This window comes from Marinobacter sp., from assembly GCF_040882185.1.
Taxonomy (GTDB): Bacteria; Pseudomonadota; Gammaproteobacteria; order Pseudomonadales; family Oleiphilaceae; genus Marinobacter.
In genome coordinates this window covers 1-57,671 of record NZ_JBBEBW010000024.1, presented here as the reverse complement: position 1 = coordinate 57,671, position 57,671 = coordinate 1, and the positions used below count along the sequence as shown (strand labels likewise).

The window sequence follows — 57,671 nt, the reverse complement described above, 5'->3', positions numbered from 1 at the left end:
TTCACGATCAACGCGCTGTATTACTGCATCAAGGATTTCACGGTCGTTGATTTCGCCAGTGGTATAAAAGATCTTGAAAACCGTCAGCTCAGGCTGATCGGTGATCCCGAAACCCGTTATCGCGAGGACCCGGTGCGCATGCTCCGCGCTGTAAGGTTCGCGGCCAAACTTGATTTTGAGATTGAGCCTGAAACTGAAGCACCCATCATAGAGCTTGCGCCGCTGCTGACCCATATTCCTTCAGCACGTCTGTTCGAGGAAGTTCTCAAGCTGTTTTCCGCCGGTTACGGCGAAGCGTCTTATTATAAATTGCGGGAATACGACTTGCTCGACGCTCTGTTCCCGGACACTGTGCGGGCACTGGACGCTGGCGAGCCCGAAGCGCTGATCATCAAAGCGTTGCAGAACACTGATCGGCGGATACAGCAAGGCAAGTCTGTTACCCCATATTTCCTTTACGCAGCCATGCTCTGGCCTGCACTTCAGGTTGAATGGCGCAAGCGACAGGATGACGGCGAACCGATTCAGCCCGCCCTCCATCAGGCCATTGCCAAAGTCATTGGCCGCCAGGTTCAAGCCACGGCGATCCCCAAGCGGTTCTCCGGACCCATGAAAGAAATTTGGGAAATGCAGATGCGCCTTCCCCGCCGTCAGGGCAAAAGAGCCTTTGTGACCTTGGAGCATCCGCGCTTTCGGGCCGCTTATGATTTCCTACTGGTCCGTGAAGATGCTGGCGAAATCAAGCCGGGTCTTGGGCAATGGTGGACTGATTTCCAGGAGCAGGACGAGCGCGGCCAGGAGAAAATGTTATCGGAACTCGGTGCCGAAAGTCCGCGCAAGCGTAAGCGTCGTCGTAAACCGGAAAGTCGGGCCTGAGTCGTGCCAGCCATAGAAGTCTATATCGGGCTTGGCAGTAATCTGGCGAATCCACTTCGCCAGCTGGCCCAGGCAGTGGCTAAACTGGCATCGTTGCCGGACACGTCGTTGGTGGCTCAGTCCCCTTTCTACCGCAGCCGTCCAATCGGCCCCCAGGACCAGCCTGACTTCATCAATGGGGCGGTCAAGCTACATACTTCCTTGGAACCACTGATCTTGTTGGGCCACCTCCAGCGAATCGAAAACGCTCACGGGCGACGACGGAATCAGCACTGGGGCCCCAGAACCCTGGATCTCGACTTACTGCTGTATGGCGACCATCCGGTACAAAATGAGCGCCTTATCGTGCCCCACCCTGAACTGACGAATCGCGATTTTGTGCTGCAGCCTCTGCTCGACCTGAGCCCCGGGTTGATTCTGCCAGACGGTAGAGCTCTCCAGGTACTGCGACATCAATGTCCCGACAACGGGCTGAAGCGACTTGAACCCGAGCACAGAGATTCACCGCCATAGTATTCAGGTCAGCTTGCCTCTGGCCTGCAGCAGCATTAACCTTAAACACTACCAGGCCGGTCATATTCTGCGCCGTCTTGGTCCAACCCTTTAACAAAGGCATGGATCTATGGCTGTTACCATCAATACCCTGCGCGAATACAAGCAGAAGGGTGAAACCTTCTCAGCGCTGACCGCTTACGACGCCACCTTTGCCCAGGTTGTCAGCGAAGCCGGAGTGGACGTCATCCTGATTGGCGATTCACTGGGAATGGTGTTGCAAGGTAACGACAGCACCCTGCCGGTAACTATGGATCACATGTGCTACCACGTGCGCTCCGTCGTGAAGGGTAATCGCGGGTCCCTGATCATGGCGGATATGCCGTTCATGAGTTACGGCACGCCTGAGGCGGCTCTGGAAAACGCTGCAGAACTGATGCGGGCCGGAGCCCATATGGTGAAACTTGAGGGCACCGACTGGATGGCCGACACCATACAGGCGCTGAGTGACCGTGGCGTGCCGGTTTGCGCACACCTTGGCCTGACACCACAGTTTGTTAACAAGTTTGGCGGCTATAAGGTTCAGGGACGTGATGAAAAACAGGCCGAGTTAATGATTGAACACGCCTGCCAACTCGAAGCTGCCGGCGCCGATATCATTCTCCTCGAATGTGTCCCCACCGCGCTCGCTGCGCGCATCACGCAAGCGGTTAAGGCGCCGGTCATCGGAATTGGGGCCGGGGCCGATACAGATGGTCAGGTATTGGTCATGCATGACATGCTGGGGGTGACCCCTGGCAGACCGCCGAAGTTCGTTAAAAACTTCCTGAAAGAGACAGATTCCATCCAGGCCGCCATCGCGGCTTATCATAACGCGGTCAAGCAGCGCACTTTCCCCGGCGAGGAGCATACGTTCAAGGCATGAGAACCATTCACACGCTGAAAGAATTGCGGGCCGTTCTCAGCGGCTATCGAGAGCAGGGCAAGCGCATTGGCCTGGTACCAACCATGGGCAACCTCCATGAAGGCCATATCTCCCTGGTCGAGCAGGCCCGTCAGGCCGCCGATGTCGTGGTGACCAGCATTTTCGTTAACCCGATGCAGTTCGGAGCAAACGAGGACCTGGGCAATTACCCGCGCACCTTACAGGGCGACCAGGACAGGCTGCGGGCCGCTGGCAACTCGCTGATCTTCGCCCCCTCCCCTGAGGAGGTCTATCCCGATGGGCTCGCCCTACAGACTCAGGTCATCGTGCCCGAAGTAAGCGAAGGTCACTGTGGTGCCAGCCGGCCCGGACACTTTGAAGGCGTAGCCACCGTCGTCACCATGCTTTTTAATATGATACAACCCGATGTCGCCGTCTTTGGCGAGAAAGACTTTCAGCAACTGGCCGTTATTCGCAAGCTGACAAGAGACCTGTTTATCCCGGTCGAGATCATTGGTGCGCCCACGGTCCGCGACGCCGACGGTGTAGCCAAAAGCTCCCGCAACGGGTATCTCAGTGCAGAGGAACGCGCGCTTGCACCAACCATTTTCAGCACGATGGAAGAGATCGCCACAGCGCTGACGCAGGGGGCGACCGACTATACAAAGCTTGAAAATAACGCCCGATCAGCGCTTTCAGCCAAAGGTTTCCGTATTGATTACATCAATATTATCAACAGCCTGACATTAAGGCTGGCGAATTCGGAGGATCAAAACCTCACTGTTCTGGTAGCGGCTTTCCTAGGCACGACACGCCTCATCGATAATCTCTCAATCAAACGCTAATTACATTCAATGGAAGGAACCCGCCGTGTCCCAGACCCTCCAAACGCTTACCAGCCGTCCGGAATGGCAGGCATTGATAGAGCATCAGGCCCGGATGCAAGACACTCACATGCGGGACCTGTTCAAACAGGACCCGCAGCGTTTCAGCCGCTACGTGCTGCAAACCGCCGGATTTACCCTCGATTACTCAAAAAACCTGATCACCGAGGAATCCCTTGAGCTTTTGTTCAAGCTGGCGAAGAGCTGCAATCTCCCAGAACGGATGGAGTCCATGTTCCGGGGAGAGCGCGTCAACGTTACTGAAGGCCGCCCTGCACTGCACACAGCACTGCGCAACCAGACGAATGACAGTATTGAGGTCGACGGCAAGGACATCATGCCCGAAGTCCGCAGCACGCTCGCACGCATGGAAGAATTCGTCTGGCGGGTACACAGTACCCAGTGGCGAGGTTTCACCAACAAGCCTTTTACTGACGTAGTCAGCATCGGCATTGGCGGCTCTTTCCTTGGCCCCAAACTGGTTTCAGCGGCACTCAAGCCTTACTGGAGCGGACACCTGAGCTGCCATTACGTGGCGAACATTGACGGCACCCATATATCGGAGGTGCTGCGAGATCTTGACCCGGATACCACCCTGTTCCTGATCCAGTCCAAGTCTTTCCGAACCCAGGAAACTCTGGAGAACACCGACGTCGCGCGGCAGTGGTTTTTGCAAAATGGCGGCTCCCAGGACGGTATCAGCAAGCACTTTGTGGCAGTTACCGCGAACACCCCGGATGCGGTGAAATTCGGCATCAAAGAAGAAAATATCTTTCCTATGTGGGACTGGGTGGGTGGACGCTACTCGCTCTGGTCCGCCATCGGTCTGCCAACAGCGCTCACCATCGGTATGGACAATTTCCGGGCGCTACTGGCAGGCGCTTACAAGATGGACCAGCACTTCCGCACGGCACCCCTTGAGCAGAACCTGCCCGTTATCCTCGGACTGCTCGGGGTATGGTATGGCAATTTCTGGGGGGCAGATGCCCACGCCATACTGCCCTACGATCACTATCTCCGGGGACTGCCTGCCCACCTTCAGCAACTGGATATGGAAAGTAACGGCAAGTGTGTGACTCAGGCCGGTGAGCCAATTGATTATCAGACTGGCCCAATCATCTGGGGAGGCGCAGGCGCTAACGGACAGCACGCTTACCATCAGTTGCTGCACCAGGGAACCAAATTGTCGCCGGCAGATTTCATCATCCCGCTACAGACCCATAACCCGATTGGCAACCACCACGCCATCCTGTTCGCCAACTGCTTGAGTCAGACTCAGGCCCTGATGCAGGGCAAGAACGAAGAGGAAGCGCGGGCCGAACTAAAAGCGGAAGGCGTAGCTCTAGCCGACGTCAACCTCCTTGCGCCCCACAAGGTGATTCCGGGAAACAAACCCAGCAATACCCTGATATTCGAGCGAACTACTCCAGAGAGCGTCGGAGCGTTAGTCGCGCTGTATGAGCACAGGACGTTTGTACAAGGCGTGATTTGGGACGTTGATTCGTTTGACCAGTGGGGTGTAGAGCTGGGCAAGCAACTCGGCAAAGGCATTCTTGACCAGTTGATGGCACCGACGCTGGAAGGAGGCAAGACCGACAGCTCAACAGCGGGGCTAATCCAGCTCTATCGAAACCGGAATGGAAGTAGTCAGTGAAGCCTTTGGCCAGGCTTTCATCGACTGACAGGGCGCGGTGAGATTTTTCGTCCCTGCCAGTTGAAAGGCACTGGCCAGAGTTTCTGGTCCCGATCATAAGCCTGCCAAAGCTCAGAATAGCGTTTGCCCACCAACGGATGCAATGCCTCGGGAGCGATTTCGGCCAAGGGCTGCAATACAAAAGCATTTTTGAGAATTTCACCGCGCGGTAGTTGTACACCCTCCACGTTACCGGTGCGGTCTCCGTAAGTCAGGATATCCAGGTCCAGGGTACGGGCACTGAACTTGGGCTGATCACGACGGCGCCCGTTATCCGCTTCAATTTGCTTGAATATTCGCGACAATGCAGCGACAGACTGAGTAGTCTGAATAGCCACCACCAGATTGAGGAAATGCTCGCCATCAAAACCCACCGCCTCACTTTCGTAAACAGTGGAAATATCCAGATCGCCAAACTGTAAAGCCAGTGCATCCAGTGCGGCGGTTATGTGGCGTTCCCGCTCAATATTGGTGCCAATACTGATATAAACTCTGGCTGCGGTGTTCATTCGCGCTGCCCCCGCTCGATGCTCACCCCTACAGACCGGGCCTGGGGGATGGCTCCAGGTTTTCGGACGACCAGTTTGAGCCAGGCCACACCAAACCTGGCTTGCAGTTCTGCCGCCAGGGATTCAGCAGCAGTTTCCAGCAACTGGGGCTGCTGGTTGCCAAAATATTCAATTACATGCTGACTCACAGATGCGTAATCCAGTGCGTCGGCCACATTATCTGACACGGCAGGCACCCGGTTATCCCAGGCCAGTTCCAGATCAATCAGCAAGCGCTGCTGCACCTCCCGCTCCCAATCGTATACCCCGATGACGGTTTCGACCGCCAGGCCTTCGATCAGTACTGTATCCGTCACGTGAGCCATACCCCGGGCCGGGCCATCATCAATGTCGGCTACCCGACTGATGGCTGATTGATTGCCACACGCCAAACCGATACCTTGGGAGCGTGCAAACTGCGCCTCGTGCGCGGGGCGATTTTCGCATAAACCACCGGTACAAGTCTTCGCCTATGGAACCCCTGTTTCTGGTCGTGCTCTGCTTTGCCTCCTATGCCGCCGGGTCGGTATTGTTCGCCATGCCCATATGCCAGCTCTGGCACCTACCCGATCCGCGTGCGCAGGGGTCGCGCAATCCAGGCGCCACCAACGTCTATCGCATTGGTGGCTGGCTACCAGCGATTGTTACCCTTGCCCTCGACGCTGGCAAAGGTTGGTTACCGGTATGGCTAGCCCAGCAATTCCAGTACTCCATCTACATTCAGGCTATTGTCGCCCTATGCGCCATTACCGGTCACATGGTGCCGGTGTTTTATCGGTTTCAGGGGGGGAAAGGCGTGGCAACCGCGCTGGGTGCCGGACTGGCAATGGCTCCGGCAACCACACTGATTCTCGCTGGCGTGTGGGCAGTGGCCATGTGGAGATGGCGCATATCTGCGTTGGCCTCGGTACTCGCCGTCATAACGGGACCAATAATCAGTGCGATGATTGACCCTTCAACACTGCCACTGTTCGGACTTCTGGCCATCCTGATCGTCGTGCGTCACCGCAATAATCTGATCAGGCTCGCCCAGAATCGGGAAACGCCGCTCTGACCCGTAGCCATCATTATGCCCTTCAGTCTACTAGACCGTTTTGCCTCGGTTGATGAATCGGCGGCAAAGTATCCATCGGCCAGCGTGGCACTGAAATGATGCGGTCCCCGTCACGCTGACCCGCCAGCAAGCGCTGGCATCCAGCGTAGGCAATCATCGCACCATTATCGGTACAAAATTCGTGGCGAGCATAGAATACCCCGGCACTAAGTTTTACCGTCATAGTTTCGAGCGCGGCCCGTAGACTTTTATTGGCACTGACCCCCCCAGCAATAACCAGGCGCTTGCAGCCAGTCTGCTCAATTGCCCGGCGACATTTGATGGAAAGCGTTTGCACGACCGCTGTTTCAAATGCCAGAGCAATATCCGCTCGGGTTTGATCGTCAAGATCACCGGTCTTTTCAGCTGCGGTAACCGTATTGAGAGTAAATGTCTTTAAACCACTGAAGCTGAAATCCAGCCCCGGGCGATCCGTCATGGGACGCGGAAACCGATAGCGCCCAGGTGTTCCCTGCTCCGCCAGTGCGGCCACGCGGGGACCGCCCGGGTAATCCAGCCCTAACATCTTGGCCGCTTTGTCGAATGCCTCACCGGCGGCATCGTCTACCGACTCGCCGAGCAGAGTGTACTCGCCAATGCCATCCACCTTGACCAGTTGCGTATGCCCACCGGAGACCAGCAACGCAATAAACGGAAACGCCGGAGGATCAGGCTCCAACATAGGCGCGAGCAAGTGACCCTCCATGTGATGCACACCGAGGACAGGCACCCCCAGCGCGAACCCCAGAGCGTGAGCGACGGAGCCGCCCACCATCAGGGCTCCAATCAAACCCGGCCCAGCGGTGTAGGCAATGCCTTCGATATCAGCGCGAGTGGCGCCTGCGTCCGCCAGCACCTGATCACAAAGGGGAAGCAGCTTTCGAACATGATCGCGGGAAGCCAGCTCTGGCACCACGCCACCATAATCCGCGTGCATATCAATCTGGCTGAAGAGCGCATGGGCACGCAGGCCCCGAAGACTGTCGTAGAGCGCGACACCGGTTTCATCGCAGGAGGTTTCAATACCAAGAATCAGCATAAAGACCGCTTCAATTGAGTCCATGGAAAAACAGAAAGGCATTTTATCAGACAACGCAGCATTCTCTGCAGAATAATCCCCAAGACGTTGACCTTGACCAACGGTAGGCGCTATCATTGCCGCCCTTAATTCTGCACTGGTCTATTTTTATTCAAGCAGGCCAGGCAAATAGCCGAAGAGACCGCAGCACAAGGTCGGCGAGCACTGAGTCGCCATGTGTCGCACCAGATACGGGTAGACCTGTCTGCACTCTTCCTACATAAATCTGAATATACCAGGTAGGTGATTTTCGAATGCCAGCTGTTAAAGTGAAAGAGAATGAGCCGTTTGACGTAGCCCTGCGCCGTTTCAAGCGTTCCTGCGAAAAAGCAGGCGTGCTGTCAGAAGTTCGTCGTCGTGAGCACTACGAGAAGCCGACGTCCGTTCGTAAGCGCAAGGCCGCCGCAGCCGTCAAGCGTCATCTCAAGAAGCTTCAGCGGGAACAGCGTAAATTCGAGCGGTTGTACTAAGCGTCAAAACGCCAGTACCTGTCGCTCTTTGCTGTACGCCAAACCGATTACCTCGCACCCTGAACAGGCTCCGAGGTAGACCCAAAATGCCGCCGGGGCCTGGCTTCGGCGGCATTTTTGGCTATGGTGGTTTTTGCGGGTAATTCCCGGCGCGCTCTCTGTCAGCGGAGATTCCATGAGCGGACTGATCCCTCAGCGGTTTGTTGAAGATCTACTGGATCGCATTGATCTGGCAGAGCTGATTGGGTCCCGCATCACGCTCAAAAAGGCTGGCAGCAACTATAAGGCCCGCTGCCCTTTTCACGATGAAAAGACGCCATCTTTTAACGTTCGGCCCGATAAGGGCTTTTATCACTGCTTTGGTTGTGGCGCCCATGGGGACGCCATCAGCTTTGTCCGTGAATTTGACGGCCTGGGCTTCACGGATGCGGTAGAAGAGCTGGCTCGACGTGCCGGGCTGGAAGTGCCTTACGATCAAACCGTTCGACAGGAGATGCAGCAAGCCAGAACCCTGACGGATGCACTGGATTACGCCAGCCGGTTTTATCAGTCTGCGCTCAAGGGTCCTGAGGCAGCTTTTGCCAGGGATTACCTGGCTCAGCGCGGGCTTGACCAGCACATCATCGAGCTCTATCAGCTTGGGTTTGCGCCGGGCACCGGTACTGCGCTGTATGATTCTGCGGGCAAGGATATCCAGGGACCACTGGTTGAAACCGGCACTGTATCTGACCGCTATGGTCGGCCGAGGGACCTGTTTCGCAACCGGATCATGTTTCCGATTCGCAACACCCGGGGCAAAACCGTTGCTTTTGGCGGTCGCACCCTGGGGGATGACAAGGCCAAGTACATCAACTCTCCAGAGTCTGATGTATTTCATAAGAGCCGTGAAATCTATGGCCTTCATGAGGCCCGGCAAAGCATCCGCCAACTCGACCGGTTACTGGTTGTAGAAGGCTATATGGATGTGATCGCGCTGGCGCAGCACGACATTCATTACGCGGTGGCCTGCATGGGCACGGCGACCAACCAGGACAGCCTGGCAGCTTTGCTTCGGCAAGTGCGCCACCTGGTATTCTGTTTTGATGGCGACACCGCGGGTTATCGAGCGGCTGACCGGGCGATGGAAAATGCGCTGGAATTGCTTACTGACGGACTGCATCTGCAGTTTTTGATGATGCCGGACGGTGAAGACCCGGACACATTGGTGCGACAGGAAGGCTCCGAGGCGTTCCAGAAACGGGTAGATGGCGCTACTCCGCTGTCGCGGTATCTGTTTAACCGCCAGAGCGAAGGGCTGGATCTGAATTTGCCGGAGCATCGCGGCGAGCTGCGAGCCCGGGTTGAGCCAATGCTCAACAAAATGCCGCGCTGCACACTGCGGGATGCCATGTGGCACGAGATGCTAAGGCTGTGCGGCGGACGGCGAGACTGGCAAAGCAAAACCCAGGACGGCGGCACCAAAGGCTATGTCTATCGCAACGGCGAGCGTCAGACCCGCATTCAGGAAGCGCGGGTCGATGTAAAACTGAGCCGGGACACCATAGTGTGCCAGGCGCTGCTGGAAGCACCAGAGATGGCTTTTGAGCTGCTGGAACTTTGCCGTGAAGACCGCCAACTTCAACAGGCCAGAGGTTTTGCAGAATGGATCGTCGCCCAACAGCTGCGAGACAAGAAACAATTGATTCGGGCCCTGGCCACGAATTCGTCAGCGCGGACGCGGTTTTTCCGGCTGTTCGACGGCATTGAACACTTGCCGTCCCGGGAAAATGCCCTGGCTGAGGCACGTGAAATGCTGACACCAAATAAAGAAGCCGCCCACAAACAGCGGCTGACGGCTCTGCTTACACAGAAACGCAGCATTGGTGATTTGACTGAGGCCGAGCGCCAGGAGCTGCAGCAACTGGGCCGTCGAAAAAAATAACAGCATCGGGGCTAACAGCCCGCAGGGCAAGGAATGTCCTTGGCATTTTAAAACGGCCACTTGAAACTTAACCGGTTGAGCACCATCTAACCACTTGGTGGCAGACCTACAGAGCGGCAGCTATAATGGCTGTTTAACTTTTTTCCTTATACAAGCGAGTTCACAGGGTGTCTATGTCAGGCAATTCGCAGAAATCACGTTTGAAAGACCTCATTGCCCGAGGCAAAGAACAAGGTTACCTGACTTACGCCGAGGTTAATGACCACCTCCCGGAAGACATAGCCGATCCGGATCAGGTGGAAGACATCATCCGGATGATCAACGACATGGGCATTCAGGTTTCTGAAGTCGCGCCGGATGCCGACACCCTGTTGATGGCCGAAGGCGATTCCACGGCAGACGAGGCTGCGGCTGCAGAAGCGGCTGCCGCATTGGCAGCCGTTGAGTCCGATGCGGGCCGCACGACCGACCCCGTGCGCATGTACATGCGCGAAATGGGTACTGTTGAGCTGCTGACCCGGGAAGGTGAAATCGTTATTGCCAAGCGGATCGAAGAGGGCATCCGTGACGTCATGGCGGCCATCGCCCATTTCCCAGGCACCGCTGGCACGGTCATTCAGGCTTATGAGCGCATCATCGAGAATGAAGGTCGCATCAGCGACATCGTGACGGGTTTTCTTGATCCTGATGACGCCGAGCCGTTCATGGGCGAGGAAACCCCTGCCGCTGCCAATAACTCCAGCGACAGCGATGACGACAGCGACGAAGAGGAAGAGACCGAGAGCGGCCCGGATCCCGAAGAGACCCGCCTGCGCTTTGAGTTGTTGAGTGAAAAACTGGCTGCTGCCAACAAAGCGCTGGAAAAACATGGCCGTGGACACAAATCGACACAGCAGGCGCTCAATGAGCTGGGCCAGGTTTTTGCCCCGTTCAAGCTTGGCAATAAAGCGTTCGATGAACTGGTCAACGTCATCCGTTCCACCAATGAATTGGTGCGGGAGAACGAGCGTACGGTGATGCGTATCTGTGTGCGCGAGTGCAAAATGCCGCGCAAAGACTTCATCAAGTCGTTTCCGGGCAATGAGACCAATATCGACTGGGCGGTCAAGATCAGTAAGAGCAAGAAACCTTATGCTGCGCCCATGAGCGAGCGCCTGGACGAAATTATCCGGATGCAGAAGCGTATTGCCAATGTGCAAAACGAAGTGGATCTGGACATTCCGGACATCAAGGAAATCAACCGTCGCGTTTCCATTGGCGAAGCCAAAGCCCGCCGCGCCAAGAAAGAAATGGTCGAGGCCAACCTGCGCCTGGTTATCTCCATCGCGAAGAAGTACACCAATCGCGGCCTGCAGTTTTTGGACCTGATTCAGGAAGGCAATATCGGCCTGATGAAGGCTGTCGACAAGTTTGAATACCGCCGTGGCTACAAGTTCTCCACCTACGCCACCTGGTGGATTCGTCAGGCCATCACCCGCTCCATCGCGGACCAGGCGCGGACTATCCGTATTCCGGTGCACATGATCGAAACGATCAACAAACTCAACCGCATTTCTCGTCAAATGCTTCAGGAGATGGGTCGCGAGCCAACGCCGGAAGAACTCGGCGAGCGCATGGAAATGCCGGAAGACAAGATCCGTAAAGTGCTGAAAATCGCCAAAGAGCCGATCTCCATGGAAACGCCGATCGGTGATGACGAAGACAGTCACCTTGGCGACTTCATTGAAGACATCCAGGCACTCTCGCCAGTAGATTCTGCAACCGCAGAAGGTCTTCGCGAAGCTACTCGTTCCGTGCTGGCAGGCCTAACAGCCCGCGAATCCAAGGTGTTACGCATGCGGTTTGGTATTGAAATGAATACCGACCACACGCTGGAAGAAGTCGGCAAGCAGTTCGATGTGACCCGAGAACGCATCCGTCAGATCGAAGCCAAGGCATTGCGCAAACTGCGCCATCCTTCCCGCTCCGATCACCTGCGCGGCTTTATTGACGATCAGGGTTAACAGCACCAGTGGCGGGCGCCTGCCCTCATGGGTATAATGGCGCCCGCTGCACTCCCCTGCAGTGAAAGTTTGCTTTTAGGGCCTATAGCTCAGTTGGTTAGAGCAGAGGACTCATAATCCTTTGGTCGCAAGTTCGAGTCTTGCTGGGCCCACCATTTCTGCTTTTCTCCGCTCACAACAGTTCGTACAATCATTTCGTCTTTGTCGAATGGCCACATTTCGTATACAACTAAAGACTGGTTCCCAACAATAATTCAAGGAAACGTCATGTCCTTTCCCCCAGACTATATTGAAGAACTCAATCTGCTCGCGTTGTATAACCTCTCATCGGCGCAGGAGGGCATTAAAGTTCACCGTCATTCTGCAGCTCCGGAATCGGTCGCCGCTGCAGAACGGCTGTTCAGGAAAGGCCTGATCACGCAGGTGGACGGTGGTTATCTGACACCGCTGGGCAATGAGACGGCGGAGCATACCCATAAATTGCTGGCGATTCTTACCAGCGGCTGACGTGCATGAGTTCAAACCTGATGCTCAGCACTGGTGACTTGGTGCGTAACAGGTTTTATCGTTGCCCCCGAGGCTAATGCTTGTGAGGGTGTCAATCATCGTCAATGAAGATCAGTGTGTTGCGAGATTCTGTCGGTTGTATTCGTGGGATCTTATTGGTTGTATTTATGTAACGATTGCAGTTTTTTAACAAGCCTTGTGGGAATATGACGGACTACCGAATACAGTTTTTGGTGACGTCTGATGTATCGATTATTCGTTGTTCTTTTTCTGGCTCTAATTCTGGCAGGCTGCGAAAGCCTGCAACGGGAAAGATTTCTTGAAGCATCCAGTGAGCTATGGGGCAGAGCTGGCGAAGCCTTTAAAGGTGTCGGACAGGTACCGGCCGATGATGAATTCAGTTCAGAGCTGAACCCTCTCTTTCAACAACCTTATATAGATCCGTTGACACGCTACCTCATTCGTTATGAAGGCGATGAACCAAGGTCCGACGTGCTGGCGATAGTTCGACAGGAGCGGGACAGGCGGTGCGATGTCATTGCCGATCGATACTCAGCCAAACCTATCTCGCAAGAAGCCCTGAATCTTTATCGTGTCGGATATCGTTTCTCGTGCCCGCAGGATGTAAACGCTTATGCTCAACGGCTGAAGAAATTAGAGGCCGAAGCGAGTGAAGATGAAGTGCGTACGACCGAGCGCGAAAACGCCGAAGATGAAGAACCAGTTGCCAGTGAGGTGAGCAAGGCACCGCCCTCTAAGCAGCTCAGTGATTGTTATCTGCTCACAACTATCCGTAATTTCAGCGGAGCTTCAAAAGCCTGCCTGCAACCCGCAGAAGCTGGCGATGTTCAGGCGCAAACCAATATGGCACTGATTGCCTATTCATTAAGAGATTACGCGAAGGCACAACAGTGGGCGCGTCGTGCAGCTCCGGCCTCTGGAGGCGCGTCCTATCTGCTCGGACAGATGTACAGTACGGGCAACGGCGTTGAACAAAATAAAGAAAAAGCAAAAACATGGTACATAGAGGCCGCTGAACAGGGACATGCAGAGGCAAAAGCCGCTCTTGAAGAGCATTCGGATGGGATGTCCGACGGAGTGGCCGTTAACTAACCCCAAAAGGTTACACGTCGATGCAGTCATGGTTGCACCAGCGCCACCGGTCCTGGAAAGCCCATACGTCCATGCAATCCCTCATGTGGTTGCTGGCGTTTCTGGTTGGCCTTTTTTTCTCGGGCATGCTGCTGCTTTCTCACCTCAACCTCAGCTACTCCCAGCAGGCGATGTCAGAGTTGCGACGTGACCAGATCAGGGATGTCTTTTTTGCTGGCGTTGCCCGCATTGACGCCAGACAGATTGCGCTTCAACGGCATACCTCGTCGCTAGCGATAATTGGCGAAACTTTTTATCGTCTGGCCCAGGGGAGCGAAAATAACACCCGAAATGCCAGCATTCTGAGAGCGCAACTCGAGACGTCACTGAAAGCCCATTTAAGCGAATTTGACGGAGCCTCCGGCGCTGGCGTCTGGTTCGAACCGGGCATCCTGACAGAGGCGAATCAAAGCTACTCCCCTCATTTCATCAAGTCCGCGCGCGCACCGGGACCCACCCTGACCAGAGACTCCGGCGGTTATCGCTCTGCTGACTGGTTCAAGCGAACACTGGGCAGTAACTGGGCTCCTGAACAGCATGTACCCGGCCAGGTATACTGGTCACCTGTTTATTTCGATTTCGCCACCAAACGCGCGGTGCTGACGCTTGCCAGCCCGATGTTCGATGTCGATAACCAGTTAATCGGCATGGTCACAACAGGTTGGGCTTCGGACCAGATCATTGAACTGGTGAGCCGTGTTGAGGTGACCGAAAACAGCTTCTCGTTTCTCAATGACCGCAACAATCGCAATCTTTCGAGCCTCAGTCTCGATAACGACACTCTTCTTGAGCAACAGCTCATTGATGCCATTCTGGATCTGAAGCTCTCTGCGAAGCTACCGGACAATACGGGACTGATGCAACCGTCGACGGTACAGCCGGAGCGTCTGCAAACCCGCTCGATTAAAGTCAGCGGCCGGATTTATGAGCTCTACTACGCGGCAACCCCCGCCGGCATGGTCTATGGTGCCGGTGTTCCGAAAGATGAGATCGACCGTGTGCTCATCCCCATGCGGGACACCAATTACCGGATACTGGCCATTACGGGGTCGGTACTTTTGGTCCTGAGCCTTTACCTGTTGTATCGCATCGTTCAATTGATTCGAGAGCTGCAAGCCTCCTACACTGACCCACTGACCTTACTACCCAACCGGGCGAAACTGTTAAAAGACCTTGGTGCACGCAGCGAAGCCTGTCTGATTGTGATCAACCTTGATCGCTTTCAGGAGGTCAACAGTCTGTTTGGCAGCGCGTGTGGCGACCAGGTTCTGCTCACTCTCTCAGCCGAACTCCAGCTGTTCCTGAAAGTTCACACCAAGGACAAGCGGGCCCGGGTTTATCGTGTGGCCGGTGATGAGTTTGCCCTGCTGGGACCGGTCATCCCCGAAGTTGATACCAGACAGTTAGCCAACAAACTGAACGAATTTCTACAGCACCAGCGGATCTCCTGGCAGCAACAGATTCTGAACATTGACGCCACCACCGGGATCGCTTTCGGTCCCGTAAAACAGAGCGCTGCGTCTAGGGACCAGCTTCTGAGCCAGGCGGCGATTGCATTGCGTCTTGCCAAGGAACAGCGTCGTAACTACCTGATTTATGATTCCCAGGAGCAGATCGAGAAGAACTACGAGCAAAATCTTTATTGGGCGCAACGTCTTAAAGAAGCGCTGGCAAAGAACCGAGTTGTCCCCCATTTCCAGCCCATTTACGACAACCGCCAGGGCCGCATAAGCAAATACGAATGCCTGGTAAGGATGCTCGATGAAGAGCACGGCGTCATAGCCGCCGGGCAGTTTCTGGGCATCGCCAATAAACTTCGTCTCGACCGGCAGATTACCCACATCATGATTGATAAGTCCTTTGCTGAGTTCAGACACCAGCCTTATGAATTTGCGATCAATATGTCCTATGCCGACCTGGTGGAGCCGGAGATTCTTGAGTTGATTCTCAGTCATCTCCAGGCAAGCACCATCGGTAAGCGATTGATCTTTGAAATTCTTGAATCCAATGGCATCGAGAACTACAACGAAGTGCTGCATTTTATAGAGCAGGTAAAGCCGTTCGGATGCCAGATTGCAATAGATGATTTCGGCACTGGCTACTCCAACTTCGAGCAACTACTGCGCCTTAACATCGACATCATCAAGATTGATGGCAGCTTGATTCGGAACCTCGATGAAGACTCAACGGCTTTTACTGTAACCCACGGCATAGTCCAGTTTGCCAAAAGTCTTGGCATTCGGACCGTGGCAGAATTTGTGCACAATGAAGCCGTACAGGCAAAAGTGCTCGAACTGGGTATCGATTTTTCTCAGGGAGAATACTTCAGTATGCCGGGGCCGAACATTCTGGCACAGAAGTCTGGCGTTACTCATTTGCAGATTATGGACAAACGCTGACGCCTGCTGAAAAGTTTCTGCTAGAGAGTTCCTGCTGAAGAATACGGCACCTATTTTCCCCATTGGCACTCAATGGAAAAACCCGCACTCAAGAGTGCGGGTCCGGGTAGGTGTAGCGAGGTTATTGCTTCAGGATCACTTTATCCTTAGACGACGTTTGATCCCCATTGCAAAAAGGCCCAGGCTCAATAAGGCTAGCGTGCCAGGCTCCGGTACTGAAACAACCTTATTGCCAAGTGTCGCAACGTGACTGATCGTCAACTCTTGGCCATCCGGAAGGTTAAAACTGGAATTAAGCAGTGCTGTGTCGATCACCGCCCAATCAAAGTCAGCATTGTTCTGAAACAGTGCCCACCAGGTTGCGTTCTTGATCATAAAGTACTCGGTTGGACTGTCCAGCATATAGCCGATCAGGCTGCTGTCCCCGTCCACGAACTGGTAGGTCTGATTCTCTGTTTTCACGCCATAGGTTGTATCGGGCTCCAGCACGGTATTGATCCAACAAAGTTCAGTAGTCGGACTGCCGCCGGGGCCACAAAGACTCGACACATCGTCTTTGTCTGCCTGCGCTATCAACAGATCAACACCCCCTACGAATACCCCACCTATCAGATTTGCGGAAACTCCGCTCGCCACTGTCGATAAAGCTACTAAAACCAACGCCTTTGAAAATGCATTCATTACTGAATCTCCAAATTATCGTCGATGTCCTCGTGATGAGGAGCAAAACCGTTCGATTGATTACCCGCTTAGCTCCCACCTTTCTCTGGCATTGCCCCTATTGATCCGGAATTTTCGAATGCCTGACTGGAGGTAGGCAGAATCTATACCTATAGCTCGTTAAGACTTAAAAAACAGAATGTTATAAGAATACTTCTAATACTCTGCGTAAATAGTGTGTATATTTTTTCGACACTAAAGCTAGCTTGTACTGCAGAAAACGGAGCGAGTTTGCGAGTACTGGTTCCCATTAGGAGGGCATTACTCACCAAAGCAACCCTCGGTTTTCCCTCAAAGCAAAATCCTGATAATCTGGTTGCCTTACAAAACCAATATTCCAATAACAATTGTAGAATCGGAGAGAGCACCATGGAGAACGGCACTCATTACCGCACCTGTCACTTGTGTGAAGCCATGTGTGGCGTGGCCATTGAAATGAAGAGCGGGCGTATAGCGTCTATCAAGGGCGATGATAACGACCCCCTGAGTCATGGCCACATCTGCCCCAAAGCCATCGCTCTACAAGACCTCCATGAAGATCCGGATCGCCTCAAAAAGCCCATACGGCGCACGTCTACTGGCTGGCAGCAAATGGAATGGGACGAGGCTTTTGACCTCGTGGCTGAACGGCTGCACGAGGTTCGCAAGCAACATGGTAAGAATGCAATTGGGGTATACCAAGGTAATCCAAACGTGCATAACCACGGCGCCATGATAGCCTCACTACCCTTTCTCCGGGCCATCGGTAGTCAAAACCGATTCTCTGCAACGTCGAATGACCAACTTCCACACATGCTTGCCAGTCTGGAGATGTTCGGGCACCAGATACTCTTCCCGATTCCGGACATTGATCGCACTGATCTCTTCATGTGCATTGGAGCCAATCCCATGGCCTCCAATGGCAGCCTGATGACAGTGCCGGATATTCGCGGCCGACTCAAAGCTCTTAAAAGCCGCGGGGGAAAACTGGTGGTGATTGATCCCCGTAACACGGAAACCGCCAAACTGGCAGACGAATTTCACTTCGTGCGCCCGGGCAGTGACGCCCTGCTTCTGATGGCTATGGTCAACACTCTGTTTGCCGAAGACAGGGTCGATCCAGGCCACGCTGAGCCCTGGATCAAGGATATCGACCTTATACGTTTGGCAGCTTTACCCTTTACACCGGATGCCGTGAGCGCCCACACCGGATTGATGCCTGAGGCCATCAGAGATCTTGCACGCCAGCTTGCCACGACTCCGAAGGCCGCTCTGTACGGACGCATTGGAACCAGCACCCAAGCCCATGGAGGCGTCGCAACCTGGCTGATTTATGTGCTCAATATCCTGACCGGCAAGCTCGACACGACCGGTGGTGTGATGTTCACCCAACCTGCGATAGATATGGTGGAGCTCGGTGCGATGTCCGGCCAGAAAGGTCATTTTGGTCGACGTACCAGTCGGGTCAAAGGGCTGCCGGAATTTGGCGGTGAGTATCCCTCAAGCACCATCGCGGATGAGATTCTGACCCCAGGCGAGGGTCAGATAAAGGCCTTTGTGACGGTAGCGGGAAACCCCTTGCTCTCCAGCCCCAATGGTGGGCGTCTCGAGGAAGCCTTCAGCGGCCTGGAGTTCATGGTCTCGGTGGATTACTACCTCAATGAAACCACCCGCCATGCGGATGTCATCCTGCCGCCGACTGCCGCCCTGGAACGCAGTCATTATGACCTCATATTCAGTATGTTTGCGGTTCGTAATACCGCCAAGTACAGCGAAGCGTTGTTTAAGCCAAGCCCCGATGCCCGCCACGACTGGCAAATTATGCTGGAGCTTGCTCATAGGCTTGAGAAGAAACGCAAAGGCGGTCGCCTGCCGCTCCGGGCGGAAGCTGGATGGAGAGCATTCAAACAGTTAGGACCAGATCCATTGCTCGACATCATGCTTCGTAGTGGCCCCTATGGCACCGAATTGGGGCCAGCAAAACCCCTGATCCAACCGGCCATGGACCTGCTGATGGGCATTCTGCCTGAGCGGCACCCGCTGAAAGGACTCGCGCGACTCAGCCCATTAGATCGTCGATGGCGTGATCTTCCCAAAGGATTATCACTGTCAGCGCTCAAGGCCAACCCTAGCGGTATTGATCTGGGACCCCTGCGCCCCTGCTTGCCAGACCGAATATACACCCGAGATGGCAAGATCAATCTCGCTCCCCGGCGCTATCTGCGTGACCTTGATCGTCTGATCGCCCGACTCGAAACCCCGGCATCCGATGAACTCATGCTTATTGGCAGACGCCATGTGCGCAGCAATAATTCGTGGATGCACAACAGCCAGCGTCTAGTGAAAGGCAAAGACCGCTGTACGATGATGATTCATCCAACGGATGCGTCCCGCTTGGGACTTTTGGAAGGCGATGCGGCAGAGCTCAGTACCGACGCTGGCAAAATCGTGGTGCCGGTAGAAATCACCGAGGACATGATGCCCGGGGTGATTTCCGTTCCCCATGGCTGGGGTCATTCTCGCATGGGCACCCGTCAGGCAGTCGCGGAAGCTCATGCAGGCGCCAGCATCAATGACATCATTCGGGATGACCAAATTGACCCGCTGAGTGGCACATCGGTTTTGAACGGTCAAACCGTCCACGTCAAAGCCTGGAAAGCTGAGCGAAGTCGAAAGCGGGCCTGATAGATAACATGTTCGGGCGTCCGACCTGCCAGCAACTGACATAAATGTCATGGGCCGTTCGGGAGGCGCGCCGTATTCTTTGTTATGCTGGCGATCTCGGAGCGCCGTCTCTTAAATGACAAACGAGGACTTTCTAGTATGCCGGTCTGGTCGCAATGGATATTAATACTCGCGGGGCTAGCGGCAATCGTGCTTCTGGTGGTGTTCATCAGCCGCCAAACGAGGGTGCTTAAACGTGATAAGGCGACTGCTGATCGGACCAAGGCGTTTCAGGATGAACGTCGGGCCAGCATGATAAAGAGCATTCAGGTACTGGCGATGGCAGTTGAGCAGGATCAGATCGAGTATTCCGAAGCCTGTCTGCGCATTAAAGGCTTGCTGGACCATGTCGCTCCCGATTTACTGAATCAGACCCCCTACCGGATTTTTCAGGAAATGCATGAGCACATGCAGCATATGCCGACCCATCAGGCGCGTCAGGACACAGATTCCAGATTTGTTCAGAAGATGGACGAGGAACGATTTGCGCTGGAGAAGCAACATGCCGACACCATTCGTCGCGCCGCGACCGCCATACGTCATCATCGCTTTCAATAATTTTGACGGTAAGGTTTGCACCGGACTGATTTTGTGTAATTTTTTGTAATCAGTCGTCGGTCACGGAAATGTAATAGCTTTGTAAAATCAATCCACTTGCCGCCGCTCGGAAAGCTGACGCTCCGGTCAAATTTCTCCTGTCGCATTTATGGACTTATATTTTCCCACCTATTGACTAGATTCAAATCAAAGCAACCTATCCATTAAGCCTAAAAGACTAAATCCAGCCAAAGCAGCAATAGTTGGCCTGACTGGATCGGGGCGTTCAACGCATTACCCAGAGTAGTTGTTTTGATCTGCAACAAGCGGGTGAGCTTGCCGGCCTCAGGGCCGGCTTTTTTATGGCCTCAAGCCAACACCCTATCCCCATAATCAGGATTGCATCATGCCAGCCATCGCCATAATGCTAGCTTTGTTCTGCACCAATTCATCGAATTGTTCTTCCACCATCTTGCGATTCAAGCCCAGTTGATCGAACACGGAGTCAGGCACGCTTTCTCCGACCCCAACCGGAATTCCCCGGGCAGTGAGTAGTTGGCGACCGAGCCAGAGCAGTTTCGGATAGACAGAATGCGTGCCAGCGTAATCGAGATCTTTCTGATGGCGAATTGCGGTGTTGATCTCATCCGGCATGCCCCAGTTACTCATTAACTGAGCACCGATCTGTTCCCGGGTCACCCCCAGAAGATGATGTTCCACAATCGCAGTATCGAGGTGGGGATTCACTTCCCAGCTACGGCAGGCCAATTTGAAATGCGGCGGAAAAACCTGGGCCAGTACCAGATAGCCAAAGTTGTGCAGCAATCCTGCAAGATAGGCCAAGCCATAGGCCGGGCGTTCTCCGCGACGCATCATACTAGCCAGAGTACCGGCAGATTGCGCTTGCCAGATTGCCTGTTGCCAGTAGCCGAGGTACCCCGCTGGCTGATCGCTAGGCTGTTTCAGGGCACGGCCAAGGGCCAGGCCCATCGCGAGATTCATCACCAGATCAAACCCCAGTATCCGTGATACCGCGTCGTGAACGGAGCGAACCTCGGCTGCCGAGGCATAAAATGAAGAAGATGCCCAACTGACCACCTGGGCCGCGAGGCTAGGATCGCTCTCCACCACATCGACCAGATCACCCATCACGGCATTCGGGTTTACCCGAAGATGGATAATTCGCTGGGCAGTTTCCGGCAATGGTGGCAATTCGAGAGTGTCATCGAGGCGCTGCTGGATTCGTAAGCCGGTGAACCGCTTAAGGGCTGACTGTAGCTGGGCCTGATCATCTTCCGGGCGATTCAGGTTCACCCCGATACCAGTCACTGGCACCGCGGCGGCAACCCTATCAGAGTCCACTGTGAGCAATCCGAATGCCTTGCCGTCCAGCAGCAGTCGCTCGGAGCTATGTCCATCCACGTAAACGCAGACCGCTGACGAGCTATCCACCGTCTTATCGATATAGCAGGGCAGCCCTGTGAGCGTCGGCAGAGCTGGCACAGTTTTAACACCAAGCCGTTCGCAAACTCGCATCTGGTGCTTTAAAGGCACAATGTGGAAATCACGGCCTAATTGCTCATTAAAGGTCGAAATATCGAATAGATCCTGGTGCCGGAAAATAACCTGAACCTGGCCCTGATCATCGCCGAGAAGCACCGTACGAAGCACATCACTCACATCGTCACTGGACTCTCGCAACGCCCAACCGGGCACAGTCTCTTCCAGCAACTGCCGGACTGAGACGGGTAATTCCATGATATTCCCCTATGGTGGAGGTCGGCGGTATCCCTGGAGGGACCCCCGACCCGTGATAAATATCTGATTACAGTCTAGAGCAGACAACGCTGGCCAGAAACCCCAGTGTCACGCAGTAGGTCAACGACTTGGCCAGACGGGACACCGATAACAACAGCAAACCCTGATGGTCTGTAGCTGGGTGCTCACCATGCGTGGCGCAGGTGATCTTTTTACACATCACCGTAACGAATACGTTCCCCCAGCCAACGACGGATGAGCGCATCCACCATTGTTCTATCCTTCATAAGCGTGGGAGCAATCCCCCGAACGGTTTCAATCCAACCTTTGTCCCGCTCAAAATCAGCCAGTCTGAACTGCATCATACCGGTCTGGCGAGTCCCTAGCACCTCGCCCGGCCCCCGAATCTCGAGATCTTTTTCAGCAATTATGAAGCCATCCTGACTTTCCCGAAGCGCCTGTAACCGGGCCTTGCCGTTCTGGGATAGCGGTGGGTGATACATCAGTACGCAGAAGCTGGCCTCCTCACCCCGCCCCACCCGTCCACGAAGTTGGTGCAACTGCGCAAGACCAAGGCGTTCGGGATTTTCGATAATGATAAGGGACGCATTCGGAACATCAACACCCACCTCAATGACCGTGGTCGCTACAAGCAGATCCAGCTTCCCGGTTTTGAACCGGTCCATCATGTCGACTTTCTCAGTCGCTTTCAGGCGACCATGGACCAGCCCCACTTTCAATTCTGGCAGTCGATCAGCCAACGCTGCAGCGGTCACCTCTGCCGCCTGGCATTGCAGTGCCTCGGATTCTTCAATCAGCGTACACACCCAATAAGCCTGGCGACCCGCACTGCACGCATCCCGAACTCGTTCGATAATATCGTCCCGGCGGCTGTCTGGGATGGCTATGGTTTCGATCGGCTTGCGCCCCGGGGGGAGCTCATCGATGACCGAAGTATCCAAGTCAGCGTAGGCGCTCATCGCAAGCGTGCGGGGGATCGGGGTGGCAGTCATGATTAACTGATGGGGCGCGAGCTCACCGGCAGCCCCCTTTTCCTTCAGCGCCAGTCGTTGGTGGACACCAAAACGATGCTGTTCATCAACGATAACGAGCGCCAGCCGGTCAAATAGTACGTCATTCTGAAACAGCGCGTGGGTACCTACCATCATCTTGGCCTGACCGCTCGCAACGTCCTCCAGCACTAGCGCCCGAGCCTTGCCCTTGATCTTGCCTGACAACCAGGCCAGCCTGATACCCAATGGATCAAGCCATTCCCTGAAATTGGTGAAGTGCTGTTCAGCCAGAATTTCGGTCGGCGCCATCAACGCCACCTGGGTCCCCGCTGCAATCGCCTGCAAAGCTGCCATCGCCGCGACCACCGTTTTGCCAGAACCCACATCACCCTGCACCAGGCGCAGCATGGGAAGAGGTTGGCTGAGATCCTGACGAATTTCCCGGCACACCTGCTCCTGGGCGCCAGTCAGTTTGAAGGGCAGGCTATCCCGGAATCGGTCAGTCAGTTCCCCGCTCGGCAACAATGGCAGAGCATGCCTGGCCTGAATCTGCTCTCTCACCCGCAACAAACTGAGCTGATGCGCGAGCAGTTCTTCCATCACCAGGCGTTGCTGCGCTGGATGACGGCCTTCCATCAACAAGTAGACCGGGGCATCCGCTGGAGGCGCGTGGACCAGTTCAACCGCTACAGAAATACCGGGCAGCTGATAGTCCGCCAGCAAAGCTGGAGGTAGCCAGTCACGGATCGGATAGCGCTTCAGATAGCCAAGCGCCTGCTGACACAGCCCGCGAACCCTGGGCTGCTGAATACCCTCAGTTAACGGATAGACAGGGGTCAGCGTAGCTTGGTCTTGGGCAGGCATCGGGGGCGGGTTAACCTGGTATTCCGGGTGGTAAAACTCGTAGCCCGCCCGACCCGGCCTTACCTCACCATAGCAACGCACCCGCTGGCCTTCTGTAAGCTGGCTCTTCTGGGCGGCATTGAAATGAAAAAACCGCATCACCAGGAAGCCGGAACTGTCTTTCAGTGTCACCTGCAAACTGCGACGCCGGCCAATGACCAGATCTGTTTTGACCACCTCTCCTTCCACCACGCCCACATCGCCCACCCGAAGGCTCCCCATCGGAATAACCCGGGTACGATCTTCATAACGATGCGGAAGATGGAACAGCAGATCCTGCAAGGAACGGATTCCAAGCTTTGCCAGGGTCGCTGCCAGAGCGGCCCCGACGCCTTTGAGAGTCGTTACCGGGAGGTCGTCCAATGACGTCATGGCATGCTCAGGCGCTGACCTTTGTCGGCGATGCATCTTTTGTGGGCGGTGTGTCTTTGCTCGCTTTTTCGATGACGCGGCACTGGCTTGCGGCCAGAGACAACACGTCTATCGCTTTTGGCCGGGGGAAGGTAACACGCCACGCCAATGCCACCGTGCGGGAGGGCACCGGCGCCACGAAAGGCCGAACAACCAGAACGTCCTCGTGATACTGCATCGCGGTCGCAGCTGACAGCGGCAAGACGGTAATCCCCAGCCCAGAAGCCACCATATGACGGATCGTTTCCAGGGAACTCCCTTCGGTTACAAGAGAGGGGCCGGAGGTTGCAGTGGTGGCTCGAGTAGTTACCGCAGCCACCAGCGGTGGGCATGATTCAAGCACCTGATCCCTGAAACAATGACCAGGGCCGAGCAATAACAGTTGCTCCTGGGCCAGCTCCTCGGCTGTTAACGCGTCTTTGCTGGCAAGGTGGTGTTTCGCCGGCAGCAGCACCACGAACGGCTCGTCATAAAGCGGTAGCGTGACGACTTCAGGCTCTGTAAAGGGTAACGCTATAATAATCGCGTCCAGCTCTGACTGACGTAGCTTCTGGCGCAGATTAGCTGTGTAATTCTCTTCAATAAACAAGGGCATATCCGGTGCGCCACGGCGCAATTCCGGAAGCAAATGCGGGAACAGGTAAGGCCCGATGGTATAGATCGCGCCCACTTTTAACGGCGAGTTGAGCTGGTTCTTGCCGTCCTGGGCCATATCCTTGATTACACCCACCTGATCGAGCACCCTTTGGGCCTGGTCAATTATTCGTTGTCCGGTCTCAGTCACCCGTATACTACTTTTGCTACGCTCGAACAACGGAATTCCGAGCTCGTCTTCGAGCTTTTTAACCGCCACACTCAGGGTAGGCTGGCTGACATGACACCGCTCGGCTGCCCTGCCAAAATGTTTCTCGCGGGCCAGGGTAACGATGTATCGTAATTCGGTAAGGGTCATGAGCAGCTCCGTTCAGTGTCCGAACTTATGATCTACAGAATAAGGATTGAGATTGACTATGGCAATCACAGAACACAGAAACCGACCCTGTATTCTGGTCGCTGGATGCGGCTCACTGGGTGGTGTGATCGCGCACACACTGTGTGAAAACGCAGAAGTCTACGGATTACGACGCAATGCAGATGCTATCAAGGCACCGGTTTTGCCGATTGGTGCTGATCTGCTGGAGCCTGCCGAACTCGCCTCAGCCATACCAGCGAACGTGGATGCCCTGATTTACTGCCTGACGCCGTCCAGTTACGATGACGCGGGTTACCAGGCTGCGTATGTGACCGGACTGAAAAACCTGCTTGCTGTGCTCGGCAGTGAGAACCTTTCCCGCGTGATATTTATCAGCAGTACCAGTGTCTATCATCAGGACGACGACGGTTGGGTAGACGAAAACAGCCCCACCGTGCCGGCAAAATTCAGTGGCCAGCGAATTCTTGAGGGCGAATCCGTGGCTCTGAACTGTGGCATACCTGCCACGATTATCAGGTTCAGCGGAATTTACGGCCCCTCAAGGCACCGTTTTCTCGCCGCGGTAAGACGGGGCGAAATGAATCCTTTAAATCCAGCGCCTTACACTAACCGGATTCATGAAGTCGATGCCGCCAATGCAGTAGTTCATCTGATGCAGGCGTCATTGCGAGGGGAAGCACTGGCGGAGCATTACATTGCCAGCGATTGTGAACCAGCTAGGCTGGCCGAAGTCGTCGCATGGGTACAAAACCAGACTCACTGCGCCCAACCCAAATCAGGAGCACGAGCTGGCGGCCGGGCAGGAAGCAAACGCTGCCGAAACCAGCGGTTGCTGGATTCCGGCTTTTCATTCCGCTATCCGGATTACCGGACGGGATACAGTGAAATGATTGAGCAGATAACCTAACTCAGCACCATGACGGCTTCCATTTCCACCGGTACACCTTTTGGCAAAGCTGAGACTTCAACGGCGGCTCTGGCCGGATACGGCTCCTGGAAGTAAGTCGCCATGATCTCATTGACCGTGGCGAAGTTGCTCAGGTCCGTCATATAGATATTGAGCTTTACAATATCCTGCAGACGGCCACCCGCTGCCTCGCATACGGCCTTCAGATTTTCAAATACCTGCCGGGTATTGGCAGCGAAGTCACCAGCTACAAGCTCCATGGTTTCCGGCACCAAGGGAATCTGGCCGGACAAGTAAACGGTGTCTCCGGCCTTGACCGCCTGAGAATAAGTGCCTATCGCCTGTGGGGCGTTTTCAGTCTGAATCACTGATTTGTTGGTCATGACGTCAGAGTCCTTATCTTGACTGGTTAGAAACGGAAAAACGCAATCCTCTCCCCTGCCCTGCAGGACTGTCAACCCCCGTTAATAGCGAACCCGACTGATGTGGGTCACTGCTTTAATGTTACGCACTCGCCGCATTACCCGTGCAAGATGCCGGCGGCCGTTCACGTGAACCACCAGGCTGACGATACTCAGCCGCGCGTTCTGCTCTTCGACATTGATCCGTTCGATGTTGCCGTCCGCTACCGCAACCGCATTTGCCACCTCTGCAATGACGCCGCGCTGGCGCTCCAGTTCCACCCGAAGCTCCACTGAAAACTCATCAGTGATGTCCTTGGCCCATTTGAGATGAGTAAGACGCTCTCTGGCTTCGCCTGCATCCGGCAGTCGCGTGCAAGTATCACTATGAATCAGCATGCCTTTACCGGAATCCATCACGCCGACCACCGGATCGCCGGGAATCGGCTTACAACAATTAGCGAAACGAACCAGTAACCCCTCGGTCCCCCGAATCGTTACCGGGCTGCCCGCATGCTTCCTGCCGGGCTGATTCAGGTCCGCGCCATCGTCCTTCTGTTCACTACCTGCGCCGCTCAACAATTGGCGCGCCACCAGATAAGCCATTCGATTTCCCAGCCCAATCTCGCAAAGCAGGTCCTCAAAACTGCCGACCTGATTGTGTAAGACCACGGCTTTGATCTGGCCTTCACTGATACCCGACAGTTTCTGATCGAACCCATTAAGAGACTTTTTCAGCAGGGTTTTACCCAACTCCAGTGACTCGGCTTTCTTCTGGAACTTCAACACATGGCGAATACTGCTGCGGGCTTTGCCGGTAATCACGAAACTCAGCCAGGCTGGATTGGGGCGTGCGCCGGGCGCTGTGATAATTTCAACCGTCTGTCCACTTTGGAGGGGCTGACTAAGAGAAGACAGGTTCCGGTTTACCCGACACGCCACGCAGGCGTTGCCGATATCGGTGTGGATGGCATAGGCAAAATCCACCGGCGTCGCGCCACCGGGGAGCTCCAGAATCTTGCCCTTTGGTGTGAAAACGTAGATTTCATCCGGGAACAGATCGTCTTTGACATGCTCGATAAATTCCAGCGAGTCGTCCGCCCGTTCACGCATTTCCATCAAACCTTTCACCCAATGATCAACGCGTTTCTGGTTAACGACGGAAACCTCGGACTGGTCGTTCTTGTACATCCAATGCGCCGCGATACCATTATTCGCGATTTGCTCCATTTCTTCAGTTCGGATCTGGATCTCAATATTGACGTGCATGCCGAACAATGTGGTGTGGATCGACTGGTAGCCGTTAGCTTTCGGCATTGCAATGTAGTCTTTGAACCGCCCTGGCAATGGCTTGTAGAGACTGTGGACGGCGCCCAGGATGCGGTAACAGTCGTCTTCGGTATCAGTGACGATCCGGAAGGCGTAGACGTCCATAATTTCATGGAACGATTTGTGTTTGAACTTCATCTTGTTGTAGATGCTGTTCAAATGCTTTTCGCGCCCCAGAATCCGACCGGGCAGACCCCGCTCAGTCAGCTTTTCTTCCAGGCGACCGCGGATCTCTTCGATGATCTCATGGTGGCTGCCCCTGAGCTTGCTGACGGCCTTGGAGATATAGCGGGAGCGCATGGGATAGAGCGAGGCAAAACCGAGATCTTCAAGCTCGGTGCAAACACTGTGCATGCCAAGTCGATTAGCAATGGGGGCGTAAATATCCAGGGTTTCGTTGGCAATGCGCTGGCGCTTTTCGTAGGGCAACGGCCCCAGCGTGCGCATGTTATGCAGCCGATCCGCCAGTTTCACCAGGATGACCCGGATATCCCTCGCCATGGCCAGGGTCATTTTCTGAAAATTTTCGGCTTGAGCCTCGGCGCGTGTGCGGAATTCAATCTGGGTCAGTTTGCTGACCCCGTCCACCAACTCGGCAACAGGCTCGCCGAACTGCTCAGACAGGGCATCTTTGGGGATGCCGGTGTCTTCTATAACGTCGTGCAGCATGGCTGCCATCAGGCTCTGATGATCAAGCCGAAGGTCGGCCAGGATATGGGCGACGGCAAGTGGGTGGGTAATGTAGGCTTCGCCACTACGACGCTTTTGGCCTTCATGGGCTTGTTCTGCGTAATAGTAGGCCCTGCGCACCTGATTGATACGCTCAACGTCCAGATATTGACTCAGCTGACTAGCCAGCCCCTCTACCGTAGCCTCTACTGACACCTCGCCCCCACCGACAGATAGAAATAGATCAGACAAAAAAACCCGAATGCGTACATTCGGGTCCTTCCGCGATGCCCTTGAAGACGGGCTAAACCCCTGCCTTCTCTACTACTATAAAACCGTCAGGGCAGAATTCAATGCCGCATAGCGGCATTGACCAAGTTTATTTATTCGTCGTCTTCTACCTTTAACAGATCGCGACTGACCAGACCCGCTGCAATTTCACGCAGGGCGATAACTGTCGGCTTGTCATTTGCTTCAGGGACCATCGGCTCGAAACCTTTGGTTGCAATCTGACGGGCACGTTTGGTTGCCAACATCACCAACTGGAAACGGTTATCAACGTGTTCCAGACAATCTTCAACGGTTACTCGTGCCATACTATTCCCCGACAGTGATTTCTTGAAAATGCTTTCGCAGTAATTTTTTAAGAAGCGCTTCTTCAGATGCGCTTCTGAATGCAGCTTGAAGTAGACCGCGTAGTGTAATCGCCGGCGATCAATTTGTATACATTCAATCCCTCAACCAAAGCCGCAACTAAAACCCATTGCCGGCCACCAGATCTCCGAGTAACGCCGCATAACGAGTCTCCTGAGCTTCGACCCGAAGGCGCTGGGCCGACACAACAGACAGCAGATCCGCAAGCGCCGTTCCGAAGTCGTCATTCACCACCAGATAATCAAACTCCAGAGCATGGCTGCATTCTTCCCGCGCTTCTTTCAGACGTCGCTCGACAACCTCCGGCGCATCGGTGCCCCGACCGGTAAGCCGCGCTCGCAAAACGGCTGCTGACGGGGGAACAATAAAAATACTGACGCACCCAGGCATCAGTCGTCGCACCTGACCCGCCCCCTGCCAGTCTATTTCGAGAATAACGTCGCGCCCGGATGCCAGAGTCTCAGCCACCCAGACCTGGGAAGTACCGTAGTAATTGCCGAACACATCGGCGTGCTCGAGGAATTCTCCCCGTTCGATCATGGCTTCGAATACCGGACGGTCGACAAAGTGATAATTGGTACCGTCCTGCTCGCCGGGACGAATACCACGGGTCGTATGGGATATGGAGACGCCCAACAGTGGGTCCTGTTGCAGCATGGCACCCACCAGACTGGTTTTACCGGCACCCGAAGGAGCTGAAATGACGTACAACGTGCCTTTTTCCACGGCCTGGTTCATTGCTTCCACTACTCCGGGACTGGATAGATAATTCAGTTAATGCTGATGGTTTACTCGAGGTTCTGCACCTGCTCACGCATTTGCTCAATCAGAACCTTGAGATCAACGGCGATACGGGTAACACGGGCATCGATGGATTTACTGCTAAGGGTATTGGCTTCACGATTCAGTTCCTGCATCAGGAAATCGAGTCGGCGACCGATAGCATCGCCGCTGTCGAGCGTACCGGTTACTTCACTAATATGGGCATCGAGCCTGTCGAGCTCTTCGGTAACATCCGATTTCTGGGCGACCATAACCATTTCCTGAGCGACCCGGTCGGCGTCGAGCTCTACCTTTGCCACCCTGAACCGCTCACGAAGGTTATGCTCCTGCGACGCCAGCAGTTCCGGCATCAGATTACGCACGGTGGCTAGGTGTTCACTCATGGTGGCCAGACGGTGATCGAACAGTGGCCTTAAACGATCACCCTCCCGCTCCCGGACGACGACCAGCTCGTCAACGGTACGCTCGAACAATTCAGCAGCAACGGACTTGATCGGCTGAAGGTCGCGTTCAGTGGTTTCCAGCACGCCAGGCCATCGCAGGATATCAATTGCATTGATATGGGCCGGGTTATCGAGAATCCGGTTGACGTGATTGGCCGCGTTGTTGAGCGCCTCTGCGAGCTCATCATTAACCTGCAGTCCCTGACCAGACGACTCTGCCAACTGCAAGCGCATACCCACATCAACCTTGCCCCGCTTGAGCCGCGACCGAAGCTGTTCGCGGAAGCTGTTCTCAAGCTCCCTAAGCACCTCCGGCAACCGGAAGGACGGCTCAAGGTAACGATGATTGACCGTTCGGATCTCGCAGGTCAGCGTGCCCCAGTCGCCCTGGGTATCCTGGCGTGCAAAGGCGGTCATGCTTCTGATCATAACGACTCCATCAAAATGTGGCGTTCAGTGCCCCAGTTTAACAGGCTGGCGCGCGCCCAGCGACCTTGGCCACAAGGCTGGTCCGACCGTGATATACTTCGCGCCACTCAGGGCCGCCATTATATCCCGCTCCTGCAGCGAAGCGGCCCGATCATTCATGAACAACTTCAGGAAACACTATGCGTCCTAGCGGAAGAGCTCCGGAACAACCCAGAGACATCAGGATCACCCGTCACTTTACTCGCCATGCCGAAGGCTCAGTGTTGGTCGAGTTCGGTGACACCCGGGTGATCTGTACCGCCTCGGTAGAGAACAAAGTACCGCCATTTCTTCGTGGCGAAGGCAAAGGCTGGATTACCGCCGAGTATGGCATGCTGCCCCGATCCACGGGCAGCCGGATGGGTCGGGAAGCCGCGCGCGGCAAACAAGGTGGCCGCACCGTTGAAATCCAGCGTCTGATCGGCCGCTCTCTGCGGGCAGCCGTCGACCTGTCCCGGCTTGGCGAACACTCCATAACAATCGACTGCGATGTGATACAGGCGGATGGAGGCACCCGCACGGCGGCCATAACCGGCGGTTGCGTCGCGCTTGTAGATGCACTGAACACTCTGGTGGCAAGCGGACGCCTCAGTCAGACACCGCTGGTACAGATGGTCGCGGCAGTATCCGTGGGTGTCTATAAAGGTACGCCAGTGGTTGATCTGGACTACCCGGAAGATTCCGAAGCCGAAACTGACATGAATGTGATCATGACCGACAAGGGCGGCTTCATCGAGATTCAGGGCACTGCTGAGGGCGCCCCGTTCGTGCAGAGCGAACTGGACAACATGCTAGCGCTGGCCAAAAGCGGGATTAATCGATTGTTTGAGATTCAGAACGCTGCGTTGTCTAACCAGTAAAATCAAGAGTCGCGCCGGGGTTGATAACGACCCCGGGGACACTGATTCGCTGTGATTAAAAGCCGATTTCGATGTCGTAATCCATGATGACAGGGGCGTGATCAGAAAAACGCGTACTGCTGTCAATCCACCCGTCTGATACCGTTTTCCGGATCCCTGGAGTAACCAGCTGATAGTCGGTACGAATACCCGCATGACGGCGCCAGCCCTCTGCCCACTCCGGCCACCAGCTATACTGATTACTTTGCTTGTTAATTTCGCGGAATGCATCAATACAGCCCATTTCCTCGAATAGCCGGTCCAGCCATGCCCGTTCGTGGGGCAAAAATCCAGATATATCCAGCTTGTGATAGCGGGAGCTGGCATCGGTCACATGGTGTGCCGCCTGAAGGTTCGCGCAAAAAATAAACTGACGGCGCTTACGCAAGGTCTTCTGCATATGAAGACCGAAGGCCTCCATAAAATCATCCTTGTGATCCAGTACGGTGAGGTCATCTTCACCAAGCAGTTCATCTTCCCGGCCCAAAGCACAGGGGGCCAGTACGCAGGCGACGCTGACCTTGTCAAAATCGGCCTGAATAAAACGGCCCTCCCGGTCAGCCTGTTCGTTGGCAAAGCCATACATGATCGCCTTGGGAAAATGGCGGGTGTAAATTCCGACACCCCCATCTTCATTGTGCTCGCCATCAATGAAATAGGCCTCATATCCTTCAGGAATGAGACCGAGATCTTCAACTTCATAGGCGCGCATGCGGTGATCCTGGACGCAAACAACGTCTGCATCCTGCTTGGCCAGCCAGTCAAAAAAGCCCTTGTCAATGGCCTGGGCCAGACCATTAACGCTGATCGAAACTACCCGCATACGTGTTCCCTGATTCGCTTTGTGTGTATGATACCGGTTTTACACGTTAATAAAAGAACCACACTCGCCAGAAGCCTTGCCATGCACGACTATCAGCACGATTTTATTAGATTTGCCATTGCCCGGAACGTACTCCGTTTTGGAGAGTTCTCTCTGAAATCCGGCCGCACCAGCCCCTACTTTTTCAATGCGGGCCTGTTTAACACCGGCGATGATCTCCTGCAACTCAGCAAAGCCTACGCTGCTGCGTTGAAACGCAGCGGCCTGAATTATGACATTATTTTCGGGCCTGCCTATAAGGGCATTCCGCTGGCCACCGCTACCGCTATGGCCCTTGCTGCAGAAGGCGAAAACCGCCCTTACGCCTTCAACCGTAAAGAGAAAAAAGACCATGGTGAGGGCGGCAACATAGTAGGTGCACCCTTGGCAGGCAAGGTCCTGATTGTTGACGACGTCATTACCGCCGGTACCGCTATCCGTGAATCTATCGACCTGATAAAAAGCGCCGGGGCGGAACCCGCCGGGGTGCTGGTCGCCCTTGACCGACAGGAACGTGGGCGCGGTGAACTCTCGGCCATTCAGGAGGTGGAATCCGAATTTTCTATTCCGGTTATCAGCATCATCCAACTCGACCAGATACTCGACTTCCTCCAGAGCAACGCCGGTTTTGACACTCATGCAAGGAGCGTTGCCCAATATCGCGAAACTTATGGCGTCTGACGATTTTGCACAAACCGGTAACAATATGACGTGGTAAGAGGCGGCAGGTTTGGTATGCTCAAAATGTAACGTCGTCTGAAACCGCTGGAGCTTCTCTGTCATTATTATGAATCGTCCAATTCAAATCAGCGCCTGCCTGTTCTTCATTTCCTTAATAATCACCAGCACTTCACTCCAGGCTCGCATGTATCGCTATGTCGATAAAAGTGGCCAGATGGTCATTAGCAACACGGTGCCTCAGGAGGCCTCAACCCGAGGCTACGATATTCTCAATGCCCAGGGCAGAGTCGTCGAAACCGTTGCCCCCGCTCCAACCGAAGCAGAGCTCGCTGAACGCGCGGCCGCGAAGGCACGGGAGCAAAGAGCTCAACAACAACACCTGAACGACACCAAACTGCTACGCCGCTATAGCCACCCGGACGATGCGGTGCGCGCAATGCATCGTAAACTGAATGAAATGCAAAGCCTGAGCCAACTCAAGGAAGGCAACATATCTGTGATCGTGAACCAACTGGACGACGAACAATCCCGAGCAGCGAATATGGAACGCTCCGGTCGCGAGATTCCGGAAGCAGCGCTGGAAAAGATTGATCGGCTTCAGAGCCAGGTACGTGATATCGAGCGTGAGATTACTATCCAGAACTTTGAGGTGGAAACGATGCGCAAACAGTTTATGCGTGACATCCGCCGGCTTGAAGAAATCACCGGCGAAGAGCGCACACTTTCCACAGAGCCGACTAAGCCGGGCAGCGAATCAAAAAGCTGATATCTCCTGGCGCCCCCAGAACACTGGGCTTTGGACACGCCCGATAATAATTCGTGGATACAAAAAAGGCCGCCCTCAGGCGACCTTCCTTTTATCGACCCTGCTTTCAGGCAGATTCAGTCGTCGTAGTCTTCTTGGCCGGGCTCTTGCGTGCAGTCGGCTTTTTGGTATTAACCTTGTGCTTGGTTGACTGAGCGACACTGGTTACGTCGTCAGCGGCGTCAGATACGGTATCAGATACCGCATCAGTACCGTCAGCTGCTTCTTTCTCCAGCTTTGATACAACGTCGGCCGCATAGCCATTCAGGCGAAGGTTCAAACTGCGAAGCTGCTCGAACAGCGTTTCGCTGTAACCATAGTAACGCTCACGCAGAGCCTTGACACTGTATTCACGAGCTTCGGATTCGAGCTTCTCAGCGTATTGGAAAGGCTTGGCCGACAGTTTCTTCTGTTGCTCTTCTGCGGCATTAATACCTTTCTCAACGATTTCTTGGATCTGTTCCTGATATGTCTTGAGTTTACCCATTTTGATTCTCCTGATTGCCAGTGATCGCTTCGATTGAAAAACGATTCACGAAGCGAATGTGTCGACAGATATCCGTCGAACCTTTAATTCAGGAGTAAGCCTACGGTGAAAAATTAGAGTGTTCATACTAGAGCGTAAAAAAATATCAAAGAAGGAAAATCGCCTGCTACCACCGGAAGATGACCCAACTGGGCACAAGTATGCGAGTCTCATCCTCCCGAATCCAACCGCCTCCCTGCGCAGGCACCAGGTAATATTCAAGTCCCACCGAAGGCACCACCTTGATCTCCACCAGTTCTCCGTTTACCCGATACTCATAGAAGGTGGCATTTTCCCCTGACCGGATAATAATCTGGGGCTCGAGAGGGTCCGGCTGGTAATCCGAAACCACCACAGGCTCTTTTGGTAACTCGACTTCGTCTGCTGAAACCCAGGAAGCCGTCAGGCAGATGAGGACGAGCAATCCGGCGGTGTTTTTCATTTTCGTGGTAACCTTTAGGCCCAGCTATATACCAAAGATTACACAAGATAATTAACACTTCAATCTGAACCCGGGCCCGATTTGATATGAGTCAGCAGCAAACCCCTCCGATTATTCTCGTGGATGGTTCATCCTATCTGTTCCGTGCGTTCCACGCGTTGCCACCTCTGACCACCAGTAAAAATCATCCCACCGGTGCTATTAAAGGTGTGATCAGCATGATCCGGCGGCTAGAGCAGGACTTTCCAGCGTCTAAAATCGTGGTGGTGTTCGATGCCAAAGGCAAAACCTTCCGTAATGACCTTTATCCTGAGTACAAGGCTAATCGGCCCCCGATGCCCGAAGACCTGGGCTGCCAGATCGCGCCGATTCACGACATTATCAAAGCTATGGGTCTGCCATTACTGGTCGTGCCCGAAGTTGAAGCTGATGACGTCATAGGCACCCTTGCCAACGAGGCCACCGACAAAGGTGTTGAAGTGGTTATTTCAACCGGTGATAAGGACATGGCACAGCTGGTCAGCGACCATGTCACGCTGATTAACACCATGACTGAAACCCGGATGGACCGGGAAGGCGTGATCAGTAAATTCGGCATTAGCCCGGAGCAGATTGTGGATTACCTCGCCCTGGTGGGCGATCCCGTCGATAACATTCCCGGCGTTAACAAATGTGGGCCGAAAACCGCGGTTAAGTGGCTTCAGCAATTCGACAATCTTGATAACGTGATGGCCAATGCCGACCAAGTCAAAGGCAAGATTGGCGACTATCTTCGAGAAGCATTGGACAAGCTGCCGTTGAGCCGCCAACTGGCAACCATCAAAACCGATGTAGAGATGGACTTCGGCATTCAGGAACTCGAGCTGGCCCCTCAACACGACGGGAAGTTGCTGGAGCTGTTCACAGAGTACGAGTTTAAAAGCTGGATCGCGGAACTCAGTCAAGCGCCATCCTCGGCTGAGGCCGACAATCAAACAATACCCGCTGAAGTCACATCGAAACTCGCCCGTACCGAGCGGCGTTATTCTGTTGTTACCGATCAGGCTGAGCTGGACCAGTGGGTGAAGAGACTCGAAAAAGCGCCATTGTTTGCATTTGACACCGAGACCACCAGCCTGAGCTACATGAAAGCGGAGATCGTTGGTGTCTCATTTGCTATTGAGCCAGGCGAAGCTGCCTATGTGCCCTTGGGCCATGACTACATGGGCGCGCCTGAGCAGCTCGATCGCGACGCGGTGCTAAAGCAACTCAAGCCCCTGCTTGAAAACCCGGATCGACCAAAGCTCGGCCAGAATCTCAAATACGATAAAAACGTGTTGGCCAATCACGACATATCTCTTGAAGGCATTGCCGAAGACACCATGCTCGAATCCTACGTGTTGAATTCCGTGAGTTCCCGACACGATATGGACAGCCTGGCCCTGCAACACCTGGGGGAGCAAACCATCACCTTCGAATCCATCGCCGGGAAAGGCGCCAAACAGCTGACGTTCAATCAGATCGACCTGGCGCAGGCGGGCCCTTACGCGGCTGAAGATGCCGACATTACCTTACGGCTCCATCAGGTGCTCCGACCAAAACTGGCTGAAACAGGCAGACTCGAGTCGGTCTACGAAGAGATTGATCTGCCGCTAGTGCCTGTGCTGTCGCGTATGGAGCAGCGCGGGGCGCTGATTAATGCCAGTACGCTGAGGCTGCATAGCCAGGAATTGGCTGAACGCATGGCAGAGCTCGAGAAAGAAGCCCATGAACAAGCTGGCGAGACTTTCAATCTGGGTTCCCCCAAGCAGCTTCAGGCGATTTTCTACGACAAGCTTGGTTTGCCAGTGATCAAAAAAACACCCAAAGGCCAACCCTCAACGGCAGAACCCGTGTTGCAGGAACTTGCCCATGACTACCCCCTGCCCCGGGTCATTCTCGAGCACCGCAGCCTGAGCAAGCTCAAGTCGACCTATACTGATCGCTTGCCAGAGATGATCAATCATCGCACTGGTCGGGTTCATACCTCTTACCATCAGGCAGTTACTGCCACAGGACGCCTGTCCTCCTCCGAGCCTAACCTGCAGAACATTCCCATTCGAAGCGAACAGGGACGCCGGATCCGACAAGCCTTTGTGGCGCCCGACGGATTCAAACTGATGGCCGCAGACTATTCCCAGATTGAGTTGCGCATCATGGCCCACCTCTCCGGCGATAAGGGCCTGCTGACGGCTTTTGGAAAAGGTGAAGACATTCATCGCGCCACGGCGGCGGAAGTCTTTGGCAGCGATGTTGATTCCGTAACGGCTGATCAAAGGCGCAGCGCAAAGGCGATCAATTTCGGCCTGATCTACGGTATGTCAGCCTTTGGCCTGGCGCGCCAGCTAGGAGTTCCTCGAGGCGAGGCCCAGCAGTACATTGACCGTTACTTTGACCGATACCCTGGCGTTTTAAGGTATATGGACGCTATCCGGAAACAGGCCCACGACGACGGTTTTGTGGAAACCCACTTTGGCCGGCGATTATACCTGCCGGAGATCAATGCCAAAAACAAACAAATGCAGCAGGCCGCCGAGCGGACGGCCATCAACGCGCCCATGCAGGGCACGGCTGCGGACATCATCAAACGCGCCATGTTGACCGTTGAAGACTGGTTACTACGCGAGCACGGTGACGACGCGCGGATGGTCATGCAAGTGCACGATGAACTGATTCTGGAAGTTCGCGAAGCCATGGTCGATAAGATTCGAGAAGGGCTGATCAAACGGATGTCAGCTGCTGCAAAACTGGACGTACCGCTGCTGGTCGAAGCCGGCACCGGGGACAACTGGGATCAGGCGCACTAGCGCCGCATCCCCTTCAGTCGTTCTGGATGGACAGTTTATCAACACTGGAAGACAGTTTGTCCGAACCGTGGGCATCGGCACCCAGCTTGATCATCAGTCGCAGGTCATTAGCTGAATCCGCGTGCGCCAGTGCATCTTCATAGGTAATCGAACCCTCAGCATACAGTTTATACAAGGCCTGATCGAAGGTCTGCATACCCGATTCGCCTGATCTGGACATCAGTTCCTTGAGCTTATGAACCTCACCTTTACGGATCATATCCGCCACCAGCGGCGTGTTGATCAGAACCTCGATAACAGCCCTTCGGCCTTTGCCATCCGGGGTCGGTATCAACTGCTGGGCGACAATGGCTTTCAGGTTAAGGGACAGATCCATCCATATCTGATTATGTTGATCCGGATTAAAAAACTGGATAATCCGATCAAGCGCTTGGTTGGCGTTGTTGGCGTGGAGCGTAGCGAGACACAGATGACCGGTTTCCGCAAACTGCACCGAGTACTCCATCGTCTGCTTGGTGCGCACCTCACCAATCAATATGACGTCCGGCGCCTGCCGCAGTGTATTTTTCAATGCAACGTCAAAGCTTGCGGTATCAATACCCACTTCTCGCTGGGTAACAATGCAACCCTGATGCTGGTGAACGAATTCGATGGGGTCTTCAATGGAAATAATATGACCCCGGCTATTGCGGTTACGATGACCAATCATCGCAGCCAGGGAGGTCGATTTACCGGTACCGGTTGCACCCACAAACAGGATCAGACCTCGCTTTGTCATCGCCAGATCCTTGATAACCTCTGGCAGTTCAAGCTCATCCAGCTGCGGAATCTTCACTTCGATCCGTCTCAATACCATGCCGCAGATGTTGCGTTGGAAAAACGCGCTGGCTCGAAAACGCCCTATACCCCGGGCGCTGATGGCGAAATTACACTCATGAGTCTCGTCAAACTCCGCTCGCTGTTTATCGTTCATGGCACCATAAACAAACTCACGTGTCTGCTCTGGCGTCAGAGCGCTCTTCGTTACTGGCAACACCTTGCCATTCACCTTCATGCTGGGCGGAACGCCGGCGGTAATGAAGAGGTCAGACCCGCCTTTTTCAACCATCAGACGAAGAAGCTTTTCGAAGTCCATTAGAGCACCTGTTCCTGGGCGTTACACATAAATAGAGGCCAAGCAGATCTTGGCTAGAAATTATCCGGCATTTTGGCTTTCATCCGTGCCGACTCCCGTGAAATCAGGCCCTTCTGCAGCAGCTTCTGCAGCGTCTGATCCAGAGTTGTCATACCCAACTGACCGCCGGTCTGAATCGCAGAGTACATCTGGGCGACCTTGTCCTCTCGAATCAGGTTACGAATTGCTGCCGTGCCAATCATGATTTCATGAGCTGCGATCCGACCACCGCCCATTTTTTTCATCAACGTCTGGGAAACAACGGCCTGCAGCGACTCAGACAACATCGAGCGCACCATGGATTTTTCTTCCGCCGGAAATACGTCAACGATCCGGTCAATCGTTTTGGCAGCGGAGGTGGTGTGCAGAGTACCAAACACCAAGTGCCCAGTTTCTGCGGCAGTGAGTGCCAGACGGATGGTTTCAAGATCTCGCAGCTCGCCGACCAGAATAATGTCGGGGTCTTCACGTAGGGCTGAACGCAAAGCTTCGTTGAACCCAAGAGTATCGCGGTGCACCTCACGCTGGTTAACCAGGCACTTTTTGGACTCGTGCACAAACTCGATGGGGTCTTCTATCGTCAAAACGTGCTCGTATCGCGTGTCATTTATGTAGTCGAGCATCGCGGCCAATGTCGTGGATTTACCGGAACCGGTAGGCCCGGTGACCAAAACCAAGCCACGGGGCACGGAAGACACGTCCTTGAAGACCTGGCCCATGCCGAGATCTTCCATGGTCAGAACCTTCGAAGGGATAGTCCGGAAGACCGCGCCGGACCCGCGGTTCTGGTTAAACGCGTTAACCCGGAAACGTGCGACACCGGGTACTTCAAAAGAAAAATCGGTTTCGAGAAATTCTTCGTAATCCTTACGCTGCTTATCATTCATGATGTCGTAAATCAGCCCGTGAACTTCTTTATGTTCCATCGGGGGCAGATTGATGCGACGCACGTCGCCATCGACACGAATCATGGGAGGGAGGCCAGCTGACAGGTGCAAGTCAGACGCACCCTGTTTCGCCGAGAAGGCCAGCAGTTCAGTAATATCCATAAAATTCCTCGGAGGGCTTTTCTTATTCAGACCTAAAACCTATTGGCATTTCAGTGGCCTGCGGGTAACGTGTCAGCCAGCATACAGACGCATTGAGCGCCGGATTAACATGACAAACAGCATAGCAGACAACATCGGGAGCGTAACCCGACGCATACAAAAAGCAACAATGGCGGCAGGCCGCGACATCGGTGCGGCCCGGCTGCTCGCGGTCAGTAAAACTCGCTCGTCCGGGGATATACGTGCAGCGGTGTCTGAAGGCCTGTGTGCGTTTGGCGAGAACTACCTTCAGGAAGCTCTGGATAAAATGGCAGAGCTTCAGGATCTATCGGAATTGGAGTGGCATTTCATCGGCCCCATCCAGTCCAACAAGACCCGGGCGATCGCCGAGCATTTTGCTTGGGTACACAGTGTGGATCGCCTCAAAATTGCCGAGCGCCTGAATGACCAGAGACCGGATGCCCTGCCCCCACTCAACATCTGCATTCAGGTTAATGTTGACGGTGAAAACAGCAAAGCAGGCTGCACGGTGAACGAGCTGCCGGAACTCGCCCAGCAGATATCGGAACTGCCCAGGCTCTGTTTGCGGGGCCTGATGGCCATTCCCGATCCAAGCCAGTCCAATACGCGACTACAGCGCAGTTTCCAGACCCTCGCTGGAGCACTTGCGGCGATGCGGAAAAACCTTCCCGATGCCGACGCGCTGGACACGCTCTCTATGGGCATGTCTGGAGATCTGGAACTGGCGATTGCCGAAGGCGCGACCTGGGTTCGCGTTGGCACTGCCCTGTTCGGAGAACGGCCAGCCAAGAGCTGAATCGGTTTTATCCTGTTATCATCGGGTCAATTACGTCCATTCGTTTTATCGGAGTCTATTGTGAGCTCATCAGCAACCATTTCATTTATTGGCGCAGGCAATATGGCCACCGCCATCATCGGGGGCATGCTGGCAAACGGTTTTACGGCTTCCAGCATATGGGTAAGTGCACCGGACGACAGTCATTTACAAACCATCCGGCAGCGATTCGGCGTCAGCGTTACGACGGACAACCGCCACTGCGCGCAGCAGGGAGATATAGTTGTGCTGGCGGTTAAACCCCAGGTCATGCGGGACGTCTGTGACAGCATTGCGCCGGTGGTTCAAAACACCCGCCCCTTGGTGGTATCCATCGCTGCCGGGCTTGAAACGGCGACCCTGGATGGCTGGTTGGCTGGTGGACTGCCACTGGTTCGCGTTATGCCCAACACGCCCTCGCTGGTCGGGAAAGGCGCCGCCGGGCTATACGCCAATGAGGCAGTGACAGCGGCTCAGAAAGCGAGCGTCGAATCCGTGTTCAGTAGCATCGGCTCCGCACTGTGGGTGGAAGAGGAAAACCTGCTCCATGCCGTTACCGCGCTTTCCGGCAGCGGACCCGCTTACTTCTTCCTGATGCTCGAAGCGCTGGAAGAAGCAGCCACTAACGCAGGCATTGAGAGCACCACCGCACGAAAGCTGGCGATTCAAACGATGGCCGGCGCGGCGGAAATGGCTGCCCGGAGCGAGTTCGATCCAGCTCAGCTCAAACGAAATGTCATGTCTCCCGGTGGAACCACAGAACAAGCGATCAACAGCTTTGAAAAAGGTGGGCTACGTGACCTTGTCAAGGGCGCCTACGGGGCAGCATTCAAACGCTCCGAAGAGATGGCCCGGGAGTTAGCCTCCCCCGACGACGGTCACTGATTTGTTGCTGATGCGGGGTGGAAAACCGTTCTCATCACCCCTACTAAGGAGCCTCTGATTAACTCCTGGATCATCTCTGGTTTTCAGAGCGATTTACAATTAAGGCGCGACTTCGCAGGAATGTCTGGACCTTGCAAGAAGTCGCAACGCAGAGTGTGAATCGCTCTGAAAGCCCCGAAGGGCGTGCTCTGAAGGCTGCATCTGCGGCGTTGCGACTCTTGCCAAGGGCTACGGCCATTGGCGGCGAGCCGCGCCTGGCACCTACAGCCTTCAGAGCACGCAGAGACGATTCAGGAGTTAACCAGAGGCTCCCTAACTACACTATGGCTCACCACGGAGTAACCGCTTTATGCTGTCGCAGATTCTCATAACTACGCTGCAAATTGTCTCGACGTTCTACCTGACTATTGTATTGCTGCGCTTTCTGCTGCAACTGGCAAAGGCGGATTTTTACAACCCGATCTCCCAATTTGTGGTGAAAGCCACCAATCCACCCCTGAAACCTCTGCGCAAAATCATTCCGGGTCTGGGCCCGGTGGACGGCGCTGCCCTCGTACTGGCCATCCTGGTACAGATGCTGGCTTTCGTGCTGATCCTGATGACCCTCAACAGTGGGGTACCCGCCATCAACCCCATTACCTTGTTGGCCTGGTCGGTGATCACCGTGCTTGGACTGATCGTGAAGATCTATTTCTGGTCAGTGATCGCGGTGGTCGTGGTGAGCTGGATCGCCCCTGGCAGCAACCATCCGGCCATCCAGTTGGTAGCCCAGATAACCGAACCGCTGATGCGTCCGGTCCGCAACGTTATGCCGTCTATGGGCGGGCTCGACCTGTCTCCCATTGTAGTTTTCCTGATCCTTAATATTATGTCTGTGGTGATTAACCACATGGCCGCTGCAGCGGGCCTTGGCAGCATTGGCGTAGCTCTTTGAACTACGCGCCGGCCTTCGGGCCGGTTACAATTCAATAACGCAATGACACACCAACCTCCAAAACTGCAATCAATTGATTACGAAAGACTTTTGACCATTCATTGCCCTCCCTGCTATATAGATATGTCCTGACTGTAAACCGGTTCGCAAACCGAACGGCAGGGCAGACCTACCCTCGTGAATGTCCAGACTTGTACTCAGCGGAATAAAAGGCCGGCGCAATGAATGCTTCAGGAAGTTTGTCTCACCAGGTCGAGGCATACCATTCATGGAAAAAGGAACTGATCCGCCAAATCAGCCGGTACCGTCTCTGGTTGCAGGATAACGATCTTTTTTCCGAAGATATCAGCAGCCGTATTCGGCGCGGCCTTGAGCTGCTTGTCGAAGACGAGTTGACCATTGCTTTTGTCGGCGAATATTCACGCGGCAAGACCGAACTGATCAACGCTCTGTTTTTTGCCGATTATGGCCAGCGTATGCTGCCATCCGAGGCCGGGCGTACTACCATGTGCCCCACGGAACTGTTTTTTGACCGCGTAGAAAATCGGAACTACCTGCTTTTACTGCCCATTGAAACCCGGTGTGAAGACCGCTCTCTGCATCAGCTCCGTAAGGACCCGGCTCGCTGGACGCGCCATGAACTGAATGATGACGACCCCGATATCATGCGGGAGGTGTTGGCGGAAGTGGCAAAGGTCAAAAGCGTCCGGCCCACTGAAGCCAGGGAACTGGGCTTTCATGAAGACATGCTTGAGCATGACCGCGAAAGCCCCGGTCATGTGTTGATTCCGGCCTGGCGTAACGCCCAGATCAGCATCCGTCACCCATTATTCGAGCGAGGGTTACGTATCCTTGACACCCCGGGCTTGAATTCTCTGGGGTCTGAGCCGGAACTTACTATCAGCCTGCTGCCCGCCGCTCATGCCATTATCTTTCTGTTAAGTGCAGACACCGGCGTTACTGCCAGCGATATGACGATATGGAAAGACTACATTGCCACTGACAACGCTGACCATCGCGCTGGCCGCTTTGCAGTACTGAACAAGATCGACGTGCTCTGGGATGATCTTCAGGGCGAGGCCCATTTGAACGAGTCTATAGGGCGAATTCAGCATTACACCGCTGACCGTCTGGACATCCGCGCCACTGATGTCATCCCTGTCTCGGCGAAACAGGGTTTGCTGGCTCGCATCCGCAACGACGATGAATTGTTTGAGCGTAGCCACCTGAACGAACTGGAACGGTTGATCATTGATCGCATCCTGATGCACAAGGAACAACTGATCACCCAGAGCCTGATCAATGACCTGATAGGCATGCTGCAAAACAGTCACGCGGCGATGCAGTCACGGCTGGACGGATTACAGGAAGAGCTCGACTCCTGCACAGAGACCAATATGGACCGCGACGCCCTTGGAAGGCTGGCGGACCGCGCCCAGAGAGACTATGAATTCTATTATAAGAAACTTATCACCCTGCGCTCCAGCCGTCGCCTGATGCAATCCCAGGGCGATATGTTACTGGAAATGGTCAGTGAAGAGCGCTTTGAAAGCCATGCTGAGAAGGTTCGCGGGTTATTGACCAAGAGTTGGTCTACGGCTGGCATGAGCCGCGCCATGAACCATTTTTTTGAACTAATTGAAGACGACCTCAGCAACCTCATGTCCGAAGGCCGTCTGGCGGAAAAAATGGTCGGCGCCATTTATCGCCGCTACAACGAAGACACCCGCGCCCGTCATCTGGAGGCGATTCCGCTGCGTGCCGGGCGCCATGTGATTGCGATCCGTGAGCTGCGCAAGAAAGCCAACCGGTTTCGTCGCAACCCCAAGAATATGTTGACCGAACAGACTCTGCTCATCAGACGTTTCTTCAATGTCATGGTGGGTGAAGCCCGCACACTGCATCAACGGGTGCGCAAAGACGTTGAACGTTGGCCGGAGGAAGCCCTGCTGCCTATCATGCAGTACTCCATGGAGCAAAAACGGCTACTGGAGCATCAGGTTCGACGTATTCGCGACATGGTCCGCAATGACAGGGGCTCAAAAGAAGAGCGCCAGCGGCTGCAGGAGAGCATCTCTGACCTGCGTCGGCAACTGGAACTGGCAGACAACATGCACCGCCAAATCCGCAAACCAGCTCCGACTCTCATTCAGCAAAAAGTCGTCAATATTTCTGGTATTGCCTGAGACACCTACCGGTTCCCCACCGGTTGCAGCCCTGCCGTCTCGCCATTAAACTGCAGGGCTGGCACGTTAGCGGCTTTCGGTTCATTATCGTGCTCCAGAAAACATCAAAGCCGTTTTGCCTCCGGCCCACTGTCGATCTTACTCAGGATACTGTCGCGTCAATGCCCGATTTCCATTCGCCGGACTCTGTTGGAGTTGTTACACCGCAGACGCTGCATTTTGGCGAGCCCATTACACTCGCCTGCGGCAAAACGCTGCCAGTCTATGATCTGGTGGTGGAAACCTACGGCGAACTCAATGCCGATGCCAGTAACGCCATCCTGATCTGCCATGCGCTGAGCGGTCACCATCACGCGGCGGGTTATCACAGTGAAGATGATCGCAAACCGGGTTGGTGGGACAGTTGTATCGGCCCCGGCAAGCCCATCGATACCTCACGCTTTTTCGTCGTCAGCCTCAATAATCTTGGCGGCTGCAACGGCAGTACCGGCCCCTGCAGCATTAACCCGGAGACTGGTCAGGCCTATGGCCCCTCATTCCCGGTGATCACCGTAAAAGACTGGGTTCATAGTCAGGCACTGCTGGCCGACCGGCTCGGCATTCGGTGCTGGGCCGCGGTCGTCGGAGGCTCACTCGGCGGTATGCAGGCGCTGCAATGGAGTCTGTCTTATCCGGACCGTATCCGGCATGCGGTCGTCATCGCTTCGACACCCAGACTCAGCGCCCAGAATATCGCTTTCAATGAAGTCGCCCGGAAGGCCATCACATCCGATCCGGATTTTCACGGCGGACGTTTCTATGATTTCAATACCATCCCCCGGCAGGGCCTGATGCTCGCCCGAATGGTTGGCCACATCACCTATCTGTCCGACGCATCCATGGGGGAAAAGTTTGGGCGTGAACTCAGGGACCAGGCATTCCAGTTTGGTTATGACGCCGAATTCCAGGTCGAGAGTTATCTGCGCTATCAGGGTGAACGGTTTTCCGAAACTTTCGATGCCAACACCTATCTGCTGATGACCAAGGCACTCGATTATTTCGACCCCGCCTACGAGTTTGACAACAATTTGGCTACGGCACTGAAACGCTCCAGCTGCGAATTTCTGGTGTTGTCATTCAGCACGGACTGGCGCTTCACCCCGGCACGCTCAGAAGAACTGGTCAATGCCATGATTGCCGCCCGCCGCAAGGTGAGTTATGCGGAAATTGATGCCCCTTGGGGCCACGACGCATTCCTGATACCAACACCACGGTACACCGACATCTTCACCGCCTATCTGGACCGCGTAGCACGAGAGGTCGGCGCATGAGAGCAGACCTGGAAATTATCGAACAGTGGATCAAACCCGGCAGCCACGTGCTTGACCTGGGCTGCGGTGACGGCACCCTGCTGGACTATCTACAGCGGGAGAAGCAGGCCACCGGTTTTGGTCTGGAGATCAACCCGGAACATATTACAAGCTGTATGAGCCGGGGAGTGTCGGTGATCGAACAGAACCTGGATACTCAGGGGCTGAAGAACTTCGAAGACCAGACCTTTGACGTAGTACTGATGACTCAGGCTCTGCAAGCCGTCCGGCGGCCCGACTTGGTGCTGGATGAAATGTTGCGCCTTGGGCGCGAAGGTATAGTGACCTTCCCCAACTTTGCATACTGGCGTCTTCGCTGGTATCTGATGTGGCGTGGTCGCATGCCCGAATCCGAAACGCTGCCGTATAAGTGGTATAACACGCCCAACATCCACCTGTGCACATTCAAGGATTTTGAGGCGCTGTGTTATCGGAAAAAATTCCGCATCAAAAATCGAACGGTAGTAGATGGTGAGCATCAGGACCGCTGGTTCAGCGGCCTGTGGCCGAATATGCTGGGCCAAACCGCCATCTATCGGATAACTCGGGAGTAAGTCCAATGTTCAGAACATGCTTCACAGCTTTGAGCGTGGTCAGCGCCCTGTTCGCAGTCTTACTGACGCCATCAGCCGCCGCAGAATCCGTTGATTTCGGTGACTATGAGGTGCACTACAGTATTTTTGCCAGCAGCTTTTTACAGCCGGAGATTGCAGCCGAAAACGGACTGAATCGCAGCAAGTCGATCGGCATTATTAACATCAGTATTATGGAAGAAACCGAAGACGGCGGCTTGAGAACTGTGGGTGGACAGGTTGAGGGCAAAGTACTCAATGATATTCAGCAACAACGCTTCCTGGCTTTTCGTCGCATTTCAGAGGGCGACGCCGTTTACTACATCGCAGAGTTCCAGTACCGCAATGCTGAGCTGTTAACGTTTCATGTGACTGCGCGCCCCCAGGGGGGAGGCTCTGATCTTCCCATTCGTGTTGCCCATACACTTTATAACGACTGATTATGACGACTCACCAGAAGCTGGTCATTGCCAGCAATAATCCGGGGAAACTCGCTGAATTCCAGGACCTGCTGATACCGCTGGGCATTCACCCGGTCGCCCAGAAGGAACTCGGCGTCAGCGAGGCCGAAGAGCCCGCAGTGACCTTTGTCGAAAATGCCCTGTTAAAAGCCCGACACGCGGCAGAAGTGACCGGGTTACCTGCTTTGGCCGATGATTCGGGTTTGGCAGTGGATGCTCTCGGCGGTCTACCTGGCGTGAGATCCGCTCGTTATGCTGGCCCCCAGGCATCGGACCTCGACAACCTGACAGCACTACTCGACGCCCTGAAAGATGTGCCGCCGGAGCAACGCCATGGGCAGTATCATTGCGTCCTGGTCTATTTGCGCCATGCGGATGATCCTACACCGATCATTTGCCATGGCCAGTGGCGTGGCAGTATCCTCACTTCGCCCAGAGGAGAGGGTGGCTTTGGTTATGACCCAATTTTCTGGATTCCGGAACAAAACTGCACAGCGGCGGAATTGTCGAAAGCGGAGAAAGGCCGTCTGAGCCATCGCGGAAGAGCCCTGCAGGCGTTGATCAAACAGCTGAAAGAGCTGACGTCCCAACCGTGAGCCATGAAAGTAGAGGCGGGGTAACCACACTGCCGCCGCTGAGCCTCTATATCCACGTACCCTGGTGCGTGCGCAAATGCCCTTACTGCGATTTCAACTCCCACGCGTTCAAGGGGGATATACCGGAGTCGGGTTATTTGGATGCCCTCATGGAGGACCTTCGCCATGATCTGGACCTGATCGGCGGCCGGGCCATCCAGACAGTGTTTATAGGCGGCGGCACACCTTCCCTGATGTCGCCGGAGTTTTACCACAGCCTGTTTGCCAAACTGGCGGAACATGTCAGCTTTGCACCAGATGCCGAGATCACCCTTGAGGCCAACCCCGGTACCGTGGAACAGCAACGTTTTGATGGGTTTCGGGCGGCGGGCATTAATCGACTGTCTATCGGCATTCAGAGTTTTGACCCCGAGAACCTGAAAGCCCTCGGTCGCATTCACGATGACCAGGCCGCGCACCGGGCTATTGAGGCGGCACTGAGAGCCGGCTTTGACAATTTCAATCTGGATCTCATGCATGGCCTGCCCGGCCAGACACCGGAGTCAGCCGTAGCAGATCTGGAAGCCGCGATAGCGTGGCAGCCCCCGCATTTATCCTGGTACCAGCTCACCCTCGAACCCAACACCGAGTTTTATAGCCGGCCTCCGGTGTTACCTGACGACGAGCGGCTTTGGGCAATCTTCGAAGCCGGTGCTCAAACACTCCGCAATGCTGGCATGACGGCCTACGAAGTGTCGGCCTGGAGCAAACCTGGCAAAGCCTCCCGTCACAATCTTAATTACTGGTCTTTCGGAGATTACCTTGCGATCGGCGCCGGTGGCCACGGCAAAATCACCCGCCCCTCGGGCGAGGTCATCCGATACTGGAAAACCCGACAGCCGGCTGCCTATCTCCGTCGCATCGGTAGCCGCACTTCCGGCAGCGAGGTCATCGAACCGGAAGAAATGGCACTCGAATTCATGATGAACGCTTTACGCCTCAACGAAGGCGTCGACGAGCAACTGTTCACAGAACGTACTGGTTTACCCATCGGACAGGTTGCTGCAATATTGGAGGGTCTACGGAAAGATCAGCTGCTTCAGCCCGGCCGTTTGCAAACGACCGAACTGGGCCAGCGCTACCTCAATAGTTTGCTGGAGCGATTTCTCTGATGAAGTCTATCGACCACCCTTCCTGATGTGCAGCCCACCCCTGCCAGACGTTTCTGTTGCCCCGTCTGGCTAATTAGTGCGACGGAACATCAAATCCCACACACCATGGCCCAGGCGCTCTCCACGCTTCTCAAACTTGGTCACAGGCCGGTAATCTGGCTTCGGCGAGAACTCACCGTCGGTTTCAGCGTTGGCAAAACCCTCCGACGCGCTTAGTACCTCCATCATATGCTCGGCGTAGTTTTCCCAGTCTGTCGCCAGGTGGAATACCCCTCCCACCCGTAATTTATGTCGAATACGCTGAACAAAATCATGCTGCACCAGACGGCGTTTATGGTGACGTTTTTTATGCCACGGATCAGGGAAGAACAGCATGACTTGATCCAGACTGGCATCGGGCAGGCAGAAATCAATCACTTCGTTAGCATCAATGGCATAAACCCGCACATTTTGCAGGCCTCGGTCTTCAACTTCCTTCAGCAAAGCACCAACACCGGCGAGGTGTACTTCGACGCCAATAAAATCCTGCTCCGGTGCCGCCTCTGCCATGTCGGCCAGCGACTGCCCCATGCCAAAGCCAATTTCCAAAGTGAGCAGAGCCTCCCGACCAAACACTTGTCGCGGATCAATCATGCCATGCTCGCGGGTGAGACCAAACTTTGGCCAGCAGCGCTCGTAGGCACTTTTCTGGCCAGCCGTCATCCGTCCCTGTCGCAGGACAAAGCTGCGTATGCCCCGCCGGTTTGTCGCCTCAGGTGCATCAGACTGATTTTGTGGGTCTGTCATTACATTACCTCGCCACAGGCTGGCTGAAACGCCAGCAATTAAGGATTCAAATAGCCTCTGGTAGAGACTCATCAAACTCGAATGCAGTCGACAGTCTAGCAAACACCAACGCGAGTTCGGAGCCGTCAAAGCGTCGGATCTCAGTTTCTGTTCTGTTGCCGATCGAGTTTACGATAGCCAAGTGCTTCCACAAGATGACCAGGCGCAATGGAATTCTGTCCCGCAAGATCCGCCAGCGTTCTCGCCACCCGGAGGATACGGTGCAGTGCCCGCGCGGAGAGACCGAGCTTTTCCATTGCCCGGGACAGCAACACCTCCCCCTCCTTGCAGGGCTCACAGAAACGGTGCATGGCGTCGCCCGAAAGTTGTGCATTGGCGGCACCGCGCGCCAATTGTATAGCTCGAGCGTGCTTTACCCGTGCACGCACTGTCGCACTGGATTCAGCCGCCGAGTGACGCTTCAACAATATGTCGCCGCTCTGAACAGGCACCTCTACATGCAAATCAAAACGGTCCAGCAAGGGGCCGGACAGTTTTGACTGATAACGCAACACCTGCTGCGGCGTACACTGACAGTCAATGCCTGGATGACCGCGATAGCCACAGGGACAAGGGTTCATGGCAGCGATGACCTGAAACCGGGCCGGATAGGTAACCTGGCGGGCGGCGCGGGAGATCACAATTTCCCCGGACTCCATAGGTTCTCGCAATACTTCAAGCACCTTGCGATCAAACTCCGGCAACTCATCCAGAAACAGCACGCCTTGATGGGCCAGTGATATTTCACCCGGCCGCGGGCTGCTCCCGCCTCCCACCATGGCCACGGCTGACGCAGTGTGGTGAGGCGAGCGATACGGGGGCTGGCGCCAGCGTCCGTGGCGTACTGGCAATCCTGCAACCGAATGCACACTGGCGACTTCCAGGGCCGCCTGACTCGTCAAAGGGGGCAGAATGCTCGGCAAGCGACTGGCCAGCATGCTTTTACCCGTACCCGGCGGGCCGAACAACAAAAGGTTATGGCCACCGGCGGCGGCAATCTCAAGGGCCCGCTTTGGAACATGCTGGCCCCTGACATCAGCAAGGTCCGCAGTATCGAACTCGGCCACCGAATCTGTCATGGGCGGCAGCGGTTGCAGCCGCAGGGTGTCAGTAAGGTGTTCACAGACCTCAAGCAAATGTCCGGCGGCGAACACATCATCGGCAGCGGCGAGCGATGCTTCGTCCTTGTTTTCGGAGGGAATCAGAAGCTGGCGGCCAGCAGCCCTTGCAGCGATAACGGCAGGCAATACACCACGGACCGGGCGTAAAGCGCCATCCAGCGATAACTCGCCCATGCACTCAAGCTGATGCAAGCGTTCCGCCGGAATCTGTCCTGAAGCCACCAGGATGCCCAAAGCAATCGGCAAATCAAACCGGCCCCCTTCCTTGGGCAGGTCTGCAGGCGCAAGATTGATGGTGATGCGCTTTGCAGGAAACTCAAACCCCGCATTCAGCAGTGCACTGCGAACGCGGTCCTTGCTTTCCTTTACAGCCGTTTCAGGCAGGCCTACGATGGATAATGCTGGCAGACCATTGGAGAGGTGGATCTCAACCGTCACCGGGGGTGCCGATACGCCCAGACGAGCGCGGGTATGGATTGTGGCAAGCATAACAACCTTCCTTGGTCGGAGAAGAGCCGGTCCGGGCTCCCTAATTCGTGATAGTCAGCCGATGCGTTTCTCAAGTTCCGCTACTTTCTTTTCCAGCGCTTCGACTTTCTCTCGGGTGCGCAGTAAAACCGCCTGCTGGGCATCAAACTCGTCACGGGTGATCAGGTCCAGCCGGGATAGCACGGCCAACACGGTGGCCTTGGCCTGATTTTCAAAATCGCCTTTCGCCGCTCTGGCCATGTCCGGCACGAACTGCCCGAACTGGCCTTGCAGTTGGGAAAAGAAATCCTGCGGTCCTTTCACAAAAACACCTCTCGACGCTTGGTACGGGTATGGGTATCTTCAGGTAGATCTGAAGTGTAACACACCCGCGCTCCTGCCATACTGATGGGGTTGTCCAGCATTATAGGTGAGGACTCAGCGAGGCAACTCGGAGCCCTGAGACATTGTCTGGCATCACCCTGCACCATAATGGCTCAAGCAGTAAGCGAATGCTCTATAATGAGGCGAACACGCTTCCTATTTTAGAGCTAAAGTTAATCAAAGTACTGTTTTAAAAATGTTTTTTTGCGTTGGCACATACGATGCTAAGTACCTCGTACGCAATCCGCACAATTGGTGTGCGAGGTGGCAAGCATCCCGAACTCAATACCGGCATCCCAGGATCAGAAGTATTGAGGCGGCTATACCAAGGAGAAACCAATGAAACTTGTGACTGCGATCATCAAGCCTTTCAAGCTGGATGATGTCCGTGAGGCTCTATCCGAGATTGGCGTTCAAGGCGTTACCGTGACTGAGGTGAAAGGCTTCGGACGGCAAAAAGGGCACACCGAGCTATACCGTGGTGCTGAGTATGTGGTGGATTTTCTGCCAAAGGTCAAAGTTGAAGTCGCCATTGGCGACAATCTTCTGGACCAGGTAATCGAATCCATCACCAAAGCGGCAAATACCGGCAAAATCGGCGACGGCAAAATCTTTGTGACAGAGCTCGAGCAGGCTATCCGGATCAGAACCGGAGAAACCGGCGAAGAAGCGGTCTGATCTGACCATCTGACCCAATAAAACAGCCAGCGCAAAAAACTTTTAAACCTGATAGGCCTCGTGCGGAGGGCTTCCCATGGAAAGCAATATCTTTCATTTGCAGTATGCGATAGATACGTTTTATTTCCTCGTTTGCGGTGCATTAGTCATGTGGATGGCGGCTGGTTTCGCCATGCTCGAATCCGGACTGGTGCGCGCCAAGAACACCACGGAAATTCTCACCAAAAACGTGGCCCTGTATGCGGTGTCCTGCACCATGTACCTGATCTGCGGCTATGCCATCATGTACGGCGGCAACATCTTCCTGTCGGGCATGGGCGAGGTGGACTCAGCAGCGGTGCTGAGTGACTTTGCAGCCCGTGAGGGCGGCTTTGAAGGCGACTCCATCTACTCTGGCGCTTCCGACTTCTTCTTCCAGGTTGTATTCGTGGCAACCGCCATGTCGATCGTATCCGGTGCGGTTGCCGAACGTATGAAACTGTTTGCTTTCCTTGGTTTCGCGGTAGTCATGACCGGCTTTATCTACCCGATGGAAGGTTCCTGGACCTGGGGCGGCGCTTCTGTCTTCGGTATGTATACGCTTGGTGATTTGGGCTTCAGTGACTTTGCCGGCTCCGGTATCGTACACATGGCTGGCGCCGCGGCAGCTCTTGCTGGCGTTATCCTGCTAGGCGCCCGCAAAGGCAAATACGGCCCTAATGGCGAAATCCGTGCCTTTCCTGGCGCGAACCTTCCGCTGGCAACCCTTGGTACCTTCATCCTGTGGATGGGCTGGTTCGGCTTTAACGGCGGCTCGGTGTTGAAGTTGGGTGACATCAGCAGCGCTCACTCCGTTGCGATGGTATTTCTGAATACCAATGCGGCAGCAGCTGGCGGCGGTATTGCTGCCCTGATCACTGCACGCCTGATGTTCGGCAAGGCCGACCTGACCATGCTCCTGAACGGTGCGCTGGCTGGTCTGGTTACCATTACGGCTGAACCGTCCACGCCAACTGCCCTGACAGCAACTCTGTTTGGTGCACTGGGCGGCATCCTGGTGGTATTCAGCATCGTTACCCTGGACAAACTGCGCCTTGACGATCCCGTGGGCGCGATCTCTGTTCACGGTGTCTGCGGTATTCTCGGCCTGTTACTGGTTCCGATCACTAACAGCAACGCCAGCTTCTCCGGCCAGATTATCGGCGGCCTCACCATCTTTATCTGGGTATTCGTCGCCAGCTTGATTGTCTGGGGTATCCTGAAAGCGGTTGTCGGTATCCGGGTTACCGAAGAAGAGGAATACGAAGGCGTTGACCTATCTGAATGTGGCATGGAAGCCTACCCTGAGTTTGTCAGCAGCAAGTAATCACTGGCATGGCTCGATAGTTGAGGAGCCTCAGGTATTTAAAAGGGCGCCCAAGGGGCGCCCTTTGCGTTTCAGAGGATATCAGTCTTCAAGAATATCCAGCATGAATTGCGGCATGGCCAGCGCCCCCCGGTGGACTTCATCGTTGTAATAACGGGTGACGAAAGGCCGTTCTCCAGCATCCTCTTCCCGGAAGTACTTCAGAGGTTTTTCCTTGCCGCCCAGCGTACAACTCCACCAGCCGGTGGGATAAACAGGCTGGGGAAACGGCAGGGTCTGAACATGATCAAAACCGGCCTTTTTCATATCCCCATGAATGGTCTTTATAATGCTTCCGGTGTGCAACAGCGGTGACTCACTCTGTTGCACAACAATGCCACCGTCCCGCAACGCAAGCATGCAATCCCTATAGAAATCTACCGCAAAGAGGCCCTCTGCGGCGCCGACCGGATCTGTGCTGTCGACAATAATGATATCGAGGCTGTTGGGTTCCACATCCCGCATCCACTGGATACCGTCACCAAAAAAAAAGTTGGCTCTGGGGTCTTCGTTGGATTCACAGAGTTCTGGGAAGTATTTTTCTGATAACCGCGTCACTCGTTCGTCAATCTCCACCTGCCAGGCCTCTTCCACACCCGGGTGCTTCAGCACCTCTTTGAGCGTGCCACAATCACCGCCACCCACAATCACAACCTTTTTCGGTGATTTATGGGTAAACAAAGCGGGATGCGTCATCATTTCATGATAGAGAAAGTTATCCCGACTGGTCAGCATTACGCAACCATCAAGAACCATCAGGTTACCGAACGTCTCAGTTTCATAGATTTCCAGCTTTTGAAAGGTGCTTTGCTCTTCGTGAAGCTTGGACTTCACTTTCAGTGAAAAGGCGGTGCCTTCGTCCTGGAATATCTCGGTAAACCAGCCTTCATTCAATGAACTCATATGCCGTCTCCAAACTCTGTGAATTGCCCTGATGGCCGGGCGATATTGTCTGACTGCTATTGTAAGTGCCTGGTGCCCCAAGCTAAAGCGCCCGAATAGAGTAATTTTACGCCAGGCGGTCTTTTAGCCGCGCTGATGAACTCTTACAATGGCCGATTGTATGCTGGCATTGCCAGCGGCTCGCCTCACCACAGGGACTGCACCATGATTGAGCTACCAAGCTCGAATGCCCAGAAGGTATACAACATCCCGCACTGGAGTGACGGCTACATCGATGTGTCCGCCCAGGGTGACGTGTTGATCCGTCCCGACCGTGGCCGCACCGGCGATGATATTAACCTGCCCGAACTGGCCCGGAAGCTGATGGAGAGTGGCCTGCAACTGCCTGTGCTAGTTCGTTTTACCGACATTCTTCATGACCGGGTTAACAAACTCTGTGGCGCGTTCAACAAAGTGGCAGCTGAACAGGGTTATGGGGGTGGTTACACCGCAGTTTACCCGATCAAGGTCAACCAGCAGCGCCGGGTGGTGGAAGAACTCATTCGTGCCGAACCTGCCGCGAGCCAGCAACAGATTGGGCTTGAAGCTGGCAGTAAACCCGAGTTGATGGCCGTGCTTGCGCTCTGCACGCCCGGCTCCGTCATTGTTTGCAATGGCTATAAAGACCGCGAATACGTGCGACTCGCGCTGATTGGCCAGAAGCTCGGTCACCGGGTGTTTATCGTGGTGGAGAAAAAGTCGGAGCTGCCGCTGATCCTGGCGGAAGCAAAAGCCCTGAACGTTCGGCCCTTGATGGGCGTTCGCGCGCGCCTGGCCACCATCGGCAAGGGCAACTGGCAGAATACGGGAGGCGAAAAATCCAAGTTCGGCCTGTCCGCCAGCCAGATTCTGGATGTCATCCAGCACTTACAGGATGCCGATGCTCTCGACTGCCTGCAGTTACTGCATTTTCATCTGGGCTCACAGATCGCCAACATCCGGGATATACAGACCGGTCTGCGTGAATGTGCCCGTTTTTACAGTGAGCTGCGAGCCATGGGTGCGCCCGTTACGACGGTCGACATTGGTGGGGGCCTGGGTGTCGATTACGAGGGTACTCGCTCTCGCAGCAACTGCTCGATGAACTACAGCGTGTATGAATACGCCTACAACGTTATCCATACCCTGCAGATTGAATGCGACCGTGCCGGTATTCCGCACCCGGACCTGATCAGCGAATCAGGTAGGGCCCTGACCGCCCACCATGCGGTGCTGGTGACCAACGTTATTGACCGAGAGGCCCCGGAAAGCCGCACCCCCTCGGCCCCAACTGCCACATCTCCTGGCCCGCTGCATGATCTGTGGCGTGATTATAAAAGCCTGAAGGATGAAGGTAGCCCACGGTCACAGATTGAGATTTATCATGATGTCCTGCACGCCATGAGCGACGTTCATGCACAATTTGCTCACGGCGTGCTGTCACTCGCTAACCGGGCTGATGCCGAGTGCCTGTATACGGCCTGCTGCCGGCTTCTGAAGGCCCAGCTCAATACCGCCAATCGCGCCCACCGGGAAGTGATCGACGAACTGAATGAAAAACTGGCTGAAAAGCTGTTCGTGAACTTCTCATTATTTCAGTCATTGCCAGACGTCTGGGGGATTGATCAGATCTTCCCGGTACTACCTATTTCAGGTCTGAACCGCCCATTAACCCGGCGGGCGGTCATTCAGGACATTACCTGTGACTCTGACGGCCGTATCGATCGCTATGTTGACGGCCAGGGCATCGAAACCACCCTGCCCCTGCCCGAGGACGACCCGGCCAAACCCATGTTGATGGGCTTTTTCATGACCGGTGCCTATCAGGAGATTCTTGGCGATATGCACAACCTCTTTGGAGACACCCATTCGGTGGACGTGAAAAGGGAAACCGGTGGCGGCTACCGCATCAGCGATGCAATTCAGGGCGATACGGTGGCGAAGATCCTGCGCTACGTGAATTTCGAACCCGAAGATCTGGTACGAGCCTACACCGAAAAATTTGAAGCCAGCGATATACCCGCCAGCGAGCAAACCGCTCTACTGTCGGAGCTCACTGGCGGCCTCAATGGCTACACGTACCTGGAAGAGTAATTTCCCGCCTCTCCTGGCATGTCGCCAGAACAGGCGGCAAGCGGCCACCCATTTTACAAAGTGTTGCAATTAAGTTCTGAGTTTATTCATCCAGGCCCGCCGCCCGAGCGTAACTAGAGAACTGACAAACCGGGGACGAGTGCCTAAAATGATCAGACAACAGAATCAAATGCACGCCACGACCAAGGAGCGTCCGGTGAGTACACTGGATCACAGACCAGCACGTGCTGAGGGTCGCAAGGATCCCTGGAGCCAGATGCTGGAAAAAGTGGGGAAAAGTCAAGATCGGGAAGCTTACCATGCACTGTTCCAGCACTTCGGCCCCCAAATAAAGTACTACGCCATGGCGAATGGCCTGTCCAGCCATGCTGAAGAACTCGTGCAGGAAGTTTTTGTTTCAATCTGGCGCCGGTCCTGTCTTTACGACTGGCGCAAAGCGGCGGCTTCGACCTGGATTTTCACCATTGCCCGAAACCAGCGCATTGATATGTTACGCAAAATGCGGCGCACCAGTGCCGAGATGCCGGTCGAGACCGAAGACCTATGGCAGATTCCTGGTGACAACGAAGACGAGCCCGTTACCTCATTACACCGGTTGATGTCTGAGCGACGTATCCGTGAGTCACTTAGCCAACTTCCGGAAGAACAGACAACGGTGATTGCAAAGGTATACATGGAAAACAAATCTCACCAGATGGTGGCCAACGAGCTGAACATTCCGCTCGGCACCGTGAAAAGCCGGGTGCGCCTGGCATTAAATAAGTTGAAAGTGATTTTGCAGGATCAGAACGTATGACCCAGCACCACCCTGACAGCCTGACTCTCATGGAGTTCAGTGCCGGCAACCTGAC

General features: G+C 54.7%; 53 protein-coding genes and 1 tRNA gene (1 of these 54 running past the window's edge). 33 read left to right on the top strand and 21 right to left on the bottom strand.

Annotated features, from left to right (window positions below):
• The 5 genes from pcnB to pgi all read left to right on the top strand — a co-directional run.
• Positions 1-876, top strand: partial view of a polynucleotide adenylyltransferase PcnB gene (pcnB, locus tag WEB64_RS13610; protein WP_368060867.1) — the 3' portion only. It extends 468 nt beyond the left edge of the window; the window shows 876 of its 1,344 coding nt (coding positions 469-1,344); the start codon falls outside the window, past its left edge; its stop codon occupies positions 874-876.
• A 3-nt stretch (positions 877-879) separates the two neighbouring features.
• Positions 880-1,389 (top strand): 2-amino-4-hydroxy-6-hydroxymethyldihydropteridine diphosphokinase, encoded by a 510-nt coding sequence (gene folK / locus WEB64_RS13605; protein ID WP_368060866.1) that lies wholly within the window; start codon positions 880-882, stop codon positions 1,387-1,389.
• A 109-nt stretch (positions 1,390-1,498) separates the two neighbouring features.
• Positions 1,499-2,293: a 3-methyl-2-oxobutanoate hydroxymethyltransferase gene (panB, locus tag WEB64_RS13600; protein WP_368060865.1), complete on the top strand. Its 795-nt coding sequence runs from the start codon at positions 1,499-1,501 to the stop codon at positions 2,291-2,293.
• Entirely contained in the window at positions 2,290-3,138 is an 849-nt protein-coding gene (gene panC, locus WEB64_RS13595) for a pantoate--beta-alanine ligase (RefSeq protein ID WP_368060864.1), read from the top strand. The genes panB and panC overlap by 4 nt, the downstream gene beginning before the upstream one ends.
• A 25-nt stretch (positions 3,139-3,163) precedes the next feature.
• Complete coding sequence (gene pgi / locus WEB64_RS13590) at positions 3,164-4,831, top strand: glucose-6-phosphate isomerase (RefSeq protein WP_368060863.1); 1,668 nt, start codon at positions 3,164-3,166, stop codon at positions 4,829-4,831.
• A gap of 17 nt (positions 4,832-4,848) precedes the next feature.
• Here the strand turns inward: pgi and folK (WEB64_RS13585) are convergent, their stop codons facing one another.
• The gene (gene folK / locus WEB64_RS13585) at positions 4,849-5,379 is read right to left on the bottom strand and encodes a 2-amino-4-hydroxy-6-hydroxymethyldihydropteridine diphosphokinase (RefSeq protein WP_368060862.1); all 531 of its coding nucleotides are present in this window, start codon (positions 5,377-5,379) and stop codon (positions 4,849-4,851) included.
• Positions 5,376-5,744 (bottom strand): dihydroneopterin aldolase, encoded by a 369-nt coding sequence (gene folB / locus WEB64_RS13580; RefSeq protein ID WP_368060904.1) that lies wholly within the window; start codon positions 5,742-5,744, stop codon positions 5,376-5,378. Before folB ends, folK (WEB64_RS13585) begins: the two co-directional genes overlap by 4 nt.
• Positions 5,745-5,890: 146 nt before the next feature.
• Here folB and plsY point away from each other — a divergent pair, with 146 nt between their 5' ends.
• Positions 5,891-6,472 (top strand): glycerol-3-phosphate 1-O-acyltransferase PlsY, encoded by a 582-nt coding sequence (plsY, locus tag WEB64_RS13575; protein ID WP_368060861.1) that lies wholly within the window; start codon positions 5,891-5,893, stop codon positions 6,470-6,472.
• 22 nt (positions 6,473-6,494) lie between these two features.
• Here plsY and tsaD read toward each other — a convergent pair whose 3' ends face one another.
• A complete protein-coding gene (tsaD, locus tag WEB64_RS13570) occupies positions 6,495-7,550 on the bottom strand; it encodes a tRNA (adenosine(37)-N6)-threonylcarbamoyltransferase complex transferase subunit TsaD (RefSeq protein WP_368060902.1) in 1,056 nt (351 codons plus the stop codon).
• Positions 7,551-7,843: 293 nt separating this feature from the next.
• Here tsaD and rpsU point away from each other — a divergent pair, with 293 nt between their 5' ends.
• From rpsU to WEB64_RS13535, 7 genes are all read left to right on the top strand, one after another.
• The gene (gene rpsU, locus WEB64_RS13565) at positions 7,844-8,059 is read left to right on the top strand and encodes a 30S ribosomal protein S21 (RefSeq protein WP_072794797.1); all 216 of its coding nucleotides are present in this window, start codon (positions 7,844-7,846) and stop codon (positions 8,057-8,059) included.
• 175 nt (positions 8,060-8,234) lie between these two features.
• Positions 8,235-9,980, top strand: a complete 1,746-nt coding sequence (gene dnaG / locus WEB64_RS13560) for a DNA primase (protein WP_368060860.1) — start codon at positions 8,235-8,237, stop codon at positions 9,978-9,980.
• A gap of 173 nt (positions 9,981-10,153) precedes the next feature.
• Positions 10,154-11,983: an RNA polymerase sigma factor RpoD gene (gene rpoD, locus WEB64_RS13555; RefSeq protein WP_368060859.1), complete on the top strand. Its 1,830-nt coding sequence runs from the start codon at positions 10,154-10,156 to the stop codon at positions 11,981-11,983.
• Between the two features lie 78 nt (positions 11,984-12,061).
• Positions 12,062-12,138: transfer RNA gene (locus tag WEB64_RS13550), tRNA-Ile, on the top strand.
• Positions 12,139-12,250: 112 nt separating this feature from the next.
• Positions 12,251-12,490 carry a TIGR02647 family protein gene (locus WEB64_RS13545; RefSeq protein ID WP_368060858.1) on the top strand — a complete coding sequence of 80 codons (240 nt, stop codon included), beginning with the start codon at positions 12,251-12,253 and terminating at the stop codon, positions 12,488-12,490.
• A gap of 243 nt (positions 12,491-12,733) precedes the next feature.
• Positions 12,734-13,603: a tetratricopeptide repeat protein gene (locus WEB64_RS13540; protein ID WP_368060857.1), complete on the top strand. Its 870-nt coding sequence runs from the start codon at positions 12,734-12,736 to the stop codon at positions 13,601-13,603.
• 20 nt (positions 13,604-13,623) lie between these two features.
• Positions 13,624-16,041: an EAL domain-containing protein gene (locus WEB64_RS13535; RefSeq protein ID WP_368060856.1), complete on the top strand. Its 2,418-nt coding sequence runs from the start codon at positions 13,624-13,626 to the stop codon at positions 16,039-16,041.
• 135 nt (positions 16,042-16,176) lie between these two features.
• On the opposite strand, the gene WEB64_RS13530 is transcribed toward WEB64_RS13535, so the two are convergent.
• Positions 16,177-16,722 carry a PEP-CTERM sorting domain-containing protein gene (locus WEB64_RS13530; protein ID WP_368060855.1) on the bottom strand — a complete coding sequence of 182 codons (546 nt, stop codon included), beginning with the start codon at positions 16,720-16,722 and terminating at the stop codon, positions 16,177-16,179.
• Between the two features lie 408 nt (positions 16,723-17,130).
• Here WEB64_RS13530 and WEB64_RS13525 point away from each other — a divergent pair, with 408 nt between their 5' ends.
• Both WEB64_RS13525 and WEB64_RS13520 read left to right on the top strand, forming a co-directional pair.
• Positions 17,131-19,425: a molybdopterin-dependent oxidoreductase gene (locus tag WEB64_RS13525; protein ID WP_368060854.1), complete on the top strand. Its 2,295-nt coding sequence runs from the start codon at positions 17,131-17,133 to the stop codon at positions 19,423-19,425.
• Between the two features lie 138 nt (positions 19,426-19,563).
• Positions 19,564-20,022, top strand: a complete 459-nt coding sequence (locus WEB64_RS13520) for a DUF2489 domain-containing protein (protein WP_368060853.1) — start codon at positions 19,564-19,566, stop codon at positions 20,020-20,022.
• Positions 20,023-20,394: 372 nt separating this feature from the next.
• Here the strand turns inward: WEB64_RS13520 and WEB64_RS13515 are convergent, their stop codons facing one another.
• The 3 genes from WEB64_RS13515 to WEB64_RS13505 form a co-directional block, all read right to left on the bottom strand.
• On the bottom strand, positions 20,395-21,759 hold the full coding sequence (locus WEB64_RS13515; RefSeq protein WP_368060852.1) for an HDOD domain-containing protein: 1,365 nt from the start codon (positions 21,757-21,759) through the stop codon (positions 20,395-20,397).
• A 212-nt stretch (positions 21,760-21,971) separates the two neighbouring features.
• The gene (recG, locus tag WEB64_RS13510; protein ID WP_368060851.1) at positions 21,972-24,047 is read right to left on the bottom strand and encodes an ATP-dependent DNA helicase RecG; all 2,076 of its coding nucleotides are present in this window, start codon (positions 24,045-24,047) and stop codon (positions 21,972-21,974) included.
• Between the two features lie 7 nt (positions 24,048-24,054).
• Positions 24,055-25,038, bottom strand: coding sequence for a LysR substrate-binding domain-containing protein (locus tag WEB64_RS13505; protein WP_368060850.1), 984 nt, complete (start codon positions 25,036-25,038; stop codon positions 24,055-24,057).
• 58 nt (positions 25,039-25,096) lie between these two features.
• Between WEB64_RS13505 and WEB64_RS13500 the strand changes: the two genes are divergently transcribed.
• Positions 25,097-25,966: an NAD-dependent epimerase/dehydratase family protein gene (locus WEB64_RS13500; protein WP_368060849.1), complete on the top strand. Its 870-nt coding sequence runs from the start codon at positions 25,097-25,099 to the stop codon at positions 25,964-25,966.
• On the opposite strand, the gene WEB64_RS13495 is transcribed toward WEB64_RS13500, so the two are convergent.
• The 5 genes from WEB64_RS13495 to WEB64_RS13475 all read right to left on the bottom strand — a co-directional run bounded on the left by WEB64_RS13495 (position 25,963) and on the right by WEB64_RS13475 (position 30,674).
• On the bottom strand, positions 25,963-26,349 hold the full coding sequence (locus tag WEB64_RS13495) for a RidA family protein (protein WP_368060848.1): 387 nt from the start codon (positions 26,347-26,349) through the stop codon (positions 25,963-25,965). The genes WEB64_RS13500 and WEB64_RS13495 overlap by 4 nt on opposite strands.
• A gap of 81 nt (positions 26,350-26,430) precedes the next feature.
• On the bottom strand, positions 26,431-28,581 hold the full coding sequence (locus WEB64_RS13490) for a bifunctional (p)ppGpp synthetase/guanosine-3',5'-bis(diphosphate) 3'-pyrophosphohydrolase (protein ID WP_368060847.1): 2,151 nt from the start codon (positions 28,579-28,581) through the stop codon (positions 26,431-26,433).
• Positions 28,582-28,748: 167 nt separating this feature from the next.
• A complete protein-coding gene (rpoZ, locus tag WEB64_RS13485) occupies positions 28,749-28,961 on the bottom strand; it encodes a DNA-directed RNA polymerase subunit omega (RefSeq protein ID WP_368060846.1) in 213 nt (70 codons plus the stop codon).
• Positions 28,962-29,118: 157 nt separating this feature from the next.
• Positions 29,119-29,757 carry a guanylate kinase gene (gene gmk / locus WEB64_RS13480; protein WP_368060845.1) on the bottom strand — a complete coding sequence of 213 codons (639 nt, stop codon included), beginning with the start codon at positions 29,755-29,757 and terminating at the stop codon, positions 29,119-29,121.
• Positions 29,758-29,807: 50 nt separating this feature from the next.
• Positions 29,808-30,674 carry a YicC/YloC family endoribonuclease gene (locus WEB64_RS13475; protein ID WP_368060844.1) on the bottom strand — a complete coding sequence of 289 codons (867 nt, stop codon included), beginning with the start codon at positions 30,672-30,674 and terminating at the stop codon, positions 29,808-29,810.
• Positions 30,675-30,853: 179 nt separating this feature from the next.
• On the opposite strand from WEB64_RS13475, the gene rph reads away from it, so the two are divergent.
• Entirely contained in the window at positions 30,854-31,573 is a 720-nt protein-coding gene (rph, locus tag WEB64_RS13470; protein ID WP_368060843.1) for a ribonuclease PH, read from the top strand.
• 55 nt (positions 31,574-31,628) lie between these two features.
• Here rph and WEB64_RS13465 read toward each other — a convergent pair whose 3' ends face one another.
• Positions 31,629-32,435, bottom strand: a complete 807-nt coding sequence (locus tag WEB64_RS13465) for an exodeoxyribonuclease III (RefSeq protein ID WP_368060842.1) — start codon at positions 32,433-32,435, stop codon at positions 31,629-31,631.
• Positions 32,436-32,516: 81 nt separating this feature from the next.
• Here WEB64_RS13465 and pyrE point away from each other — a divergent pair, with 81 nt between their 5' ends.
• Complete coding sequence (gene pyrE, locus WEB64_RS13460; protein WP_368060841.1) at positions 32,517-33,155, top strand: orotate phosphoribosyltransferase; 639 nt, start codon at positions 32,517-32,519, stop codon at positions 33,153-33,155.
• 106 nt (positions 33,156-33,261) lie between these two features.
• A complete protein-coding gene (locus WEB64_RS13455; RefSeq protein ID WP_368060840.1) occupies positions 33,262-33,921 on the top strand; it encodes a DUF4124 domain-containing protein in 660 nt (219 codons plus the stop codon).
• 106 nt (positions 33,922-34,027) lie between these two features.
• Here the strand turns inward: WEB64_RS13455 and WEB64_RS13450 are convergent, their stop codons facing one another.
• The gene (locus tag WEB64_RS13450) at positions 34,028-34,447 is read right to left on the bottom strand and encodes a hypothetical protein (RefSeq protein ID WP_368060839.1); all 420 of its coding nucleotides are present in this window, start codon (positions 34,445-34,447) and stop codon (positions 34,028-34,030) included.
• Between the two features lie 166 nt (positions 34,448-34,613).
• Positions 34,614-34,928, bottom strand: a complete 315-nt coding sequence (locus WEB64_RS13445) for a DUF2782 domain-containing protein (RefSeq protein WP_368060838.1) — start codon at positions 34,926-34,928, stop codon at positions 34,614-34,616.
• An 86-nt stretch (positions 34,929-35,014) separates the two neighbouring features.
• On the opposite strand from WEB64_RS13445, the gene polA reads away from it, so the two are divergent.
• Positions 35,015-37,753: a DNA polymerase I gene (polA, locus tag WEB64_RS13440; protein WP_368060837.1), complete on the top strand. Its 2,739-nt coding sequence runs from the start codon at positions 35,015-35,017 to the stop codon at positions 37,751-37,753.
• Between the two features lie 13 nt (positions 37,754-37,766).
• On the opposite strand, the gene WEB64_RS13435 is transcribed toward polA, so the two are convergent.
• Both WEB64_RS13435 and WEB64_RS13430 read right to left on the bottom strand, forming a co-directional pair.
• Complete coding sequence (locus WEB64_RS13435; RefSeq protein WP_368060836.1) at positions 37,767-38,888, bottom strand: PilT/PilU family type 4a pilus ATPase; 1,122 nt, start codon at positions 38,886-38,888, stop codon at positions 37,767-37,769.
• A gap of 53 nt (positions 38,889-38,941) precedes the next feature.
• Positions 38,942-39,976, bottom strand: coding sequence for a type IV pilus twitching motility protein PilT (locus tag WEB64_RS13430; RefSeq protein WP_368060835.1), 1,035 nt, complete (start codon positions 39,974-39,976; stop codon positions 38,942-38,944).
• A gap of 109 nt (positions 39,977-40,085) precedes the next feature.
• Here WEB64_RS13430 and WEB64_RS13425 point away from each other — a divergent pair, with 109 nt between their 5' ends.
• The 9 genes from WEB64_RS13425 (at position 40,086) to hemW (ending at position 48,945) form a co-directional block, all read left to right on the top strand.
• The gene (locus WEB64_RS13425) at positions 40,086-40,793 is read left to right on the top strand and encodes a YggS family pyridoxal phosphate-dependent enzyme (RefSeq protein WP_368060834.1); all 708 of its coding nucleotides are present in this window, start codon (positions 40,086-40,088) and stop codon (positions 40,791-40,793) included.
• Positions 40,794-40,853: 60 nt separating this feature from the next.
• Positions 40,854-41,696 carry a pyrroline-5-carboxylate reductase gene (gene proC / locus WEB64_RS13420; RefSeq protein WP_368060833.1) on the top strand — a complete coding sequence of 281 codons (843 nt, stop codon included), beginning with the start codon at positions 40,854-40,856 and terminating at the stop codon, positions 41,694-41,696.
• Positions 41,697-42,045: 349 nt separating this feature from the next.
• Positions 42,046-42,630, top strand: a complete 585-nt coding sequence (locus WEB64_RS13415) for a YggT family protein (RefSeq protein ID WP_368061017.1) — start codon at positions 42,046-42,048, stop codon at positions 42,628-42,630.
• A gap of 221 nt (positions 42,631-42,851) precedes the next feature.
• A complete protein-coding gene (locus tag WEB64_RS13410) occupies positions 42,852-44,816 on the top strand; it encodes a dynamin family protein (protein ID WP_368061016.1) in 1,965 nt (654 codons plus the stop codon).
• A gap of 161 nt (positions 44,817-44,977) precedes the next feature.
• The gene (locus tag WEB64_RS13405; RefSeq protein ID WP_368061015.1) at positions 44,978-46,126 is read left to right on the top strand and encodes a homoserine O-acetyltransferase; all 1,149 of its coding nucleotides are present in this window, start codon (positions 44,978-44,980) and stop codon (positions 46,124-46,126) included.
• Entirely contained in the window at positions 46,123-46,719 is a 597-nt protein-coding gene (metW, locus tag WEB64_RS13400) for a methionine biosynthesis protein MetW (protein ID WP_368061014.1), read from the top strand. Before WEB64_RS13405 ends, metW begins: the two co-directional genes overlap by 4 nt.
• A gap of 5 nt (positions 46,720-46,724) precedes the next feature.
• Positions 46,725-47,177, top strand: coding sequence for a DUF4426 domain-containing protein (locus WEB64_RS13395; protein ID WP_368061013.1), 453 nt, complete (start codon positions 46,725-46,727; stop codon positions 47,175-47,177).
• Between the two features lie 2 nt (positions 47,178-47,179).
• Positions 47,180-47,794 (top strand): RdgB/HAM1 family non-canonical purine NTP pyrophosphatase, encoded by a 615-nt coding sequence (gene rdgB / locus WEB64_RS13390; RefSeq protein ID WP_368061012.1) that lies wholly within the window; start codon positions 47,180-47,182, stop codon positions 47,792-47,794.
• A complete protein-coding gene (gene hemW, locus WEB64_RS13385; RefSeq protein ID WP_368061011.1) occupies positions 47,791-48,945 on the top strand; it encodes a radical SAM family heme chaperone HemW in 1,155 nt (384 codons plus the stop codon). Before rdgB ends, hemW begins: the two co-directional genes overlap by 4 nt.
• Positions 48,946-49,014: 69 nt before the next feature.
• Here the strand turns inward: hemW and trmB are convergent, their stop codons facing one another.
• From trmB to WEB64_RS13370, 3 genes are all read right to left on the bottom strand, one after another.
• Positions 49,015-49,731 (bottom strand): tRNA (guanosine(46)-N7)-methyltransferase TrmB, encoded by a 717-nt coding sequence (gene trmB / locus WEB64_RS13380; RefSeq protein ID WP_368061010.1) that lies wholly within the window; start codon positions 49,729-49,731, stop codon positions 49,015-49,017.
• Between the two features lie 140 nt (positions 49,732-49,871).
• Positions 49,872-51,380: a YifB family Mg chelatase-like AAA ATPase gene (locus WEB64_RS13375; RefSeq protein WP_368061009.1), complete on the bottom strand. Its 1,509-nt coding sequence runs from the start codon at positions 51,378-51,380 to the stop codon at positions 49,872-49,874.
• Between the two features lie 54 nt (positions 51,381-51,434).
• On the bottom strand, positions 51,435-51,683 hold the full coding sequence (locus WEB64_RS13370) for an accessory factor UbiK family protein (protein ID WP_368061008.1): 249 nt from the start codon (positions 51,681-51,683) through the stop codon (positions 51,435-51,437).
• Between the two features lie 399 nt (positions 51,684-52,082).
• Here WEB64_RS13370 and glnK point away from each other — a divergent pair, with 399 nt between their 5' ends.
• On the top strand, positions 52,083-52,421 hold the full coding sequence (gene glnK, locus WEB64_RS13365; RefSeq protein ID WP_004578958.1) for a P-II family nitrogen regulator: 339 nt from the start codon (positions 52,083-52,085) through the stop codon (positions 52,419-52,421).
• Positions 52,422-52,497: 76 nt separating this feature from the next.
• Positions 52,498-53,766: an ammonium transporter gene (locus WEB64_RS13360; RefSeq protein WP_368061007.1), complete on the top strand. Its 1,269-nt coding sequence runs from the start codon at positions 52,498-52,500 to the stop codon at positions 53,764-53,766.
• An 81-nt stretch (positions 53,767-53,847) separates the two neighbouring features.
• On the opposite strand, the gene speE is transcribed toward WEB64_RS13360, so the two are convergent.
• Positions 53,848-54,708 carry a polyamine aminopropyltransferase gene (gene speE / locus WEB64_RS13355; RefSeq protein ID WP_368061006.1) on the bottom strand — a complete coding sequence of 287 codons (861 nt, stop codon included), beginning with the start codon at positions 54,706-54,708 and terminating at the stop codon, positions 53,848-53,850.
• A gap of 204 nt (positions 54,709-54,912) precedes the next feature.
• Between speE and speA the strand changes: the two genes are divergently transcribed.
• Both speA and WEB64_RS13345 read left to right on the top strand, forming a co-directional pair.
• Positions 54,913-56,820 carry a biosynthetic arginine decarboxylase gene (gene speA / locus WEB64_RS13350; RefSeq protein WP_368061005.1) on the top strand — a complete coding sequence of 636 codons (1,908 nt, stop codon included), beginning with the start codon at positions 54,913-54,915 and terminating at the stop codon, positions 56,818-56,820.
• Between the two features lie 196 nt (positions 56,821-57,016).
• Entirely contained in the window at positions 57,017-57,616 is a 600-nt protein-coding gene (locus tag WEB64_RS13345; RefSeq protein ID WP_368061004.1) for a sigma-70 family RNA polymerase sigma factor, read from the top strand.
• The last annotated feature ends 55 nt before the right edge of the window (positions 57,617-57,671 follow it).

Bases quoted from the DNA above. Each gene is read 5' to 3' on its own strand.
- panB (WP_368060865.1), top strand. From the start codon at position 1,499: ATGGCTGTTACCATCAATACCCTGCGCGAATACAAGCAGAAGGGTGAA.
- panC (WP_368060864.1), top strand. From the start codon at position 2,290: ATGAGAACCATTCACACGCTGAAAGAATTGCGGGCCGTTCTCAGCGGC.
- folK (WP_368060862.1), bottom strand. From the start codon at position 5,379: ATGAACACCGCAGCCAGAGTTTATATCAGTATTGGCACCAATATTGAG.
- folB (WP_368060904.1), bottom strand. From the start codon at position 5,744: ATGGCTCACGTGACGGATACAGTACTGATCGAAGGCCTGGCGGTCGAA.
- plsY (WP_368060861.1), top strand. From the start codon at position 5,891: ATGGAACCCCTGTTTCTGGTCGTGCTCTGCTTTGCCTCCTATGCCGCC.
- tsaD (WP_368060902.1), bottom strand. From the start codon at position 7,550: ATGCTGATTCTTGGTATTGAAACCTCCTGCGATGAAACCGGTGTCGCG.
- rpsU (WP_072794797.1), top strand. From the start codon at position 7,844: ATGCCAGCTGTTAAAGTGAAAGAGAATGAGCCGTTTGACGTAGCCCTG.
- dnaG (WP_368060860.1), top strand. From the start codon at position 8,235: ATGAGCGGACTGATCCCTCAGCGGTTTGTTGAAGATCTACTGGATCGC.
- rpoD (WP_368060859.1), top strand. From the start codon at position 10,154: ATGTCAGGCAATTCGCAGAAATCACGTTTGAAAGACCTCATTGCCCGA.
- WEB64_RS13545 (WP_368060858.1), top strand. From the start codon at position 12,251: ATGTCCTTTCCCCCAGACTATATTGAAGAACTCAATCTGCTCGCGTTG.
- WEB64_RS13540 (WP_368060857.1), top strand. From the start codon at position 12,734: ATGTATCGATTATTCGTTGTTCTTTTTCTGGCTCTAATTCTGGCAGGC.
- WEB64_RS13535 (WP_368060856.1), top strand. From the start codon at position 13,624: ATGCAGTCATGGTTGCACCAGCGCCACCGGTCCTGGAAAGCCCATACG.
- WEB64_RS13530 (WP_368060855.1), bottom strand. From the start codon at position 16,722: ATGAATGCATTTTCAAAGGCGTTGGTTTTAGTAGCTTTATCGACAGTG.
- WEB64_RS13525 (WP_368060854.1), top strand. From the start codon at position 17,131: ATGGAGAACGGCACTCATTACCGCACCTGTCACTTGTGTGAAGCCATG.
- WEB64_RS13520 (WP_368060853.1), top strand. From the start codon at position 19,564: ATGCCGGTCTGGTCGCAATGGATATTAATACTCGCGGGGCTAGCGGCA.
- WEB64_RS13515 (WP_368060852.1), bottom strand. From the start codon at position 21,759: ATGGAATTACCCGTCTCAGTCCGGCAGTTGCTGGAAGAGACTGTGCCC.
- recG (WP_368060851.1), bottom strand. From the start codon at position 24,047: ATGACGTCATTGGACGACCTCCCGGTAACGACTCTCAAAGGCGTCGGG.
- WEB64_RS13505 (WP_368060850.1), bottom strand. From the start codon at position 25,038: ATGACCCTTACCGAATTACGATACATCGTTACCCTGGCCCGCGAGAAA.
- WEB64_RS13500 (WP_368060849.1), top strand. From the start codon at position 25,097: ATGGCAATCACAGAACACAGAAACCGACCCTGTATTCTGGTCGCTGGA.
- WEB64_RS13495 (WP_368060848.1), bottom strand. From the start codon at position 26,349: ATGACCAACAAATCAGTGATTCAGACTGAAAACGCCCCACAGGCGATA.
- rpoZ (WP_368060846.1), bottom strand. From the start codon at position 28,961: ATGGCACGAGTAACCGTTGAAGATTGTCTGGAACACGTTGATAACCGT.
- gmk (WP_368060845.1), bottom strand. From the start codon at position 29,757: ATGAACCAGGCCGTGGAAAAAGGCACGTTGTACGTCATTTCAGCTCCT.
- WEB64_RS13475 (WP_368060844.1), bottom strand. From the start codon at position 30,674: ATGATCAGAAGCATGACCGCCTTTGCACGCCAGGATACCCAGGGCGAC.
- rph (WP_368060843.1), top strand. From the start codon at position 30,854: ATGCGTCCTAGCGGAAGAGCTCCGGAACAACCCAGAGACATCAGGATC.
- WEB64_RS13465 (WP_368060842.1), bottom strand. From the start codon at position 32,435: ATGCGGGTAGTTTCGATCAGCGTTAATGGTCTGGCCCAGGCCATTGAC.
- pyrE (WP_368060841.1), top strand. From the start codon at position 32,517: ATGCACGACTATCAGCACGATTTTATTAGATTTGCCATTGCCCGGAAC.
- WEB64_RS13455 (WP_368060840.1), top strand. From the start codon at position 33,262: ATGAATCGTCCAATTCAAATCAGCGCCTGCCTGTTCTTCATTTCCTTA.
- WEB64_RS13450 (WP_368060839.1), bottom strand. From the start codon at position 34,447: ATGGGTAAACTCAAGACATATCAGGAACAGATCCAAGAAATCGTTGAG.
- WEB64_RS13445 (WP_368060838.1), bottom strand. From the start codon at position 34,928: ATGAAAAACACCGCCGGATTGCTCGTCCTCATCTGCCTGACGGCTTCC.
- polA (WP_368060837.1), top strand. From the start codon at position 35,015: ATGAGTCAGCAGCAAACCCCTCCGATTATTCTCGTGGATGGTTCATCC.
- WEB64_RS13435 (WP_368060836.1), bottom strand. From the start codon at position 38,888: ATGGACTTCGAAAAGCTTCTTCGTCTGATGGTTGAAAAAGGCGGGTCT.
- WEB64_RS13430 (WP_368060835.1), bottom strand. From the start codon at position 39,976: ATGGATATTACTGAACTGCTGGCCTTCTCGGCGAAACAGGGTGCGTCT.
- WEB64_RS13425 (WP_368060834.1), top strand. From the start codon at position 40,086: ATGACAAACAGCATAGCAGACAACATCGGGAGCGTAACCCGACGCATA.
- WEB64_RS13415 (WP_368061017.1), top strand. From the start codon at position 42,046: ATGCTGTCGCAGATTCTCATAACTACGCTGCAAATTGTCTCGACGTTC.
- WEB64_RS13410 (WP_368061016.1), top strand. From the start codon at position 42,852: ATGAATGCTTCAGGAAGTTTGTCTCACCAGGTCGAGGCATACCATTCA.
- WEB64_RS13405 (WP_368061015.1), top strand. From the start codon at position 44,978: ATGCCCGATTTCCATTCGCCGGACTCTGTTGGAGTTGTTACACCGCAG.
- metW (WP_368061014.1), top strand. From the start codon at position 46,123: ATGAGAGCAGACCTGGAAATTATCGAACAGTGGATCAAACCCGGCAGC.
- WEB64_RS13395 (WP_368061013.1), top strand. From the start codon at position 46,725: ATGTTCAGAACATGCTTCACAGCTTTGAGCGTGGTCAGCGCCCTGTTC.
- rdgB (WP_368061012.1), top strand. From the start codon at position 47,180: ATGACGACTCACCAGAAGCTGGTCATTGCCAGCAATAATCCGGGGAAA.
- trmB (WP_368061010.1), bottom strand. From the start codon at position 49,731: ATGACAGACCCACAAAATCAGTCTGATGCACCTGAGGCGACAAACCGG.
- WEB64_RS13375 (WP_368061009.1), bottom strand. From the start codon at position 51,380: ATGCTTGCCACAATCCATACCCGCGCTCGTCTGGGCGTATCGGCACCC.
- glnK (WP_004578958.1), top strand. From the start codon at position 52,083: ATGAAACTTGTGACTGCGATCATCAAGCCTTTCAAGCTGGATGATGTC.
- WEB64_RS13360 (WP_368061007.1), top strand. From the start codon at position 52,498: ATGGAAAGCAATATCTTTCATTTGCAGTATGCGATAGATACGTTTTAT.
- speE (WP_368061006.1), bottom strand. From the start codon at position 54,708: ATGAGTTCATTGAATGAAGGCTGGTTTACCGAGATATTCCAGGACGAA.
- speA (WP_368061005.1), top strand. From the start codon at position 54,913: ATGATTGAGCTACCAAGCTCGAATGCCCAGAAGGTATACAACATCCCG.